The 45,689-nt window shown below is 44.1% G+C and carries 30 protein-coding genes, 1 pseudogene and 1 riboswitch; of the genes and pseudogenes, 18 read left to right on the forward strand and 13 right to left on the reverse strand.

Features of this window, described 5'->3' with window-relative positions; genetic code table 11:
- Positions 1-53 precede the first annotated feature (53 nt).
- The gene (locus PN499_RS18820; RefSeq protein ID WP_272033631.1) at positions 54-389 is read left to right on the forward strand and encodes a DUF4351 domain-containing protein; all 336 of its coding nucleotides are present in this window, start codon (positions 54-56) and stop codon (positions 387-389) included.
- A gap of 56 nt (positions 390-445) precedes the next feature.
- On the opposite strand, the gene PN499_RS18825 is transcribed toward PN499_RS18820, so the two are convergent.
- The 7 genes and pseudogenes from PN499_RS18825 to PN499_RS18855 form a co-directional block, all read right to left on the reverse strand.
- Entirely contained in the window at positions 446-1,114 is a 669-nt protein-coding gene (locus PN499_RS18825) for a Uma2 family endonuclease (RefSeq protein ID WP_272033632.1), read from the reverse strand.
- A 133-nt stretch (positions 1,115-1,247) separates the two neighbouring features.
- A complete protein-coding gene (locus tag PN499_RS18830; RefSeq protein ID WP_272033633.1) occupies positions 1,248-3,437 on the reverse strand; it encodes a molybdopterin oxidoreductase family protein in 2,190 nt (729 codons plus the stop codon).
- Positions 3,438-4,733: 1,296 nt separating this feature from the next.
- Positions 4,734-5,564, reverse strand: a pseudogene (locus tag PN499_RS29685) (nitrate ABC transporter ATP-binding protein); the annotation flags it as partial.
- Between the two features lie 143 nt (positions 5,565-5,707).
- Positions 5,708-7,729 carry an ABC transporter ATP-binding/substrate-binding protein gene (locus PN499_RS18840; protein WP_272033635.1) on the reverse strand — a complete coding sequence of 674 codons (2,022 nt, stop codon included), beginning with the start codon at positions 7,727-7,729 and terminating at the stop codon, positions 5,708-5,710.
- Between the two features lie 227 nt (positions 7,730-7,956).
- Positions 7,957-8,829 carry a nitrate ABC transporter permease gene (ntrB, locus tag PN499_RS18845; protein ID WP_272033636.1) on the reverse strand — a complete coding sequence of 291 codons (873 nt, stop codon included), beginning with the start codon at positions 8,827-8,829 and terminating at the stop codon, positions 7,957-7,959.
- 79 nt (positions 8,830-8,908) lie between these two features.
- The gene (locus PN499_RS18850; RefSeq protein WP_272033637.1) at positions 8,909-10,237 is read right to left on the reverse strand and encodes a CmpA/NrtA family ABC transporter substrate-binding protein; all 1,329 of its coding nucleotides are present in this window, start codon (positions 10,235-10,237) and stop codon (positions 8,909-8,911) included.
- A 64-nt stretch (positions 10,238-10,301) separates the two neighbouring features.
- Complete coding sequence (locus tag PN499_RS18855) at positions 10,302-11,855, reverse strand: ferredoxin--nitrite reductase (protein ID WP_272033638.1); 1,554 nt, start codon at positions 11,853-11,855, stop codon at positions 10,302-10,304.
- Between the two features lie 732 nt (positions 11,856-12,587).
- On the opposite strand from PN499_RS18855, the gene PN499_RS18860 reads away from it, so the two are divergent.
- Entirely contained in the window at positions 12,588-13,511 is a 924-nt protein-coding gene (locus PN499_RS18860; protein ID WP_272033639.1) for a glycine betaine ABC transporter substrate-binding protein, read from the forward strand.
- A 106-nt stretch (positions 13,512-13,617) separates the two neighbouring features.
- Here the strand turns inward: PN499_RS18860 and PN499_RS18865 are convergent, their stop codons facing one another.
- Both PN499_RS18865 and PN499_RS18870 read right to left on the reverse strand, forming a co-directional pair.
- Positions 13,618-14,400 (reverse strand): Rpn family recombination-promoting nuclease/putative transposase, encoded by a 783-nt coding sequence (locus PN499_RS18865; protein WP_272033640.1) that lies wholly within the window; start codon positions 14,398-14,400, stop codon positions 13,618-13,620.
- 148 nt (positions 14,401-14,548) lie between these two features.
- Positions 14,549-16,804, reverse strand: a complete 2,256-nt coding sequence (locus PN499_RS18870) for a RelA/SpoT family protein (protein ID WP_272033641.1) — start codon at positions 16,802-16,804, stop codon at positions 14,549-14,551.
- A gap of 468 nt (positions 16,805-17,272) precedes the next feature.
- On the opposite strand from PN499_RS18870, the gene patD reads away from it, so the two are divergent.
- The 3 genes from patD (at position 17,273) to PN499_RS18885 (ending at position 21,182) form a co-directional block, all read left to right on the forward strand.
- The gene (gene patD / locus PN499_RS18875; protein WP_272033642.1) at positions 17,273-17,641 is read left to right on the forward strand and encodes a heterocyst frequency control protein PatD; all 369 of its coding nucleotides are present in this window, start codon (positions 17,273-17,275) and stop codon (positions 17,639-17,641) included.
- A 69-nt stretch (positions 17,642-17,710) separates the two neighbouring features.
- Complete coding sequence (locus PN499_RS18880; protein ID WP_272033643.1) at positions 17,711-18,295, forward strand: TFIIB-type zinc ribbon-containing protein; 585 nt, start codon at positions 17,711-17,713, stop codon at positions 18,293-18,295.
- Between the two features lie 511 nt (positions 18,296-18,806).
- Entirely contained in the window at positions 18,807-21,182 is a 2,376-nt protein-coding gene (locus PN499_RS18885) for a two-partner secretion domain-containing protein (protein WP_272033644.1), read from the forward strand.
- 308 nt (positions 21,183-21,490) lie between these two features.
- Here PN499_RS18885 and PN499_RS18890 read toward each other — a convergent pair whose 3' ends face one another.
- The gene (locus PN499_RS18890; RefSeq protein WP_272033645.1) at positions 21,491-21,643 is read right to left on the reverse strand and encodes a hypothetical protein; all 153 of its coding nucleotides are present in this window, start codon (positions 21,641-21,643) and stop codon (positions 21,491-21,493) included.
- A gap of 3 nt (positions 21,644-21,646) precedes the next feature.
- On the opposite strand from PN499_RS18890, the gene PN499_RS18895 reads away from it, so the two are divergent.
- The gene (locus tag PN499_RS18895) at positions 21,647-29,323 is read left to right on the forward strand and encodes a CHAT domain-containing protein (protein WP_272033646.1); all 7,677 of its coding nucleotides are present in this window, start codon (positions 21,647-21,649) and stop codon (positions 29,321-29,323) included.
- A gap of 198 nt (positions 29,324-29,521) precedes the next feature.
- Positions 29,522-31,276, forward strand: coding sequence for a dipeptide ABC transporter ATP-binding protein (locus PN499_RS18900; protein ID WP_272033647.1), 1,755 nt, complete (start codon positions 29,522-29,524; stop codon positions 31,274-31,276).
- 70 nt (positions 31,277-31,346) lie between these two features.
- Here PN499_RS18900 and PN499_RS18905 read toward each other — a convergent pair whose 3' ends face one another.
- Positions 31,347-32,201, reverse strand: coding sequence for a Uma2 family endonuclease (locus tag PN499_RS18905; protein ID WP_272033648.1), 855 nt, complete (start codon positions 32,199-32,201; stop codon positions 31,347-31,349).
- 164 nt (positions 32,202-32,365) lie between these two features.
- Here PN499_RS18905 and PN499_RS18910 point away from each other — a divergent pair, with 164 nt between their 5' ends.
- The 8 genes from PN499_RS18910 to PN499_RS18945 all read left to right on the forward strand — a co-directional run bounded on the left by PN499_RS18910 (position 32,366) and on the right by PN499_RS18945 (position 40,604).
- Positions 32,366-33,310, forward strand: a complete 945-nt coding sequence (locus PN499_RS18910) for a fused MFS/spermidine synthase (RefSeq protein WP_272033649.1) — start codon at positions 32,366-32,368, stop codon at positions 33,308-33,310.
- A 324-nt stretch (positions 33,311-33,634) separates the two neighbouring features.
- On the forward strand, positions 33,635-34,531 hold the full coding sequence (locus PN499_RS18915; RefSeq protein ID WP_272033650.1) for an EI24 domain-containing protein: 897 nt from the start codon (positions 33,635-33,637) through the stop codon (positions 34,529-34,531).
- Positions 34,532-34,607: 76 nt separating this feature from the next.
- Positions 34,608-35,384 (forward strand): class I SAM-dependent methyltransferase, encoded by a 777-nt coding sequence (locus PN499_RS18920; RefSeq protein ID WP_272033651.1) that lies wholly within the window; start codon positions 34,608-34,610, stop codon positions 35,382-35,384.
- A gap of 58 nt (positions 35,385-35,442) precedes the next feature.
- A riboswitch (cobalamin riboswitch) is annotated at positions 35,443-35,588 on the forward strand.
- A 402-nt stretch (positions 35,589-35,990) separates the two neighbouring features.
- A complete protein-coding gene (locus PN499_RS18925) occupies positions 35,991-37,100 on the forward strand; it encodes a fatty acid desaturase (RefSeq protein WP_272033652.1) in 1,110 nt (369 codons plus the stop codon).
- Between the two features lie 59 nt (positions 37,101-37,159).
- A complete protein-coding gene (locus PN499_RS18930; protein ID WP_272033653.1) occupies positions 37,160-38,170 on the forward strand; it encodes a methyltransferase domain-containing protein in 1,011 nt (336 codons plus the stop codon).
- Positions 38,160-38,603, forward strand: a complete 444-nt coding sequence (locus PN499_RS18935; RefSeq protein ID WP_272033654.1) for a hypothetical protein — start codon at positions 38,160-38,162, stop codon at positions 38,601-38,603. The genes PN499_RS18930 and PN499_RS18935 overlap by 11 nt, the downstream gene beginning before the upstream one ends.
- Before the next feature lie 30 nt (positions 38,604-38,633).
- Complete coding sequence (locus PN499_RS18940) at positions 38,634-39,650, forward strand: leucine-rich repeat domain-containing protein (protein WP_272033655.1); 1,017 nt, start codon at positions 38,634-38,636, stop codon at positions 39,648-39,650.
- Between the two features lie 57 nt (positions 39,651-39,707).
- On the forward strand, positions 39,708-40,604 hold the full coding sequence (locus tag PN499_RS18945; protein WP_272033656.1) for a serine/threonine protein kinase: 897 nt from the start codon (positions 39,708-39,710) through the stop codon (positions 40,602-40,604).
- 93 nt (positions 40,605-40,697) lie between these two features.
- Here the strand turns inward: PN499_RS18945 and PN499_RS18950 are convergent, their stop codons facing one another.
- Together PN499_RS18950 and PN499_RS18955 are read right to left on the reverse strand one after the other, a co-directional pair.
- Positions 40,698-41,750, reverse strand: a complete 1,053-nt coding sequence (locus PN499_RS18950) for a glycosyltransferase family 4 protein (protein WP_272033657.1) — start codon at positions 41,748-41,750, stop codon at positions 40,698-40,700.
- 116 nt (positions 41,751-41,866) lie between these two features.
- Positions 41,867-42,355 (reverse strand): methyltransferase domain-containing protein, encoded by a 489-nt coding sequence (locus PN499_RS18955; protein ID WP_272033658.1) that lies wholly within the window; start codon positions 42,353-42,355, stop codon positions 41,867-41,869.
- A gap of 53 nt (positions 42,356-42,408) precedes the next feature.
- Here PN499_RS18955 and PN499_RS18960 point away from each other — a divergent pair, with 53 nt between their 5' ends.
- The 3 genes from PN499_RS18960 to PN499_RS18970 all read left to right on the forward strand — a co-directional run.
- On the forward strand, positions 42,409-43,275 hold the full coding sequence (locus PN499_RS18960; protein WP_334311701.1) for a 3'(2'),5'-bisphosphate nucleotidase CysQ family protein: 867 nt from the start codon (positions 42,409-42,411) through the stop codon (positions 43,273-43,275).
- 192 nt (positions 43,276-43,467) lie between these two features.
- Positions 43,468-44,148, forward strand: a complete 681-nt coding sequence (locus PN499_RS18965; RefSeq protein WP_007356136.1) for a Crp/Fnr family transcriptional regulator — start codon at positions 43,468-43,470, stop codon at positions 44,146-44,148.
- The coding region (locus PN499_RS18970; RefSeq protein WP_272033659.1) for a M61 family metallopeptidase at positions 44,145-45,689 on the forward strand (1,545 nt) is incomplete at its 3' end. The genes PN499_RS18965 and PN499_RS18970, both read left to right, overlap by 4 nt.

Raw genomic sequence — 45,689 nt, forward strand, 5'->3', positions numbered from 1 at the left:
GCGATCGCGATTTTTTCTAACTTATTCAGCAAGCCCTATTTAGGAACGATCTTATGCGGGAATCTGTAACTTATCAAGCAATCCTTGAAGAAGGATTGGAACGAGGAGTTCAACAAGGACTTCAACGAGGAGTTCAACAAGGACTCCAACAAGGAGTTCAACAAGGACTCCAACAAGGACTCCAACAAGGAATTCCACAAGGAAAGCAAGAGGAGGCCTTATCACTGATTATGCGCTTACTTACTAGACGCTTAGGCGCGATCGCACCTGACCTCCAAACTCAAATTCAATCATTATCCCTGACTGAATTGGAAGAACTAGCTGAGGCACTTTTAGACTTCTCTCAACTCACAGATTTAACTACTTGGTTAGAGCGACAAAACCAATAGACACAGACCAGTATAATTTGTAAGGTGGGAATCCCCACCTTACTTTTAGAGAAATTTTACAAACTCCCAATCTGTTGACTAAACCACATCGCCGCCACCCCATTTCCCCGATCCAAAAGTTTCAAAGTCTCGGAAAGTAAAGCAATTGGCAACCCCTCAAGCGCAACGGAAACTGCACATTCCTGATATATTTCATTCTCCTGCAATCTAAATGCTAAAACTCTCTCACCATTAATATCTACTACCCAATACTCAGGAATTTGTAAAGCAGCATACAATCGCTTTTTTTGATCTAAATCGCTTGCCAAAGTTGTATCAGCAGTTTCTACTACTAAATCGGGAACTCGCGATTTATTCAGATTAATTCTGCGGGGTTCCCCTTTTTGCCATTGCAGGAAATCTCCACCGATGTACAAAACTCGATCTGGCGCACCTCCTCCTACATTTGGCTTTTCTATTACACACCCCCCCAAATCATCGAAAGGTTGTCCTCCTTTGTGAGTAAACCAGACTAAAAATATTAGCGTTAATAGGTTGTTAAATCTGGCGTGCTGAGGCCCTTCATTACCCATATCTATCCAAAGATAACCTTCATAAAAAAATATTCTGGCTTCCTCCAAAGATGGATCTTCGTAAGCCGATATATAATCTTCCCACTTCGCCGCTTGCCATTGGGAAATTTCACCCTCTTGAGGCAAGATGAATTTTGCAGTTGTAATAGTCATAATGCAAAAGCAAATTAAAGCTAACTTTATATTAGCTTATAAAATTTCACAATTAGTCCGCGTAGGCGGACTTTGTTTGTATAGGCGCGATTTCAATCGCCAGAATATTTTTGCTGAATATTTTTACAAAAGTCTAATCACTAACCATTAACAACGATTTCTCCGCCACAACTTCAACCGGAATTGGCACTAAATTCACCGCACAAGCTTTTAATTCAGGCTGTCGAGAATCGGGACAACTCTCATGATGAGTTAATATATTGGCCTCCGCACCATCGGCCCACAAACTACCCCAGTGCATCGGTACAAACACCGTTCCAGGCGCGATCGCTTTCGTAATCTTAGCAGGAAACCGACAAACTCCTCGGCGCGATCGCACTTCCACCATCACCCCATTCTCAATCCCCAATTCCTCCGCATCCCTGGGATGAATCTCAATAAACGGATCGGGGTGCATTTGATTAATCTTCTCAGTTCTACCCGTCCGCGTCAATGTGTGCCAATGTCCGTAAAGCCGGCCAGTAGTCAACACCAAAGGATAATTCGGATCGGGTGGTTCCGCCAACCCCCGCGAATGACAAGCCGCAAATCTCGCCTTCCCATCAGGCGTATGAAAACGCCAATCTGTATAAAGTCTCTCCGACTCTCGATTTGAAACTTCCTCTCCGGCAATTTTTAATTTTTCATTTTTAATTTTTAATTCTTCAGAATGCGGCCACTGCATTGGCCCTTCCGCACGTAGGCGATCGTGACTCATGCCACTCATATCGCAAGGCTGCCCCCGCGTCAACTGCACGAACTCACTATGTACCTCAGCGGAAGTCTGGAAAGTAAACTTATCCCCAAAACCCAAGCGACGGCCCACCTCTGCAAAAATCTGCCAATCCTGCAAAGCTTCCCCCTGCGGCTGCTGGAAAGCAGGACACAAAGTTACTCGGCGTTCGGAATTAGTCATTACTCCCGTCTTCTCACTCCACTGCGTCGCCGGTAACAGTATGTGAGCATAAGCCGAGGTTTCTGTCGGATAATAAGCTTCTTGGTATACCGTAAAAGGCGATCGCTTCAAAGCCGCCTTAGTCCGCTCCAAATCTGGCATACTCACCGCCGGATTAGTGGCTGCAATCCATAGAAACTCAACTTCCCCCGTTTCCAAACCCGTCATCATATCCCAAGCCGTGCGGCCCGGAATCGGCGAAATACTCCCCGCCGGCAATCCCCAAAACTCCTCAACTTCGGCTCGATGTTGCTCACTTCTCACAAACCTATATCCGGGTAATATGTGAGAAAGTCCTCCGGCTTCCCGTCCCCCCATAGCGTTTGGTTGACCAGTAAGAGAAAAAGGGCCGCATCCAGGTTTACCAATTTGACCAGTCATCAAGTGCAAATTAATTAGCGATCGCACCTTCGCCGTCCCCTCAGAAGACTGATTCATCCCCATCGACCACAGCGATAAAATTCTCTTGGATTCTTGCCAATAGCGGGCCGCCGTCTTCAATTCATCCACAGAAATGCCGCATCTATCAGCTACAAATTGCGGTGGATAATATTTAATTACCTCCGTAAAAGCCGCAAAGTTAGTCGTACATTCATCAATAAAGGGAGCGTGAACATCACCCCATTGTAGTAATATATAAGCAATACCATTCAGTAAATCAATATCCGTTCCGGGTTTAATTGCTAAGTGCAGATCGGCCGCTTCAGCGGTAGGAGTCCGCCTCGGATCGACTACAATCATTTTAACATCGGCATTTTTCTTATGGTATTTTGCCAGTCTGTTAAAAATAATTGGGTGACATTCTGCGGTATTGCTACCAATAATAAAAGCACAGTCAGTTAACTCTAAATCATCATAGGAACAAGGGGGGCCATCAGCACCCAAACTCTGCACATAACCAGCAACCGCTGAAGACATACAGAGGCGAGAATTGGCATCAAAATTATTAGTTCCCAGACAACCTTTTATTAGTTTCTGAGCAACATAATAGTCCTCAGTTACAAATTGACCGGAACCGTACATACACAGAGCATCTGGGCCGCTAGTAGCGCGTACAGTTTGAATGCGGTTAACAATTGCATTTAAAGCCTCATCCCAGCTAGCGCGGCGGAAAGGTTCATCTAGGGAGTCGCGCATCATCGGGTAAAGGAGGCGATCGCGCTGAATCGATTCTGTGACTGTTGCTCCCTTGACGCAAACCATACCCATACTAGAGGGATGTTCGCGATCGCCTTTCACCTTCCAACTCTGACCTGGTTTTGTCGGCGACGACACCTCTAAACCACAGCCTACACCACAATAGGGACATAGAGTTTTAATACTTTCCATATTCTAATTTGGTAATTGGTAATTGGTAATTGGTAATTGGTAATTGGTAATTGGTAATTGGTAATCCGGTTAATCTCACATCTTGCACCATTATGAATAAAGGACTTAATCGCGGGGTGGGGGCGGGTTTTTTAGCCTTTGCAGTACCGTTAAAGCTGTTGGCGAACCCGCCCCTACAGCTATATTTATAAAAGTGGAACGCTCCCGGAGTTTCAACACCTGGCGGTTATTGCAATTGGTGCAAGATGTCAAGTTAATTAGACATAATTTTTGTAGGGGCGGGTTCGCCAATATCTGTAATATCAAGCGAGAAATCCCAAAAACCCGCCCCGGCTTTTAGCTCGTAATGACACAAACGAACAACTAACTACTAACACAACTAACCACTAACTATTCCCAAGGCTTAACATCTAGAGCGCCGCCATTGGCAGTGCTAAAAGTTACCCGAAATTCTGCTGTTTTTTCAGCAGTAGCCGATGCAGAACTGGCAGAATTTTGTATGGAGGCTAGAGGAGTTTCTTGTACGAAATTTTTAGCTGCTTGATTAGTAGCTTCATATCCCAAAATCGTGCCGTCTTGCTTGACTTTAACCTTGTAAACTAAATCTTCGGTAAAAGTCGGGGTTGTTTTCCAAGTCGAGTCAATTTGGGTGTAAAGCTTTTGCTTGAGAGCGTCTATCTCAGCCTTGTCTGTAATTCCCGCCGCAGAAGTAGCATCAGCAGTTGCGGGTGCAGAATTGGCGCTAGCAGTTGCACTTGCGGGTGCTGCATCGATCGCACTCACAGAACTAGGAGCGCTCGCGGGTGCTGTACTCGCAGGACTAGGAGCGCTCATAGATGCTGCACTCATCGCACTCGCCGGGCTCGAAGGAGCGCTCATAGGTGCTGCACTCATCGCACTCGGAGGGGGAGGACTAGCGATCGGGGCTGGACTTGCCGAGACAGCAGTTGTTTCCGTTTTCGCCGTCTCTTTTTGCAGATTAGCAACTGAACCGACACTCACCATAGTCAGTCCGATCGTTGTCGCCAACCATATAGCTCCAAAAGCCATAATTTTTCCAGATGATGATTCTGGAGATTTTGAGGAATGAGAGTTTAGTTCCGATGACATATTTGCCTCCTTTGTATCTTTGGAGGCATTAAATGGCATTGTGGCAAAGGGTTTTGTAGCAGATGCAGCAGATTTAACCTCAGCTTTTGTCGCAGGTGCGTTTTCGGGTTTTTCCTGGGTTGCCGAAGTTTCCACCTGCGGTACACTGCTTATGCTGCTTGGCGCTGTACTCGCCTCCTCTTCCCCCTCCGAATGAGCGAAACGACGAAACAGGAAATCTAGAGCGAAATTACGCAATTCATAGTAATGGGGATCTTCCATAATTCTCGCCCGATTGCGAGGACGAGAAAAAGGAATTTTCAAGTCTTCACCAATGTGAGCAGAGGGGCCATTGGTCATCATCACGACGCGATCGGCTAAGAATAAAGCCTCATCAATATCGTGAGTAATCATAATCACCGTTACCTTATGTTCGCGCCAAATTTTGAGCAATTCCTCCTGCAATTCTTCGCGGGTAATCGGGTCTAGTGCTCCAAAAGGTTCATCTAAAATCAACACTTGAGGGCTAGTAGCCAGAGCTCGCGCGATCGCCACTCTTTGTTTCATCCCGCCTGATAGTTGGCCTGGTCTTTTGTGGGCGGCTTCAGTCAGTCCAACTAACTCCAAATGTTCATTGACAATCTGCATCTGATCGGAATGAGATTTGTCCGCAAAAACCGTTCCTACTCCCAGATGGATATTTTCTGTAGCACTCAGCCAAGGTAACAAAGAATAGTTTTGAAACACCACCATTCTGTCTGGCCCCGGCTCCTCAATCCACTTACCTTTAAGCTTCAACTTCCCAGCCGTAGGTTGGTTGAATCCTGCCACCATATTCAGCAAAGTAGATTTGCCGCAGCCGGAGTGACCAATCAGACAAATAAATTCCCCTTCATTAATAGTGAGGTTAACACCATCAAGAACCGTATAGGGCCCTTTGGGAGTTTCATAAACTTTCGATACGTCTTCAATCGTCAGAAAAGGTTCTGACTTTAAAGATTCGACTTGGGTTTTCTTTGTGCTGTCTAGAGTTCGCATAGCGGAGGAATTAGGAATTAATAATTCGGAATTGACTGTGGATAATTGGGAAGGGAAAAGTTTTCCCTCTTCCTCATTTTTACTCATCTTTCTTTCCTCTGGAATCTCTCACCATGCCTGTACTTAGGTCGGTGATGGGGAGTTTATACTGGCAACCTAATAGAACACTGAGAACCGACAGGCTCGATTAAGATTTCTTCAATGCGAAGAGCGCGTTTGATTTTGACATTTTGCAAATACTCGATCGGGTCATCGGCATTAAATACAGTTCCGTCAAATAGTTCAATGTTGCGGCGATCGCGCCCCACGTCTGGCATCCCTAATTGTCGAACTGCTTCTCCAAACACATCGGGTAACAAAACTCGCTCTAGAATTTCTACCCAATTTTTAGGGAAAGGTACAATTCCCCAACGGGCCATCTGAGCCATTACCCACAGCATCTCAGTACGGTCGGGGAAATTAGTTTTATCAACGTAGAACTGGTTAAAATTCAACAGCATTTCTGGTTCATCTTCGGTGCCAGAATCATAGGCATCAATAAAGCCAGGGCGAATATGTTCTGCTGCCGAACCAACGTATTGCTCTTGGGAAAGTAATTCTACAATTTCCTCGCGGTTGCGTTTATCATCGCAATATTCGCAGGCTTCTAAAAGTGCTTTAACTAGAGCAATATGAGTTTGGGGATATTTATTTGCCCACTCTTCTGTTACTCCCAAAACTTTCTCAATATGTCCCGGCAAAATATCTAGAGAACGGGCCATGACAAAGCCGATATCTTCATTAACGGCGTGGGAGTTCCATGGTTCTCCAACGCAATAGCCATCAATATTTCCTGCTTTTAAATTGGCTAACATTTGCGGTGGTGGAATCACTGTCAAACCCACATCAAGATCCGGGTCGATACCACTAGAAGCCAGCCAGTAACGCAGTAGCAGGTTGTGCATGGAACTGGAATGCACAGTAGCGAAGGTGTGAACTTTGTCGGGAGTTTGTGCGATCGCTTCCTTGAAATCGGCTAGAGTTCTGATTCCTTGAGTATAGAAATGCTTACCGAAGGTAATCGCATCGCCGTTGCGAGATAGAGTTAAGGCCGTGCTTACGGGGATTGGTGGGTTATCGTCTAAACCCAGAGTCATCGCGATCGGCATTCCCGCAACCATTTGAGCCGCATCTAAACGACCTGCGGTGACTCCTTTGGCGATCGCTTTCCAGCTAGGTTCCCGCGAAAGAGTGACTTCTTCTAAACCGTGCGCTGCGAAGAAACCTTTCTCTTTTGCTACTACTAAAGGCGCGCAATCTGTGAGAGGAATGAACCCGATTTCCAGGTTGACTTTTTCTAAGCCATTCTTAGCAATAACTGCCGACTTGCTAACCTTACGCTGCTTCACTCGTTTCTGCTGGTTTAAGAAATAAACCATTTCATTTCGCAAAGCGTAGTAACTGGGATGATTTACTACTTCCATCCGGTGACGGGGACGGGGAATTGGTACTTCTAAAATCTGCCCGATTTGTGCTTCAGGGCCAGTAGTAAGCATAACGATCCGATCTGATAGCAATAACGCCTCGTCAACGTCATGCGTCACCATGATAGCAGTAACGCTGCTTTCTTCGCAAATTTTCATTAATTGTTCTTGCAAACCACCGCGAGTTAAGGCATCCAAAGCGCCGAAGGGCTCGTCTAGCAGTAGCAATTTAGGACGGATAGCGAGAGCTCGCGCGATCGCAACTCTCTGTTTCATCCCCCCGGAAATTTCCGCAGGTCGTTTATCAGCAGCGTGTCGCAATCCTACTAAATTAATATGGTGTTCGATGATGCTTTTACGTTCACCTTTAGGCTGATTTTTGTAAACTTCATCGACAGCCAAAGCAATATTTTCTCGCACTGTCAGCCAAGGTAGCAGAGAGTAATTTTGAAAGACTACCATTCTATCTGGCCCCGGTTCTCGAACTTCGCGGCCTTCTAAAATTACGCCTCCCTGACTCGGTTTATCTAAACCAGCGATGATATTCAGCAAGGTAGATTTGCCGCAGCCAGAGTGTCCGATTAAGGAGACAAATTCTCCTTGTTTAATCTTGATATCAATGTTTTTAAGTGCAATGTATTTTCCCCCGTTCGGCAGGTCAAATACGCGGTCAACGTGATCTACTTCAACGAATACTGACATAATTGGTAATTGGTAATTGGTAATTGGTAATTGGTAATTGGTAATTGGTAATTGGTAATTGGTAATGGCTAATTGGTAATGGCTAATTGGTGATTGGTAATTGCTGATTTGGTACTTAGGGGTTGTGAAATGAAATCTTTTTTAACTCAAAAAACTCACAACCCTTTCTTGTTCATTAGCCATTAGCCATTAGCTATTAGCAATTAGCTATTAGCCATTAGCCCGTCTTACTTCTGTTCTTCAGGTACAACTTTGGAAGCAATGAAACCAACCAATCTATCTAGCAATAAACCGACAATACCCACATAAATCACTGCTAGGATAACGTGGCTGAGACGCGAACTATTGTAAGAGTCCCAGATGAAGAAGCCGATACCCACGCCCCCGACTAGCATTTCAGCAGCAACAATTGCCAACCAAGATAGACCAATTCCAATCCTCAAGCCAGTGAAAATATAGGGCACCGCAGAGGGTAATAGAATTTTCCAGAAATACTTTTGGCGAGGTAAGCGCAACACTCTAGCAACGTTTCTGTAATCTTGAGGTATCTGCTGGACACCCACAGTTGTATTGATAATAATTGGCCAAATTGCAGTAACTAAAATCACAAACAATGCCGAAACTTCACTGGTTGTAATCCCCATGCCTTCAAAGGGATTAAATTGTTGAAATGCTCCCAAAGAAATAGGCAACCAAGCTAAAGGAGGAATCGTTCTCAACACCTGAAAAATCGGGTCTAAAGCGTCAAACATCAAAGAATTAGTGCCGATTAATATTCCCAGTGATATACCGAGAATTGCTGCTAAAGTAAAGCCGATTGCTACCCGCTGCAAGCTGGCTAAAAGTTGCCAGAATAAACCTTTGTCAGTACCGCCGTTATCAAAGAAAGGGTTAACGATGAGATTCCCACTTTCTGAGATCATTTTAAGTGGCCCTGGCAAAGTGGAATTGGGGTCATGGCAAAGGATTTGCCAAATTAGCAGAATAACTGCAAGGGCCACCAGCGGTCTAATTATTTTTCTGCGGTTATTCTGAACAAAAGAAATAATCGCATTTACTGGGTTATTGCCTTTTGAAATTCGCTCAATGTTTGTTGCCATACTTGGTTAGTTGTTAGTTGTTAGTTGTTGCTGATAGTTAACGGTTAACTGTTAACCGTTAACTGTTAACCGTTAACAATTATGCTTTCTTAATTGCCAGACCTTTCAAATATTCTTCAGGCTTTTCAGGGTCAAACTTAACACCATCGAAGAAGGTTTCTACACCGCGAGAAGTAGTAGAAGGAATCTCCGCTGCGGGAACTCCCAAGGCTTTCGCTGCTTCTTTCCAAATATCTTCGCGATTCACTTTATCAACTATCGCCTTGAGGTCTGTGCTAGCAGGAATATTACCCCAGCGAATGTTCTCAGTTAAGAACCAAGTATCGTGACTTTTGTAGGGATAGGAAGCATTATCCGCCCAGAATTTCATTAATAATGGACTGTTTGCTTCTACTCGCCCAGTACCATAGTCAATCTGGCCTTTAATGCGACCTACAATATCTTGATTAGCAACTTTTAACCATTTATCTTCGGAGATAATTTTGCTCATCTCTTCTTTATTTTCTGGCTTGTCGCACCACTGCTGAGCCTCTAAAACTGCCATTGTAATTGCCTTAGCAGCTTTCGGATTTTTGTCTACCCAATCAGCTCTTAAAGTCAGCGCTTTTTCGGGATGATCTTTCCACATTTCACCTGTTGTTAAAGCAGTGTAACCTACCTTCTGATTGACTAATTGTGCGTTCCAAGGTTCGCCTACACAAAATGCTTCCATGCTGCCGACTTTCATGTTAGCAACCATTTGCGGCGGCGGTACAGGAATTACTGAAACATCGGTATCTGGATTGATGCCACCAGCGGCTAGCCAGTAGCGCATCCAGAGGTCGTGAGTACCACCGGGAAAGGTAATTGCAAACTTGGATTCTTTAGTTACAGCAGATTTCAGCGCTTTGCTATCTATTCCTACTTTTAAATCGAGGTATTTTTTGGAAAGAGAAATTGCCTGACCATTAGTATTTAACCGCGCCATAATATACATCGGTACTGGCTGATTGCCTTTGGTGATTGTCCCTAAAGACATCATGTAAGGCATGGGCGATAAAATGTGTGCTCCATCAATACCACCGCCGCTAGAACCTAGTTCTAATTTATCGCGAGTTACGGGCCAAGATGCTTGTTTATCAATTTTCACATCTTTCATGCCGTACTTTTCAAACAGACCTTTTTCTTTAGCAATAATTAGCGGTGCAGAGTCAGTTAAGGCAATGAATCCTAATATAGCTGTTGTAACTTCGGGAGCATCTGCGGGGTTGATGTTAGCTGCCGGTATTGCTGAAGGAGAGGTACTTGCAGCGGGGCTAGATGCACTTGTAGAACTATTAGAACCAGAGGTACAGCCGTGAACGAGTAGAGTAGCTGCGGCAGTTGTTCCAGCGGTGACGATGAATTTGCGGCGGGAAAGTTTGCTCATTATTTTTGTTAGTTGTTGGTTGTTAGTTGGTGGTTGTTAGTTGTTAATGGTTAACTGTTAACTGTTAACTGTTAACTGTTAGCACGGCATTGGGCTGGGCGTTAAAATGCTCGATTAATAGTTGGCGCAAAACTGGTTTTAGGTCTTCGCAAGGAATCCCTTTTTGCACGCAACTACCCAGATGGGCATCTTTGCCAACTGTGCCTCCCATATAAAGGTCAACACCTTCTAATGTTTTGCCGTTTTTGCGGACTTTTGTACCGAGTAAACCAATGTCTGCTACTTGCGGTTGACCACAGGAATTAGGGCAACCTGTCCAGTGAATTCTCACTGGTTTGGGGAATGATAATTCCGCTTCTAATTCTTTAATCATTGCTAAGGCGCGATTTTTGGTTTCAATTAATGCAAAGTTGCAAAATTGTGAGCCGGTGCAAGAAACTAATGCTCTAGTTAAAGGGTCAGGATTAACCGAGAAACGTTGGAGTAATGGTTCTTGAAGGAATGTTTCTAATCGGGAGTCGGGTACGTTGGGAACGATCGCATTTTGCTCAACGGTAAGTCTGATTTCGCCGCTACCGTAAACATCGGCCATCCTGGCTAAGTCAAACATATCTGCGGCGTACAGTCGCCCGACGGGGATGTGAAGGCCGACGTAATTTAATCCGGCCTGTTTTTGTGCGTACACGCCGATGTGATCGCGCTTATCCCAGAGGATTTCATCTTTGGCTGCGGCTGTTTGCAGGGTGCGACCTAGTTGTTTTTCGACTTCGGCGCGGAATCCATCGACTCCTAATTCGTCGATTAGCCACATCAGGCGGGACTTTTGGCGGTTGGCTCTCAGTCCGCGATCGCGATATACAATTAATATGGCTGTGCAAAGATCGACGACATCGCTGGGTTCAACCCAAGCATTGAGGGGAATGGCCGCGTCGCAGCGTTTGGCGGAGAAAAAGCCGCCGACTAAGACGTTGAAGCCGAAAGTACCATCTTTAAAAGCGGGGATGAAAGCGATATCGTTGATTTCCGCGTGTACGGAGTTGTCGCGACAACCTGCGATCGCAATGTTAAACTTTCTCGGCAAGTTAGTAAAAGCTGGATTACCTTCGCCGCCGTTGGTGATCGTGTCTTGAACTTGGCGGCACAACTCCCGCGTATCATAGAGTTCGTCGCTGTCTAATCCCGCTACTGGGGAACCGGTGATGTTGCGAACGTTATCCATCCCTGACTGGATGCTAGTCATGCCAGCTTCTTTGAGGCGGCGGAAGATGTCAGGTACATCTTCGATGCGAATCCCTCGCAGTTGGATGTTTTGCCGGGTGGTGATGTCTGCGTTGCCATCATCGCCGTACCGCTGCACGATTTCACCTAAAACTCGCATTTGATTGCTAGTGATGATGCCGTTTGGCAACCGCAATCGCATCATAAATTTGCCAGGAGTTACTGGCCGAAAGAATATGCCTAACCATTTGAGGCGGTGTTCGCGATCGGTTTCATTCATTGCTTCCCAGCCGATCTCAGCGAAGTGAGCGAGTTCGGCTTTGAGCGCTAGACCATCTTTCTCAGCTTTTAATTTTTCAAATTTGTTAACACCTGCTTGCGGTTCTGCTATCTGTGTCACTGGTGTACCCTCGTTGGTTACTTGGTGGAGGAGCTATGGGTTTCGGGGATTAAAGGCTGGTTTTTGTGCTAACCTTAGTGGTTATACTTAACTAAAACCGTATATTTAATTACTCAATTCCAATTTCTTTGAAGTTGGCAAATCCTTAGTGTGCATGGGCTTGGTAAAGATTACAGAGAAATATTTAGTCAGTAAAGAGTATTAATTACTACCTTTGTCTCTCCGTGTTAACTCTTGTTAAGGAACACTGTAGGGCGTGGATCGAGAGTTGTTCGTAGCTAATGTTACAGAATATGGAGTTTTATGAAGTTTTCGGATAAGCACGATGCAGTTTCTACATCGCGGGGCAAAGTAGAAGCAGCCGGGGCGCGATCGCAGCCTGAACCCACAATTACAGGGGTAATTGGTAATTGGTAATTGGTAATTGGTAATTGGTAATTGGTAATTGGTAATTGGTAATTGGTAATGGCTAATTGCTATTACCCATCCTCCCCATCTCCCCCTCTCTTCCTCTTTCCCTAGTCCCTAGTCCTGAGCATCGTAGTCCCTTCTTTGGTAATTGGTAATTGGAAAGATCGGTTGTTAAGTCCCCAAATTTATTAACAATAAGCTAGACTCAAAGTAGTGTTATAATAAAATCAACTATATAAACTCTAATTTAGAATGGCAAATGTTGACTGTTGAACAGATTGAGAATGCTATCCCTACAATTTTAGATTTTACAGGAGTACAATGACCACAAAATCCAAAACCTATTTTTTATCCTCTATCTTCTCGCTGTTTTTATTATTCAGCACCACAGCCTGCACATCTATTTCCCAAAAACAAATTGTCATTTGCTCAAAAGATTTTACAGAACAAGTCATCCTCGTAGAAATTTTAGCCCGCCACATCGAAGCCAAGACAGATATACAAGTAAAACGCGAACTGAATTTAGGTGGCACTCTTTGCCATCAATCCTTAATAGCTGGTAAAGTTGACTTATATGTAGAATATACTGGCACTGCTTTTGCCAACATTCTCAAACAAAAACCGATTTCCGATCCTAAAAAAGTTTACACTTATATCAAGCAAGAATATGCAAAACAGTATCAGTTAGAATGGACAGAACCTCTAGGATTTAATAATAGTTTCGCAATTATTGTCCGGGGCGATGATGCCAAAAAACTTAATCTGCAAACCCTTTCTCAACTTAGCAAAGCTGCACCCAAATTGCGAGCAGGTTTCGGCCCGGAGTTTAAAGAAAGAGAAGATGGCTTTCCCGGATTAGCTAAAACTTACGGGATAAAGTTTGCAGAAGAGCCGAAAGAAATGCTATTAGGATTACTGTACCAAGCACTTAAAGAAAAACAAGTAGATGTTATTGCTGGCAACTCGACTGACGGTTTAATAGAAAGTCTAGGTTTAGTTGTTCTTAAAGATGATAAGCAATATTTCCCCCCTTATGAAGCCGCCCCAGTTGTGCGTTCTGCAATTTTTGAAAAATACCCGGAGTTGCGTCAAGTTCTGAATGAATTAGCAGGGAAAATCTCGGAGGAAGATATGCGAAAACTCAACTATCAAGTTGACGGGAAGCAACTTGATGCTGGACAAGTTGCACAGGAGTTTTTGCAGCAGAAGTTAGGGAGTTTAAATCCTGAATCTAGCCAGAAATAAGGCGCTCAGCTAATATCTAAAAGGCAGTTAGGACATTTTAATTTTCTCAAACCTTTGATTATATTTCCTTCTTTCCCTAACCCCTAACTATACGCTAACTTTCCGCCTAAGTTTGCAAGCTTTGCACTATCTCCAACGACAAACCTGTAAGCCGAACAACTTGTTCAATTGATATATTTTCCCGCAACAAATTCCGAGCCAACTCTTCCTTCGCTAATTGCATTCCTTCTTGTCTACCTTCTTGTCTACCTTCTTGTCTACCTTCCTGCAAAATATCCTGATAAATCACTGACTCACGCATAATATCCCCTCGCAAAAGTCTTGTAATTACATCTTTCTCCAATACTAACCCAGCCAAAATCCCTGCCGATGCCATTAAATTACTCTGAATCCGCCTGTCTGGAATCTCTGCGATGGCCGATGCCACTTGAGTTAAAACGCCTACAGGGTTTTCTGTCCGACTCAAAACCGCAAAAGGCAACAGTCCGAGGGAACTCAAAAATATTTCAGACGGCTGTTCCCAGAGGCGAATCACATCAAATTCATGGCGAGTTCTGGTCAAAATAAAAGCATTTTGCCGAACTAAATCCGAACCAGTCTCCCTTAAATATATCACGACTTGGCGCATTTCCTTAGCAGGAAAGCGGCGGTAAACTCGCAAGCGATAATCCGCCATCCGAAATGGAATTCCTGCATCCGCTTCTGTCTGAAATTCGGCGTGGAGTACCAAATCTTCAGCTTGCCGCAAAATCAAAGCATCAGCCCGAATTGGTTCCAAAGAAAGTTCAGTCGGACTCAGTTCCGTTAGCCTTACCGGAGCACCTAGCAGCCAACTTGCAAAATCATCCGCAAAGTTTTCGGCGATAAACTTGCAAATATTATCGTACATCGCAATAATTTAGTACCTCTGTAGAGCTTACTCAACTTAATTTTAACCCAAAAGTTGCTCCGAGTAATCTCCACGATCGCCTTAGCCGCAGAAACAACGAATCAGGAAAATGTAATTCCCTACAATAGTTTTAGCAATTAAGAACGTCCTAATTTCCCTCACTAACTCGCCGTAAATTCAACACATCACTCATTTTTTTGATTTGCATAGAAGTCCGTTCAAGCTGTTCTTTATCTTGGATATCAACACACAAATCAATCAAAGCAGGCAACCCCGGATAAGTCTTCACACTCGCACTGCGAACGTTTACATGATTGTCCTTTAAATGAGATAAAACATCATTAAGAACGCCCACGCGATCCAGCACTTCAATTTGAATATTCACGGGGTAAGTATTCGGACGACCACCGTTCGGATTTGTCGGATTCCAACTCACAGGTACTAACCGATCCCCAGGAACATTTTCGGTATTAGAACAGCCTTGGCGATGAATTGAAATTCCGCGATTTTTAGTTACAATTCCAATAATTACCTCCCCTGGTATGGGAGTGCAACAACCTGCCAAATGATACAATAACCCCTCAACTCCTGCAATTGGTGACTTGCTCGGAGATGAACTCGGCATCGACCGTGCAGGCGCTACTATTGGCACAGTTAAAATCTCAGGAACTACCTCAACTTTTTGCTGTACTAAATCTCGCAGCCGATTTACGATGAGATTTAGCGTCACCTCGCCGTAGCCCAAACCTGCTAACAAATCTTCGACGCTGTGGTAATTGAAGCGTAGCGCTACAGAGTGCATTGGCTCAGATTTTAATAAGGATTCAAAGCCATTTTTGCCCAGTTCTTTTTCTAATAATTCTCGGCCGCGAGCTACATTTTCATCGCGGTGCGATCGCTTATACCACTGACGAATCCGGTTTTTTGCGCCGCTGGTCTTGACAAAATTTAGCCAGTCTAAACTGGGATGGCCATTTTTCTGAGTCAAGATTTCGACAATATCGCCATTCTTTAAAAGCGAGTCCAGCGTCACCATCCGCCCATTCACCCGCGCACCCGTGCAGTGATTCCCAACTTCCGTATGAATGCGGTAAGCAAAATCCACAGGCGTTGCATCTTTTGTCAGCGCTACTACATCGCCTTGGGGCGTAAATACGTAGATGTCTTCATCAAATAAATTATCTTTAACGCTCTCTAAATATTCCTCAGCATCCTTAAGGTCGCTTTGCCATTCCAGCAGTTGCCGCAACCAGGTAAACTTTTCGTCATCTCCTGTTACTTTGAGATTGCTAGAACCGCCACTTTCTTTATATTTCCAGTGGGCGGCGATCCCGTAATCTGCAATGTGGTGCATTTCCACTGTACGGATTTGGACTTCAATGGGGCGGCCGCTATTACCAATCACGCCCGTGTGCAAAGATTGGTAGCGGTTCGGCTTCGGCAAGCCGATATAATCCTTGAAGCGACCGGGAATTGGACAGAAAGCATCGTGTGCGATCGCCAAAGCCCGATAACACTCATCCTTACTTTCCACAATAATCCGCACCGCCGCAATATCATAAACCTGGTTAAAACCCTTTTGTCGGCGCTGCATCTTCTGGTAAATCCCATACAGGTGTTTCGGGCGGCCGCTGACTTCATAGCACTTAATCCCCACACTATCCAGCCGATCCCGCAGAATGTCCGTCACCTCGGCCAGTTGCGCCTCCCGGTCAGTCCGCTTCTGATCCACCAAATCCTTAATTTCGCAATAAGCTTCCGGTTCCAGGTATTTAAAGGACAAATCCTCCAATTCCCACTTAAAGCGACCAATACCCAACCGATTCGCCAAAGGCGCAAAGATTTCCCGCGTTTCCAAAGCGATACTACGGCGTTTCTCGTCTGAGAGATGTTCTAGCGTCCGCATATTATGCAGCCTGTCCGCCAACTTCACCACGATCACCCGGATATCCTTAGCCATTGCCAGAAACATCCGCCGGAAATTCTCAGCTTGGCGTTCCGTCTTACTGGAAAAATTAAACTTAGAAAGCTTCGTTACCCCCTCCACCAACTGCCGCACTTCCGCGCCGAACCGCAGTTCTAGATCCTCAAGGGTGACATCAGTATCCTCAACGATATCATGGAGGAAGCCTGCCGCAACCATGGCGCTATTGCCGCCCAAATACCGCAGCATTCCGGCTACGGCCACAGGATGGCAGATGTAGGGCTCACCAGATTTGCGATACTGACCCTCGTGGAGCTCGTTGGCAAATTTAAAAGCCCGACAAATTAAAGCATTGTCAGTCGAGCAGCTCGCAATCGCTCCCGACGACTGACCATTGGCATCCCCATTGAGACATTCTTGTAACCAATCAGGAATGTTACAGTCATTTGAGATTGATGGAATCAGAGTGTTGGCATTCATAGGAGTCAGGATTTAAAAGTTACAAATAGATAGTGCAACAGAAGTTGCTTTCCGGTTGAACAGCAGACTTTCTGTATCTAGGTATACTAAGCTAAAATTGACACCTACAGTCAATCTGAAAAAGATCCGGTATTTTCTGTCAACTATAGCTATCTAAATTGAGAAGAACCACCCTCGCAGGGAGGAAAAAATCAGATTTTAGGCAAATGCTCTAGTCAGTTGCCCTTGCCTTGTAAAATTAAGAACGTTTTGGGAGTACAAGTACAGCGATCGCTACTTAGCCTTAAAGCAAGCCAAGCTTAGCTACAAGCCCAGACAGACCATCAACCCTAAATCAGCGTTAAACTCGCCTTGAAAAATATTCTCTAAGATTTAGGCTGCTGCGACTACAATGTACAACTTGCCTTAATCTTTGGAATCTTTAAAACATCTATCTTAATTATAGATATAAATTTCTTTACATTTGTTATGCTGTCCAAAAATATCTACCAGCACTACCAGCAATTCAAGCAACTTCTCCAAGAGCTCCAAACCGTTGCCACACAGGGTAATCTAGATCGGACAGCACTCTTGGCAACTTTTGGGGAAGCGCAGCAATTTTTCGCAGGGCAAATCATGGGTTCAGACAGTGACGGGCTAGATCCGCCAGAAACACCGTTAGAGCAATCATACCTGACAGAAATACACAAGCAATTGCGTCTGTTGGGAATGGATATAAAATTTTTGCAAGCGTCGCGGGTTCTAGCCACAGCCCAAGCAAGGCAAACAGCAGCAAGCGATCGAATTAACACCCTGATCCGCTACTGCGATGCCTTGTTACAAAAAGGCACAGAATAAATAGGCTGTCTTAATTACAGCCCAAGCATAAACCAGTCATAGGAATATCGAGCCAAGGAGAAAAAAGCCGTGCAATGTCCCAAATGTAAGCATCCGCAGTTAGAAGAAGGAATGTTAAACAACCACCTAGCCGTGAAGTGGTGCCCTAACTGCTACGGCATCTGGATACCGACTAAAGAATATCAAGCTTGGCAAGAATATCAGCGTCAATGGCCGAGCAAATCCCAGCCAAAAGGGAATGTCAGCCCCGATTTTGCCCCCTCACCCTATGATTCTAAAGCTGCAATGTGTCCAGACGATGGTCAATATCTCTCACGAGCCCGAATTCCCTTCACAAAAACCCCCGTCTATGTAGAGCGTTGTAGCGTTTGCGGCGGCATTTGGTGCGACAGCGGTGAATGGGAAACCCTCGAAAGTATGGGACTCCACGCCCAAATTGAGCAGATGTTTTCTAGCACCTGGCAAGCCAAGGCCCGCCAGCAAGAGCTTGCCGAAAGAGAACGCCAAGGTATAGTTGATAAACTAGGGGAAGAATTATCTCAGTATGTCTTTGCACTAGCAGAAGTTTTAGAAGATCATCCGAATGGAGATTTTGCCGCTTCTTACATTTTGCGAAGATTTGAAAGTAAGCGCAAAGGTCTGCCAGCTAAATAGCTAATGGCTAATTGCTACAGAGGTGCCCACTGTAAGGTAGTACATTTTAATTAGGGACGAAGCATTCCGCTAATTAATCTGTACTTATAATCAATAAATCATCTGCCGGAATTCCTAACTCTTATCCTTCGCGATCGCATCGAATTCTACTCTACCTCTTAACAGCGGTTCCCGCTTTATCGGCTGTCTAATTTAGCGGGTTCCAATGCTGAGAGTGCTAACAAATTCCTCCGGCTGTGCCGACCATAAGCGATCGCGCTTTTGTTTTATTTGGTAACAGATTATACCAAACTTAAATATAAAATTTAACAGCCACAAGTGAGAATTAATGTTAAGTATAGGGTGATTTTACAAAAATAGCATTATAATTGTCGTTAGCTTTTGTGAGGCGCGATGCTACACAAACCTTCTGAATTGGGTGCTTCTACTGCTGAGACTGTAAACCCTGTGCTTGGACTCTACCAGCCGCAGGCATCGCACAATCAGAACAGTATTAGAATCTGGGTATGCTATGAAAACACATCGAATTACTAGGGTACAATGGTTAATTGCCATTGGTTTTTTATCGTTATTTACCACACCTACTACAGCCCAAAATTTACCGATCGCGCCAGCAAATGATGGTACAAATACCCAAATTAATCAAGAGGGAAATCGCCTAGATATTTCCGGGGGAAGTCTCAGCGGCGACAAGGCAAATTTATTCCATAGTTTTCAAAGATTTGGTTTAACTGAAGGGCAAATCGCCAACTTTCTGACTAACCCCAATATCCGCAACATTTTGGGCAGAGTGACTGGCGGCGACGCTTCAATTATTAACGGGTTAATTCAAGTAACTGGCGGCAATTCTAACCTTTATTTGATGAATCCGGCGGGCATTATTTTCGGGCCGAATGCGAGTTTAAACGTACCTGGCTCCTTTACTGCTACAACTGCTACAGGAATTGGCTTTGACAATAATAATTGGTTTAATGCGGCGGGTAATAATAATTGGGCAACTTTAGTCGGAACGCCTAGTATTTTTGCCTTTACAAATCCACAACCAGGCAGTATTGTCAATGCCGGAAACTTAGCAATTTCTCCAGGGCAAAGTTTAACCTTAATAGGTGGGACGGTTGTTAATACAGGCCAACTTTCTGCACCAAATGGCAGTATCACAATGGTGGCTGTTCCGGGTGAGAATTTAGTCAGAATTAGTCAGGCTGGAAACTTACTGAGTTTAGATATTCAGCCAACGGCAACCGCTGCATCGCTTCCGCAAAATTGGACAGTTCCGGTTTTATCTTTACCGCAATTATTGACTGGAAATCAACTCAGTAATGCCACAGGTTTAACTGTGAATCAATTGGGGCAAGTGGTACTGACTGGGGGCGAAGTTATTCCTACAGATGCGGGTACGGCTATTGCTTCGGGTAGTCTGGATGTCTCATCTATTCTGGGATGGGGGACAACTGGTGTCGGTGGCAATGTCAATATTTTTGGTAGTAAAGTTGGTGTAATTAGTGGCAATATTAATGCTTCGGGAAGTAATGGTGGCGGACAAGTTTTAATTGGTGGAGACTATCGCGGGTTGGGAGTTGTGCCGAATGCTGAACGGACTTTTGTTAGTAGCAATTCTGCGATTAATGCAGATGCGGTGACGAGTGGGGATGGTGGGAGAGTGATTGTTTGGGCGGATGATATCACCCGATTTTATGGGAATATTACGACCAGAGGAGGGAGCATTTTTGGTAATGGTGGGTTTGTGGAGGTTTCGGGGAAACAATATTTAGATTTTCAGGGAAATGTTAATACTTTAGCGCCGAATGGTACGACAGGGTTATTATTGCTTGACCCTACTAATATCACGATTCAGAGTGGGGCGGGTTCGTTTACATCACTGGCTCAAGTCGATCAATTTGGCGACGCTAACATAGGGGCAAATACGATTGCTGCTGGTGTAATTAATGCTGCGACAACGAATGTAACTTTGCAAGCAACGGGGAATATTACTTTTAATGCTCCGGTGTCGATCGCGAATTCAGGTGTGGGTCTGACAGCGCAAGCAAATAATAATATTAATGTATTTGCCAATATTACAACTAATGGAGGCGATGTTACACTCAGAGGTAATAATGACAATACAAATGGTGGTTGGGTCTGGATCAATAATGCCACCATTAATGCTGCTGGGGGAAATATTAGCCTAAATGGTACGGGAGGAACAGCAGCGGGTGGCAATAATTACGGTATTGTTAGTGTTACAGGCATCTTGCAAACAACAGGGACAGGGACTATTACTCTCAGCGGCAATGGAGGGAATGGCGGGGGTTCTAACTACGGGATAGTTCTTGCGAGTAACTCCCAAATCAGAACAGCACAAGGAAATATCACCCTGACTGGAAATGGCGGAAATGGAACTAATAATCTTTTCGGCCTTTACCTAGACAGCACCACAATACAATCAACAGGAACAGGTGCGATCGCCCTTACTGGCACTGGTGGCAATGGTACTGGGAATTCAAATCGGGGGATATATACTCAAAACAACACCCAAATCAGTACACAGGGAAATATCACCCTGACTGGAAATGGCGGAAGTGGAATTAATAATCTCAGCGGCATTTACTTAGACAACACCAGATTACAACCAACAGGAACAGGTACGATCGCCCTTAATGGTAATGGTGGTAATGGTACTGGAAGTGACAGTTACGGGATATTTCTTAGGAATAACTCCCAAATCACAACAGCACAAGGAAATATTACCCTGACTGGAAACGGCGGAAATGGAACTAATAATCTTTTAGGCATTTTCCTAGACAACACCAGATTACAATCAACAGGAACAGGTGCGATCGCGCTTAATGGTACAGGTGGCAATGGTACTGGGGTACTGGGAATATAAATAGCGGGATATATACTCAAAATAACACCCAAATCAGCACACAGGGAAATATTACCCTAACTGGGAACGGTGGAAATGGAATTAATAATACCGAAGGCATTTACCTAAGCAACAGCACAGTACAATCAACAGCAGGAGGTGCGATTGTTCTCAATGGTACAAGTGGTAATGGCACTGGTATTAACAACGGGATAAGTCTTGAAAATAATACTCAAATTACCACACTGGGAAATATCACCCTGACTGGAAACGGTGGAAATGGAATTAATAGTATCGTAGGCATTTACCTAGACAACAGCAGATTACAATCAACAGGAACAGGCGAGATCGCCCTTAATGGTAATGGTGGTAATGGCACCGGGATTGACAGTTATGGGATATTTCTTAGGAATAACGCGCAAATCACAACAGCACAAGGAAATATCACCCTGACTGGAAACGGCGGAAATGGAACTAATCAACTCATGGGCATTTTCCTGACCAACAGCAGCACAATACAATCAACAGGAACAGGTGCGATCGCGCTTAATGGTACAGGTGGTAATGGTACTGGGAGTGCCAATTACGGGATAAGTCTTCAAGGCAACAGCCAGATCGCCACCCAGGGAAATATTACTGTTACTGGAAATGGCGGAAATGGAATTGATCAACCCGTTGGCATTTTCCTGACCAACAGCACATTACAATCGACAGGAACAGGTGCGATCGCGCTTAATGGTACTGGTGGCAATGGTACTGGGAATATAAATAGCGGGATATATGCTCAAAATAACACTCAAATCACCACACTGGGAAATATCACCCTGACTGGAAATGGTGGAAAAGGAACTAATCAACTCTATGGCATTTACCTAGACAACAGCAGATTAGAATCAACAGGAACAGGTGCGATCGCCCTTACTGGTAATGGTGGCAATGGTACTGGGAATTTTAATTACGGGATAAGTCTTCAAAACAATTCCCAAATCACCACACAGGGAGATATCACTCTGAGTGGAAACGGCGGAAGTGGCAATGGGAATCTCAGAGGTATTCGCTTAGATAATAGCATAGTAGAGTCCACAGGGCTTGGCGCGATCGCTCTTAATGGTACTGGTAGTAATGGAACTGGAAATAACAATTATGGTATAAATCTTCAAAACAACACCCAAATTACCACACAGGGAAATATCACCCTGAGTGGAAATGGCGGAAATGGAACTAATCAACTCTATGGTATTAGCCTAGACAGCAGCACAGTACAATCGACAACAGGCGCGATCGCCCTTTCTGGTACGGGTGGTAATGGCAGTGGTAATCTCAATTATGGGATAAATCTTCAAAACAATTCCCAAATCGCAACACAGGGAAATATCACCTTGACGGGTACGAGTGCCAGCAGTATAGCAGGAATTTATGCAGATTCTACTGCGATTAACTCAACTCCTGGCACAGGCAACATCACCCTAGAAGCTGAACAAATCGACATCTCCGGCACCACCACCATCAGCGGTACAAACACCCTCCAATTCCAACCGCTAACTCCCACAGGCAACCTCACAATTAACTTTAATACCCCCACCGCCATCCAACCAGGATTTTCACAAATTAACATCGGCAAAACTGATACCAGCGGCGCAATTTCCCTCAACGGCAACATCACCTTCAACAACCCCGTAACCTTACAATCTCCGCAAGGAAACGGCAACATCAACACCACGCAAACTAATCTTACTGGTGTCGGTAACGCCACAATTACCCTCAATGCCAGTCAAGCTATTACTACAGGCAACATCACCAATTCTGGACGAGCAATTACCCTAAATGGTAATACAATTGACACCACTGCTGGCACTCTCAACACAAATTCCAGTACAGGCAATGGCGGCGCGATCGCCCTCTCAGCTTCTAACGGAATTAATGTAGCAGCAATTGATTCCAGCACCACCTCTACCGCCAACAATTCCACCGCCGGAAACATCACATTTAATTCAGGTAATAGCACCATCACCCTCACCGGAAACATCAACGCATCTGCCACCGCCGGAAGTGGTAGCAATCTCACCTTTCTTAGTCCCGTCATCCTCACACAAACCCTCACCACTTTAAACACATCAGGAAGTGCAGGCGGCGGTAATATCACCTTTAATAACACATTAGATGGCATCAGCAGTAACAACCCAGATTTAACCTTAAATACTGGCACTGCTGACATCATGTTTTTCGAGGCAATTGGTAGCACAAATCTATTAGGAAATCTCACCCTAAATACCACAGGCAACGCCATTTTCAGCAATTCCGGTAGCTTTATTAGCTTAACAGCCAACGCCAATAATACCCAACTCGCCGCCAACATGACAACAAGCGGCAGCAATGGCATGAGTTTCGGCAACCGTGTCACCCTCACAGGCGATACTACCTTAACAGGCGATAAAATTAGTTGGGCTGGCGCAGTTTCAGGAACCGGAAACTTAACACTACAACCTTATACTGCGGGTTCAGAAATTACCATTGGTAATAGCATCGGCAGTGGTTTAAACTTACCTAGCACTCAAATCGATTTAATTCAAACTGGATTAACTTCTCTCACAATTCAAAATAATAATAATGGCAATATTACCGTTAACAATCCTACCAACTTTAACACTCCCGTTACCCTAGAAGCTAACGGCGACTCGATTACAGTTGGTAGCGCGATTACCGGGACTTATAATAGTTCAATTACCCTCAACGCCAACACCACTAACCTCAACTCAAATATCACCACCAATGGTAACTCAATTACCTTTAATAGTAACGTCCTTCTGGGCAATGTTTCCGCCCTTAGCAGCGGTGGCGGCAATATTACTTTTAACGGCAACGTTGACGGCGCAAATAATTTAACAATCAATGCCGCAAATGGCATAACAGCCTTTAACTTCCCCGTAGGTAATTCTACACCAATTGGCAACGGTACGGGAGCAGCACTTACGCTGACTTCAACGGGAACAACCACATTTCAAGGTATCCTGAATACCAATTCCGGCATCACAGCAACCGGCCCAGTTATTTTCACAAATAATGTGACATTAGGCTTGGGTGATACTGCGACCAATCTCGCGGCTGATTTGCAATTACCAGGAATCACTTTCAGCGCTGCAAATGGCGCAACTTTTGGTAATATTACCCTGACTGGTTCACCTATAATTACATCACAAAATAATCCGTTGACATTCAACGGTACTATCAATGGAAATCAGCAATTCACTGTTAACGCAGCAGCGGGTGATATCACCTTTAATGGTGCTGTTGGTAATTCCAATCCTTTAACTGGTTTACAAGTAAGCGGACAAAATATTACGGCTAATTCTACTATTGATAGTACGGGAGATATTAACCTGATCGGTACTGGAAATGTCAGCTTAAACGGTGCTGTAGGTAATTCTCAACCTTCCAGCGGTTTACAAGTAAGCGGACAAAATATTACAGCTAATTCTACTATTGATAGTACAGGAAATATTAACCTGATCGGCAGTGGAAATGTCCGCTTAAACGGCGCTATCGGTAATTCTCAACCTTCTAGTAGCTTACAAGTAAGCGGACAGAATATTACAGCTAATTCTACTATTGATAGTACGGGAAATATTAACATAACTGGCACAGGAGATATCAGCTTAAATGGTGCTATCGGTAATTCTCAACCTTCTAGCGGTTTACAAGTAAGCGGACAGAATATTACGGCTAATTCTACTATTGATAGTGCGGGAAATATTAACATAACTGGCACAGGAGATATCAGCTTAAATGGTGCTATCGGTAATTCTCAACCTTCCAGTAGCTTACAAATAAGTGGACAAAATATTACGGCTAATTCTACTATTGATAGTACAGGAAATATTAACCTGATCGGCAGTGGAAATGTCAGTTTAAATGGTGCTATTGGTAATTCTCAACCTTCCAGTAGCTTACAAATAAGTGGACAAAATATTACAGCTAATTCTACCATTAACACTACGGGAGATATTAACCTTACTGCCCCAGAAAATGTCACTCTCCAAGGAAATGTCACCACTACCAATATAGGCAACTTAACTATTGCCAATGCCACAAATTTAACTATAGCTGGCAACATTAACAGCGCCGGGAGTATTAATTTTACTCCCGTAGGAAATGTCAACCTCCAAGGAACTGTCACCACAACCAATAGCGGCAATTTAACTATTGCTAACTCTGGTAACTTAACTATAGCCAGAAATATAAATTTAGATGGCGCATTTCAGCAAACAGGTATAGGTGCTGTCTCACTAAGCGGCAATATTTATACTAACAATCAAAATATCACATTTAGCGCCCCCGTCACCTTAAATGCACCCGTCACTTTCTCCCTCGGAAATGCGACAATTGCTTTTAATTCTAGCTTAGCCGCAGGCAATAATCCCCTCACTTTAACAGCAGGAGAGATTAATTTTGGCGGGCAAGTTTCGGGAACTAATACTATCCTTTTGCAACCAAATTCACCAGACCAAAATATTGTCATCGGTGGCACGGATAACAATACTAGCGCTTTAGACTTGACGCAATCTGAAGTTAATGCTTTACAAAATGGCTTTACCTCGATTACCATAGGACGCGCTTTAGGCAGTGGTAATATTACCATTCCGAATAGTATTAGTTTCTCAGATCCCGTTAATATTCAAACCGGAACAGGTACAATTTTTCTCAGTAATACTCTGACTGGAGTTGATAACGCTTCAGTTAATCTCAAGGCTTCAGCGATTAACTTGAATGCAGGTGTTACTACTGCTAATAGTAATATTGCTTTGACGGGAAATGTGAATTTAGATAATGATGTTGCTCTAAGTAGTACTGGTGGAGATATTAGTGTAACAGGTGCGATCGCAGGTACTCAATCCTTGAATGTAGATGCAGGTCAAGGTAATGTGCAATTACAAGGAGATATCGGTCAAACTTCGCCATTGTCGCGCTTGAATGTCACCGCTACAACGGCGAATTTAGGCGGAAATGTGACAACCACAAATGGTGATATTGCCTTTAACGGTGCTGTGGTATTAACCCGCAATGTCAGCTTAAGTACAGGTGGGGGAAATATTGCATTTAGCAGTACCCTTGACAGTGCAAGCAATAATAGTTTTAATTTAGCTACCAGTAGCAATAATATTACTTTTACTGGGGCAGTTGGCGCAACTACACCACTGGGAAATCTGGTGATTAATAGTGCTGGCAATATTACAGCAGCATCCACAATTAATGCTCTTGGCTTACAAGCAACTAGCGCCAATACTGTTAATTTAATTGGGAATGTCATTGCTGGGAATGTGAATGTTAGCGCCGCTAATAACTTGACTGTTGGAAACATCACTGCCAAGGGTGGAGAAATTAGCCTGAATAGTAACAGTGGTGACATAACGGCAGGTAATTTAGATGCGTCGTTAAGTTCAGGAAATGGTGGGGTGATTTCTCTTACTATTCCAGCGGGTGCAGTTAGTACAGGGAATTTGAATACTTCGGGGCAAAGCGGCGGTAATATAACTGTTAAAGCTCAAGTTTCTATTACTACGGCACAAATTAATTCTAGTGGTAGTGTGGGAAATGGTGGTAATGTTTTCCTCGATCCTATTGGGGATGTGCAAGTAGAATTTATCAACGCGCAAGGTGGTACGAGCGGTAGCGGTGGTAATGTATTTATTGAATCAACGGGGGGATTTTTTAGGGCGACGAATTTATTTACAACGCCGCTTTCGCCAACGGGAAGCGCTAGTATTTCTACTGCTGGCGGTGTTGGAGGTGGTAGTATTACTATTCGCCATGCTGGGGGAGATGGTGGGCCACCTATTGTGTTATTTACGATTGGAACTGCTACACAAAATGGTACTGTTGGTGCTATTACTTCGGGACAATTTACGATGAACTCGGAGTCGTTTCCTGGTTCTTTTACTCGGGGGAATATTGCTTTAGAAACTGATGATGCGGTGCCGCCTGTGCCTTTAGCTATACCTTCACCTGCACCCTCACCTATAACTGCACCTATACCTGCACCTATACCTGCACCTGCGCCTTCACCTGCACCTTCCCCTGTATCCGCATCCAGACCTTTACTTGCACCGCTATCTGAACCCTTACCTGTACCCGCACCCGCGCCTACGCCTGAGCCAATACAATCGTTATCGGTACCCGTGCCTGCACCCGCGCCTGTAGCGCTACCTGAGCCAGAACCGGAAGCTGAGTTAGTACCATTGCTATCAGTAGCAGTGCCAACACTTGCACGTGCGATCGCACCAGAATTGCTCCCGCCTATTGTTGGGCGGATACCAACACCTGCACCAGAATCGTTACCGCCTATTGTTGGGCGGATACCAACACCTGCACCAGAATCGCTGCCGTCTATTGTTGGGCGGATACCAACACCTGCAACTACACCTGCGATCGCGTTTCCACCCCCGCTAGAAATTTCACCCACAAATACAGGAGCACTGAAACCAGCATCGGTAACAGCGACATCCTTTACAGAGGCGACGGAAGTTTCGATTCCGCCTTCAAATCCAGACTCTCCCTTGATTTTAAATGATTTTCAACTAGGAATAACTTCGCCGCCGCTAGAAACTCCCGGTTTTACCTCAGATCCCATTTTAAAGATTGACGAAAGCATTACTCGCTACTGGCCAAGCAGTTATTCCTTATCAGCAAACAATGGCAGAGCCAGCGGAATTAATAGTAATTCTACCAATGATAGTAGTAATCAACAATTAAATTCTCAGCTAGAACTAGCATCAGATAATTCAAAAATATCTAGTCGCACTAACAGTCTCGCTGATGGTATTACGAGCAATCAAAAGTTAAACTCCCATTTAGAAAAATCCTCTACTAATTTAGCAGCTACTAACGGCAGCCAATACAATTTGGTTTTAGGCTATGAGAGCTTAAGTGATGAATTGTTTGCGAGCAGCGATATCGCCGAGACAGTATGGCGAATTGAACAAGCAAGAAATCAAGAATTTGAGAATCATTTAGGAGTTAAGGAAAATTACCCCAACTTGAATACAATGCACGTAGAGGGTATCCAAGAGAGATTGAAATCTGCTGAGAAGGAAACGAAAAAACGCTCTGTAGTCATCTACATTTTAGCTAGGATAAATCAACTAGAGTTAATTTTAGTGCCTGCTTTAGGGAAACCGATTCGCTATAGCATTCCTGAAGCTAATAAGGAAGCGATTATCCCGAGGGTTAATGAGTTTCGCAGGGAAATTACGAGTTCGATAAAACGCAACACTACCAGTTACAAAGCTTCGGCTAATAAACTTTATCAGTGGATGATTAAACCTTTAGAAAAAGATTTGAAGGAGTTAGGAGTTGAGACGCTGTTGCTATCAGTTGACCCTGGCTTAAGGAGTATGCCATTTGCGGCTCTTTTCGACGGCAAGCAGTTTCTAATTGAGAAATATAGCTTGAGTTTAATTCCCAGTTTCAGTTTAATGGATACTCGCTATGGTTCTCTGAAAGATGCTTCTGTGTTGGCGATGGGGGCTTCGGAATTTGCTGATAAAGCTGCGTTGCCGGCGGTGCCGGTGGAGTTGCAAACGATTGTTTCTGAATGGCAAGGTCAATCCTTTTTAAATGCAGATTTTACGCTGGATAATTTGCGATCGCAGCGGTTAGCCCATCCATTTCGCGTAATTCACTTAGCAACTCACTCGGAGTTTATGCCGGGCCTTGTCAGTAATTCTTACATTCAGTTTTGGAATGAAAAAGTGAGTTTAAATCGTATGGAAACTTTGGGATGGGATAATCCGGCGGTAGATTTATTGGTGTTGAGTTCTTGTCGCACGGCTTTGGGCGATCGCGAAGCAGAATTAGGCTTTGCTGGATTAACTGTACAGTCGGGGGCGCGATCGGCTTTAGCGAGTTTGTGGAATGTAGACGATCGAGGAACTTTAGGGTTAATGACACAGTTTTACAAACACTTGCGGAGTGCAAGTATTAAGGCAGAAGCATTGCGTGAGGCTCAGATGGCAATGCTTTCTGGTGCCGTGCGAATTCAGAATGGAAAGTTGCTAGCAGGTGGTGGCGAGTTCACTTTGCCTGCTAGTTTAAATCAAGGTGGAAATAATATTTTTTCTCATCCTTATTATTGGAGTGGTTTTACATTGGTGGGTAATCCTTGGTAAGGTTAGAGCATAATTTTATCATGACTTACGCAAAGCCTATGTGTCATCGTAAGTGAAGTGAAGCATCAGGCGAGATCGTAAGCTACACTCAGGATGACAGAATTACGTTGAAAGGCGTAAGTCCTATATATTGCTAAGTGGGAAAAATTTCTCCCAGTTTCCCCGTCTCCTGCTCCCCTTCTCCCCCTCTTCTCTCCTATGACTAATTCCCTGTTTTGTGTCGAAAATCTGCGGGTAGCTTACCCAGAAAGAAATCAACAATCTAGCTGGGCAATTAATGACGTATCTATTACCTTAGAACCTGGGGAAAAATTGGGATTAGTTGGGGAGTCCGGGTGCGGTAAATCAACTTTAGGACGTGCGACAATGCGGCTTTTGCCCAAGTCTACGCAAATTCAGGGTCGAGTTACCTTTTCTGGGGAATCTGTGTTTGAAATGAACCCGGAACAGCTTAGACGGTTTCGTGGAGAAGCAGTGGCGTTAGTGTTTCAAGATCCGATGACTCGCCTCGATCCTTTAATGACAATTGGGGAACATTGTATTGAAACTCTCAAAGCTCACGAACCGAAATTATCGCGATCGCAAGCCAAAGATCGAGCTATAGAAACTCTGGATGCTGTTAAAATTCCAGCTTCTCGCTGGTCGCAATATCCCCATGAATTTAGCGGCGGAATGCGACAACGGGTAGCGATCGCTTTAGCTGTGCTCCTCAATCCTAAACTAATAGTAGCGGATGAACCGACTACCAGTTTGGACGTAACAGTAGCCGCTCAAATTTTAAAAGAATTAACGCGGCTTTGCGAAGAGCGGGGGACATCGATCTTGTTAATTTCCCACGATTTAGCGATGGTTGGGGAGTATTGCGATCGCATTGCTGTGATGTACAACGGCAAAATAGTAGAAACTGGCCCCGTTGAGTCTGTGTTCCAAAATCCACAACACGAATATACGCGATCGCTCCTGAAAGCAGCTTTGCACATTCAAAAGGATCGAGAGAGCGAGGGAGATGGGGAGCAAGGGAGCAGGGGAGCGGGGGAGCCGGGGAGCCGGGGAGATGGGGAGATGGGGAGTAATTTATCTTCTTCCTTGACTGCTAGCCAATTACCAATTACCAATTACCAATTACCAATTCCCAATTCCCAATTCCCAATTTTGCGGGTACAAGATTTGCAGCAACATTATACTTTAGAACGCAATTTTTTAGACCAGATATTTTCTCGAACAGGACAGGTAATTAAAGCAGTAGATGGGATTAATTTAGAACTATATCCAGGGGAAATTTTAGGATTGGTTGGAGAATCTGGTTGCGGCAAAAGTACCCTTTCTCGCACAATTTTACAGCTAATTCGCCCCACCGGAGGCAAAGTTGAATTTCTAGGAACAGATTTAACTGCTCTCTCTCGCGATGCTGTGCGATCGCACCGCCGCGATATTCAAATGGTATTCCAAGATCCCCATGCTTGCCTTAACCCGATGATGACTGTGGGACAAAGTATTGCCGATCCTTTGTTCATCCACAAATTAGCGACTCCAGACGCAGCTAAAAAACAAGTATTGGCTATGCTAGAACGGGTGGGTTTGACACCTTCAGAAGAGTATTATCAACGCTATGCAGGCGAGTTATCGGGGGGACAACAGCAGCGAGTGGCGATCGCACGCGCTCTTATTACCCGCCCTAAATTGTTAATTTGCGACGAACCGGTGAGTATGTTGGATGCTAGCGTGCAGACGCAGGTATTAGAGCTGATGTTGGAGTTAAAAGCAGAATTTAACCTTACTTATTTGTTTATTACCCATGACCTTTGGGTGGCAAGATTTTTTTGCGATCGCATTGCCGTAATGAACTCTGGTAAAATTGTGGAAATCGGCGCGACAAAAGAGATTTTTACCAATCCTCAACACCCTTATACTCAACAACTTTTACAAGCTGCGCCTTTACTTGCTCGCACATAATACAACGAGTTGATGTCATAATTGGTAGGAACTCAGCAATGCTTTACCCCTACCAATACTGCATTCATTATTAACTCTTCAAAAACGTATCAGGATCGATCCCAGATTCTCGAAGTTTCTGAATCAAAGATTCTAATTGAGCTTCTGCTTGTTCGGCGCGTTGCCGCTCAAATTCAGCGCGCTCGTGCTCAAATTCAGCTTCAGTCAAAACCCAATTTCCTTCAGCATCATACCAGCGCAACCACAATCGCTCAACTCCCTGATACTCTCCTTGCCACAAACCCAAACCTAAATCAAGATCGGAAATCCATACCCGCGAATCTTGCAACTGTAGTTCTTGATAATGCGATCCTTCCAGCTTAAAGACTCGTACCTGATTGGTATAACGGCTAAAAACCACATAGTAAGGAATGCGTAAAATCCGCTCGTAAACCTCCCATTTTCCTGGCTTTCTCTGCTCATTTTGAACTCCCCTTGATTGCCCATTTCCTGGTACTTGAAGAGCATCTGGCGGCGTTTCGCTCTCGATTTGTCCTAAATCTTCCTTCTCTGTACCGGGGGAAAGCAGCTCAACAACAACAAAGGGATTAACGGCCTCTTGCCAGACAACGTAACTTAGGCGCATCTCCACTTCAGCGTAAAGTCTGGACACGCCGACAACACCAAACCAATCCGGCCGCTTGTACCAATTAGGATGGCGCGAGTCGTAGTAAAGGTTGATGTCGCTGCCACAAAATATCTGAGAAGGTTGATACTGAGAAGGCTGAAATGTCTGGGTCAGCAATTGAGGTTGCAAGTCATGAAATTCGTCAGGCAAACCAGGTTCCTCCGGGTCTTCACTCGGTAGATCGTACATCGTGGGTAGAGTTTCTCTGGGCGATCGCGGCGGATCTGTTTGAGGAACAGGATATTTAAAGGGAAACATAAAATTTAGGCAGAATCACTGGCTTTATGTTAACATCGGCCTCAATCTAACTACTTGCCAAATTTTTTTAGTGTCGAGCGTACTTTTAAATTAGTGCCGTTTTGTGCTAATAACTACTATCTGTCCCAACATCGGGATAGCAGTGTCACCCTGGAGGGTATTTCATGTCAGGTAGCGAATTAAAAGCAGATTTCTGGATGAGCGAGTACATCACGCCTTGGGATATTTACGTTCACGGCGTTACTAGCGTCCTTGCTTACAAAAAAACTGCTTTTCAGGAGATGTACGTCGTTGAAACCGGCACTTATGGTAAAGGGTTGGTTTTAGATGGTAAATGGCAGTCCTGTACTGGCGACGAGTTCCTGTACCACGAACCGCTAGTTCACCCGGCAATGATTTTTCACGGTTCGCCGCGCAAAGTGCTCGTGCTCGGAGGCGGGGAAGGCGCTACAATTAGGGAAGTGTTGCGCTGGAAAACTGTTGAAAAAGTTGTGATGATCGACATTGACGGCGAAGTCGTTGAAGCTTGCAAAGAATACTTGCCAGAAATGCACCAAAATGCTTTTGATGACCCTCGCTGTGAGGTAGTAATTGGTGATGCTTTAGAATTCTTAGATACGACTGGTAATGATTGGGATGTAGTGATTTCTGACTTGTCAGATCCGATTGAAGAAGGGCCTTCTTTCCAGTTGTTTACTAAGGACTATTTTGAGAAAGTCCGCCGCGTGATGTCACCATCTGGCTATTTTGTTGTGCAAGCGGGGCCTGTTTCTCCGGCAGAGTTGAAAATGCACGCTCGGATTGTCAATACGCTCAAGTCCGTTTTTCCGAATGTTCAGTCTTTGACAAGCTATATTTCTACTTACGGTGCGCCTTGGGGTTTTGCGATCGCTTCGACACAGGCGATTGATACCAGGCCAGAACCCGCAAACACTGATGAAGTGTTAGCCGCAAAAACGATTGGTGGGTTCCGTATGTTGGACGGGATTACTCTGTTAGGATTGATGCAATTGCCTGGTCATGTACGTAAGGCGATCGCATCTGAAACCGAAGTTTACACTATGGCAGAACCACCGAAGTTTTTTGGTAAGGGATCTGTCGGACAATAAAGTTGCTCGGATTTACATAGCTTAAACTTCCCTTAAAAGGCTACCGCGTACACATCTCTCTGGAGCGACCAAAATCATCACATCTCCCTCTAAACCCTCTTAAAAACGCCAATTATAATAGTTTATTGTCCCCGTTTTTTAGGGGGTTGGGAGTATCTAAAGTTTGGGAAACAACTCTACTAATGATGGCTTACAGAATAAGATCGTTATCTCTATCTGTAATCTAGGAATTTTTAATAATTTATGTACTGTTTTTAATTAGCGAGCGCCAATTACCAATTAACTTTTTCACTACTACATAAATCAATATAATCTGAGACAAAAATGGCACACCAGCAAGATTCAAATTCTACTAACGCACGGATTCGGAGACCTATCGGCATCCTAGCGGGTGCATCTTATCCTTTTCGAGCATTTGGATTCCTTTTACAGACTCCTAAACTTTGGGGTTACGTTCTAGTTCCCGTATTGGTAAATTTAATAATTGGCACTGCTCTTTATGTCGGTTTGCTGTTTCCTAGTTTGCAAGGAATAGATGCTCTGGTTGCCGATTTATCAGTCAAATTTAATGCTATGATTACGGGTCTACCTGCTTGGTTGAGCTATTTAAGCGTTTTGACTTCTGTATTAGGTTGGCTATTACGAGTCCTCCTTGTCGCGGGATTATTGCTAGTAATTGGCTTTATATTAGTGCAATTTGGGGTAATTTTAGGTGCGCCTTGGTACGGCCAATTGTCGGAGCAGTTAGAACTTTTGAGAATTGGTAATTTACCTCCCGCAGATACAAGTTTGCTCGGTATTTTTGGCGAAATCAAAAGAGCAGTCGGGTTTGAATTAAGAAAATTGCAACTTCTGATTAGCGTGGCGTTACCATTATTACTATTAAATTTTGTGCCAGGAATAGGATCTATTGCTGCAACTATCGGAGGTATTGCCTTGGGAGCAACCCTAGTTTGTTTGGATTTCCTGAGCGCACCTTTAGACAGGCGACGGCTTAATTTTCAAGATAAGTTAGCAGTAGTTCGCGCTAGTTTGCCGGGAAGTGCAACTTTTGGTTTAGTTTGCTTTGGTTTGGTAAGCATTCCGCTGTTGAATTTGCTGGCAATTCCATTATGCTTAGTAGCAGGAACGCTATTTTTCTGCGATCGCATTTGGCCGGTTCGCTTTGCTGATGCAGAGACAAGCAGCGAGTCAAAATCACCCAATTCTTTAATAGAATAGAGCGGTTGTGGGGACAGATTTCATATATTTACAGGTAAACTGAAGTAGATTATTGGGAAGGTGAGGATTAATTTTTATGGAACTAGAAGGCAATGTGAAACAGCAATTTGACCGCGCCGCTGCTGCTTATGGCACGTCGCCAATCTTTGCTAAAGGACACGATTTGGCGCTGATGGTGGAAACGGCATCGCCAACAGCAGAGATGACTTTATTAGATGTCGCTTGTGCAGCGGGTCACACAGCTTTTGCCTTTGCGCCAAAGGTTCGGGAGGCGATCGCGATCGACTTAAGTCCGGGAATGTTGGCAGAGGCGAAACAACAAGCAGCGGCGCGAAAGATTACAAATATTCAGTTTCAAGAAGCTAGCGCGGCCGAATTGCCTTTTAGCGATCGCCACTTCGATCTCGTCACCTGTCGCTACGCAGCTCATCACTTCCCCAGTTTACCACCAATTTTAGCTGAAATCATCCGCGTTCTCAAACCCGGAGGTCAATTGCTAGTAGTAGATGCGATTTCTCCCGAAGAAAAACCGCTAGCCGAGTTCATCAACCAAGTGGAATTGCTACGAGATCCTTCTCACAATCGCTATTGGATGCTGTCTGAATGGCAAGCGGCGGGAGAAAGTATTGGCATTCCTTTCACAATAATTTCTCAGTGGAATTTGCTAATTGATTTTGCCGACTGGACAGCGCGACAACAAACACCAATGGCAGCGGTTTCTGAACTAGAAACCCTTTTTGATAATGCTTCCACCGCCGCGCAATCGGCTTTTTCAATTGTTGGGCCGCCTGCGCGATCGTTTCATTTACCTTCAGTTTTATTGCAAGCAACGAAATCAATTTCTTCTCTCTGAAAGTCGATGATTATTGATGATTTTGACAATAACCTTGACTCTCAATAAAAGTTATGCTACTATTTAATATAATGTCGGTTCTGATGGGGAGCAGCCATCAGACGTAAGGGGGAAAGTCCAGTGTAAATCTGGCGCTGTCCCGCAACTGTAATGAGAGTTTCTTATTCTCGGAGTCAGGATGCCCGCCGATAGTTTTTGATGTTGCCCAAATATCTGCGAGGTACAGATTATGTCTAAAAGCTTTTTGCGATTCCAAGTCGAGAATATCGTCTCAAGTCACAATAGCAAGCAGGTTGTGGCGGTATTACCTAGTTGCTGTTAGTAGCCTCATCTATCCCCATGTGCCCCTAGTTAGCTTTGCAATGCTAGCAGGTGTGAAACTGAGCCGCAGCCAAGCGGTTATTTCAGTCCTGTCGATATAGTTGGTTAACCAATTTTTACGATTCACAATTCAGTAGTATTTTCTGAGCCTAATTGCCGTGATGTGGGGGTGATCGATGACGATTGCTCTATTTAATCTGCACGCCATCTTATTTAATCAGCTAACTGTTAACAGTTAACAGTTAACAGATGGCCTCAAAGTTGTTCACAAAAGAGCTTTATTGAATGGAAACCACAATTAAAAAATCTGACTTTGTTCTGACTCCCTATATGAGGAGTAACGACTTATGGGCAACTTATCAAATCCTCAACACACTTGTGCCTTATCTTCTTTTATGGTTTTTAGCAGTCAAAGCAGCTTCTATTTCCTTTTGGCTACTACCGCCGATAGTGCTTCTAATTGTACTTTTCTCCGTGCGTTGTTTTTCTTTAATGCACGATTGCGGACACTATTCACTTTTTAGTTCAAAAAGAGTTAATCGAGTTATCGGTTTTATCCTGGGTGTCATCAATGCCATCCCTCAATACCCCTGGTCAAGAGATCATGCCTACCATCACAAAACCAATGGTGATTGGGAGCGATATCGCGGTATTGCCGACTTTCTCTCTACCGAGGAATTCTCTCAGCTCAATTCATTTGACCAAAGGCTTTATGAATTACTACGACATCCATTAATGGCTTTTCCCGGAGGTTTTTTCTATCTCGCGATCAAGCCAAGAATTGCCCTAATCGCAGGAACTTATGATTTTATTCGCGATCTATTTACTAGATTGAAAACATCTCCCGGCATGAGTTTATCAGAAATTATCTCTGCTCATAAGTCCAAACATTGGTACACGGTGGCAGAATTTTGGGATCTGCTGTTTAACAACATTTGCGTTATTGGCGGCTTAATTATCTTTAGCTATCTCTTGGGGCCGGGATTCTTCTTAACCATGTACTCAATTATCTTAACTTTTTCTGCTGCAATCTTCATCTGGGTCTTTTTTGTACAGCACAACTTTGATGGCTGCTACGCCCACAAAACAGCAGACTGGAGCTACATTCGGGGAGCAATCGAGGGCAGCACTTACCTAGAGTTACCGACAATTCTCAAGTGGTTTACCGCAGATATTGGCTACCACAACATTCATCATCTTTCTGAAAGAATCCCTAATTATAATCTCGAAGCTTGTCATAATGAAAATATTCACTTGCTATCGAAAGTAAAAAAGCTGCGGATCGGCGATATGCTGGAATGTTCCAAGTTTATCCTCTGGGATGCTGACTCTAATCGCCTGGTATCGATCGCATCATTTCGTCAAGCGGCCCAATCAATGGCTCTAGGTACATAACCAAGTTTCCTAGACAAAATGGAAAAAGTTATTGTCAAAAATGTTGAGGTTAAATCGGGATGTATTTATTGTTTGCTACACTGGGAATTCTGCTGACACTCCTAATAGTAGGAATTGCACTCTATCTACTCACCGCCCGTCGCTATCAATCGTCTGATTCTGTTGCCAATTCTTATGACGAGTGGACAGAAGACGGCATTTTAGAGTTTTATTGGGGCGAACATATTCACTTAGGTTATTATGGTTCGCCACCACAACAAAAGGATTTTTTAGCGGCTAAATCTGACTTCATCCATGAAATGGTGCGTTGGGGCGGTTTAGATCGATTATCTCCTGGCACTACCGTTTTAGATGTAGGTTGCGGAATTGGCGGTAGCAGCCGCATTCTGGCCCAGGATTACGGCTTTGCTGTCACCGGGATTACCATCAGCCCTCAACAAGTCAAACGTGCTCAGGAACTCACGCCAGCAGGTCTGAATGTCCAGTTTCAGGTAGATGATGCGATGGGATTGTCATTCCCAGATGGGAGTTTTGATGTAGTTTGGTCGATCGAAGCAGGCCCGCATATGCCCGATAAAGCTATTTTCGCCAGAGAGTTGATGCGCGTACTCAAGCCCGGTGGGATAATGGTTCTGGCTGATTGGAATCAGCGGGACGATCGCCAGCAACCGCTGAATTTTTGGGAGAAACCCGTGATGCAGCAGTTACTCGATCAATGGTCGCATCCTGCTTTTTCCAGTATTGAAGGCTTTTCTGAACTTTTAGAGGCGACGGGATTCGTTGAGGGAGAGGTGAAAACCGCAGATTGGACGGAACAAACTCTACCTTCTTGGCTAGATACGATTTGGCAGGGAATTATTCGTCCGCAAGGGTGGATGAAATATGGAGTTTCTGGCTTTATTAAGTCTGTGCGAGAAGTACCAACGATTCTGTTGATGCGGTTGTCATTTGGTGCGGGTCTTTGTCGCTTTGGGATGTTTCGCGCGATCCGGGCTAATGTAGTAACGCCATCTATAGAGGTGGAAGCAACAAAAATTCTGCGGGAGGAAGCCAATGCGAATGCAAAATGACCTTTGGCAAGGATACTTTGGCTATTGGCAGAACCGATTCATTCACCATAATATTTTGATTCTTGGATACACGGCCTGGATTGGTTATGTCAATGAAGGACGAGGGCTGGTAGTTTGCGATGTTGTCGATGTAGTTCCTCCGTTCATTGATTGGAGTATTGATATTGTTAACTTCAATCGGACATTTATTCCTCAAGGGCAGGTAGGGCGGTATCTGCAAGGTCTGGAACTGGAAGAAGAGGCTGTTAGTGGATTACTAGGGGCGATCGCGACCTATGACCCCACTCAGGCGATGGTACTTCTAGTCATTGGTAACGATGCAGTAGATATCAACCTGCTGCAAAACTTGGCAATTTCCCCTGCTGAATGTTATAAACAAGTGCAGCAACGTTGGGGGGAATTTCAGTCTGATTTAACCACCCACAGGAGATGACGATGAATAAAGCTTCTAGGGACAAGATTTATGAGACTGAGAGTTGCAGATAAATCTATAAATTCACCAAAGTTGATAGTAGTTAGTTGTAGTGCGATCGCCCTAGCATTATGTGCAAATGGACTTGGAGTATTAGCAGCAGAGATGCAATCTGGAAACAGAACATTTGCTGATTGGTGTCGCGATCGGGCTTCTTTAATTCCTGAAACTAAACATACTGTTGAAGTGCTGTTGGAGAAAGCTGAGACTACTGAGTGTGATGCGGCTAATCAGACACTTTCTAGTCTCACGGCACTATACCTCTACAACAATCAAATCAGCGATATCAAACCCTTGCAATCTTTGACTAACCTAACTTGGCTCGACCTCAACGATAATCAAATCAGCGACATTAAACCCTTACAATCTTTGACTAAACTGAATGTACTCATCCTCCATAACAATAAAATCAGCGACATCAAACCGCTAGAATCTTTAACTAACTTGACATCTCTCTCCCTCTATAGCAATCAAATCAGCGACATTAAACCGCTAGAATCTTTGACTAACCTGAATTCACTCGAACTCAATAACAATAAAATCAGCGACATTAAACCATTACAATCTTTGACTAAACTGAATGCGATCGTCCTCCATAACAATAAAATCAGCGACATCACACCGCTAGAATCTTTAACTAACTTGACATCTCTCTCCCTCTCCAGCAATAAAATCAGCGACATCACACTCTTACAATCCTTGACTAACCTGACTTTTCTCGATCTCAGCAACAATCAAATTAGCAACATTAAACCCTTAGAATTTTTGACTAAACTGAATCTACTCGACCTTAGCAACAATAAAATCAGTGAGATCGAACCATTGCAATCTTTGACTAAACTAACTGTACTTTACCTTTACAACAATCAAATCAGCGATATCAAAACATTGCAATCTTTGACTAAACTGATTATACTCTACCTCGGCGGAAATTCGATCGATCCCAAAACTTGCCCTCTTTCGCCAGAGTCTATCTGTAAGTGGGAACCACAATTAAACATAAAATGATGTTTCTTAAAGCCGATTAATATCAAATCTCGCCGATCGCAAATAGGACTTTTTTTGGTGAACTACTGTATTAACCCTAAGTGTCAAAATCGCCAAAACTCCGATGCAGTTAAATACTGCCCAGCTTGCGGTACAGCTTTGCTAATTAACGATCGCTACCGCATTCTTAAACCATTGCGATCGCTACACTTAGGACATCCTACAGAAATATTTGAGGTAGAAGATTGGGGAACTGGCGAACAAGAATGGGGAACTCACAAAGTCCTAAAAGTCCTAAAATATACAAATAATTCGGATTTAGTTCGGTTATTTAAACAAGAAGCACGGGTTTTAATCTGGCTGAGGCATACAGGAATTCCTAAAGTAGAGCCTGACGGCTATTTTAGGATTTCACTTAATAGTTACTCTCAGTATTTGCAGTGTTTAGTAATGGAAAAAATTCCTGGTGAAAACTTAGATAAATATTTAGAGGAACAACATAAAATCTCTCAATTAATAGCTATTGATTGGCTAAAACAACTAATAAATATATTAGGCTTAATTCACAGCCAAAATATTATCCATTGCGACATCAAGCCATCTAATATTATACTTAAACCTAATGGAGAATTGGCATTAGTTGACTTTGGGAGCGTCAAAACAGAAGCAGGTGAGAGTTTACCAATTGGTTCCTTGGGATATGCCCCACCCGAACAACTTGCAGGCAAAGCTATACAACAATCTGATTTTTTTGCTTTAGGGCGTACCTTTGTTTATTTACTAACAGGTAAAGCGCCTATAAATTTGATGTCAGATAACGACCTAGAGCAAATTATTTGGAGGAATAGCACTGTTAAAATTGAAAATTCCTTAGCAGACTTTATAGATGAAATGATGAATATTAAACCTGAAAAGCGACCTAAAAGTACGGGATTACTACTTAAAAAATTAAAGGTATTCGTAACGCCACCCTAAGAAACCGGGTTTTTTGACGAAAATACTTCGTTATTACCCACAGATTCTCTTAAAAACCCGGTTTCTGCCACAACCTGCGTAAGTCCTAAAGTATTAGAGTGTAGCTAGCCGCGCCGCTAGCGCCTCAATATACTGCTCGCTATTATGCTCTTTTAATACCAATTCATAACCGCATTTGGCTTGTGCCTCCGCTTCCAGGGGATTGTTTAATAGCTTGATAATTGCATTCCGCAAACCTTCAACATCCCCTGGATTAACCACTGTAGCGATACCAGGAGGTGCAAGGTAATCAGCCAAACCTTGAGTTTTCGTCACTACCACCGGTCGCTGAGTTGCCATCGCTTCTAGAAAAACTTGGATACCCGCAGCATACTTATTATCTGTCAGAGTAACTGCAACTATATCCGCATCGCGGTAGAGTTGCACCAACTCAGGCCAAGGGTAGAATTTGCGCGACATATTCTCCGGCATAATTTCAGGAAAAGCCTGCTTTAATGCGATCGCATCCTTAGAGAAACCGCTGATTTTCACATCCACATCTAAATCAGCAGTAGCTTCAGCAAGCAGCCTGTAATCCCGCTTTTCTAACCCGACGCTGGCGATCGTTCTACGCCCCTTCTCAGACCTTGGGGGGCCCGGCGTGAAAAAGTTTGTATCTGTCTGATCTAGAAGCAGCCAGTACCGGGATTGAGGCAAATTCAAGTAGCTACGAAGGAAATCAGCTTGAGGACTAGCACAAGCGATAAACAGGTCAATCCGGTTTGCCAAGCCGAACAATTTCAGAGCCAAGCGGCCGCGCGGCCGATCTATATTGTGAAAAAATACAGCTATTTTGGGTCGGTTACGCTTAGCCCCGCAGAGTGTTGCAATAGGGATACCCACATCCTCACCCGTACACAAAATCGTATCATTGCGATCGAGTTCCTCAGAGAGCTTGCGAGCTAAGGCCCAATGTTCCGGCCGACTAGAAACTTTAGAGCGTATCTGGTCAAGAAATAATTGGGAATAACCTTCTGGTTGATGGATAGTTGCCCCTAACCGCTGGCTGAGTCCCCACATCACATGACGCGGACAAATGCCAACTTCAGCATCTTTAGCGATACTCTCAAGGTCAATCGGGCGACTTAATGCTAAGTGATACTTCAAAGCGTCCTCCTTTTGATTTATGTGTAATAAAATCCTATATGTAACCCCTTTTATACTCTTCCTCTTCTCTCTGCGCTCTCTGTGCCTGTGCTAATTTTAGATAAATTAGGTAATTCTTAAATCTCCTCGGTCGATTCAACAGGCGGCTTTCGCAGGACGACAGTAGCACCATCAATAATAGCAAAATTGTATGCCAAAAACCGCAACACCCGGTCAGGTATAACAGACAAGAAAATGTTAATTTCAGGTATAACTATTTGAGCAAGCTTAAAACCACATTTTCTATAATAATTGAAGGAGCTGTGGCGATAAATGATGTCGTTCAGGTCTTGAGAAACGCAAGACCAATTATTATTGTAGTAAGGTTGGCAGATTTCAAGTGTCCCGCCAGGTTTGAGAATCCGCCAAATTTCTTCGATCGCCTGTATACTATTACTCAGGTCTTCTAAAATATTATAGGCTCTGATGTGTTCTACTGACTCGTCAGCAAAAGGCCAAGGGCTGGTATTCAAATCATGGACGAAATCAAGATTAGGTAGGGCTCGATGGTCAACCTTAATGAATCCATCCTGTTTCAAGACTCGTGAATCGACATTAATTTTCATAAGTTTTTCCCTCTAACTGCTAGATTCTAAACTGTAGTCTTCAGAGCGAACCTGTGAGTTTATACGTAGATCCAAATCAAGACAAAAAAATTCGTGTTCTCATGCGCGACTGCGGTCAACAGGCTCAAAAATTGGCACGCTTGCCGTTTGAGGTTTCCCAAAAAGGGCCAAACGACTATGTAACAAATATAGACCAGTTCTTAGATCGACAACTCTCCGCCGAATTTCACCAGCTTTTTCCTGAAGATGGCACGATCACCGAGGAAAATCCTCTTTCCAGAGCAGCTTTTCACGCCAATTACCGCCGGATCTGGTGTATAGATCCTCTGGATGGCACAGAGGAGTTTATTCACAAAAAACTTTATTACTCAGTAATGATCGGTTTACTATCAGATAACGAACCAGTGGCCGGCTGGATTTACGCCCCCACTTTTGACTTGATGTATTGGGGTGGCAAAGATTGGGGACTGTTTCAAACAGAGGGAGAAAACAACCCGCAGCCCTTGGTAGTTGCCAAACCTCCCGCGCCTACCCGCGAGAATTGTAAAATTATTTTGGGGGACAGAGACCAAAAAAATTTTGGTAGTGCGATCGCCCAACTCATTCCCGGAGTTCAATTCTACTCCCTCGGTAGCTTCGGTCTCAAAGTGATGGAAGTCATACAAGGTAGAGCGGGTTTATATCTCTACTTCAACGGTAGAGTCAAACTCTGGGATACCGTCGGCCCCTTAGCCTTAGCAAAAGCCGCAGGATTAGTCTGTTGCGACTTAGATGGGGAACCCCTTTCATGGACAGCCGACGCTGTAGACCCCTTAACACTGGCTCACAAACAAGCGATCGCCGTTGGTTGGCCAGACTACATAGAAACTCTGGGCGATCGCATTCGCCAAGCAGTGCGGACAAAATCGCGATCGTCGTAAAGCCCTCCTCTGGGCGGTAAATTACCTCCCAGAGGGCGGCTTTACAAAGAATCTTAAGATTTTCATACGATCCAAGCCCCACCGCCCTTATCATCAATAATTAAGGAGCAAAAAGTTCTTTTTGCCGAGCAACCTTAGTTCCCCAACTGCCGGCTGTGGCATATTAAAATTTCCCCATTACCGCGAGTTTTCATGGAGACAGAAGCTTTTAGTGAGCTTTTCCCCCTCTTAAAGGGAGCCAACCCACAGACATTGGAAAGTCTGCTGTCCGTTGCCGTTAAGCACGAATATCCACCAGGCAGAGCTGTCTTGATGGAAGACGCTTGGGGCAACGCCATCTATTTTGTGGTGTCAGGCTGGGTCAAAGTCCGCCGTCTCTCTGGAGATAATGTCGTGACTTTGGCGATTTTGGGGCGCGGCAACTTCTTTGGCGAAATGGCCATTTTGGACGAGTCCCCCCGCTCCAATGACGTGATTGCCCTTTCAGCAGTGCGGTTGATTAGCGTTACTGCTCAGCGATTTATTCAAATCCTATTTAAAGACCAGCAGTTGCACCACCGAATGTTGCAATTGATGGTAAGACGGCTGCGCCAAACCAACCTGCGCTATCAAATCCGTAACCGACCTCCAGCCGTTAAACTAGCCAATACTTTAGTCGAACTAGCAGAAAACTATGGTCAAAAAACCGAATATGGTACTGACATCTTTAACATCCCTTACAAAGACTTAGCGGACGTGACAGATATCGGTCTAGAGGAAACTAGCAAAATTATGGAAAAACTGGATAGCAAAGGTTGGATCAAAATCGATCCTGACCGTCAAGCCATCCATTTGACCAACCTCAAGCACTTGAAGAATTTAGCAAATCAATGACTGATGCCACCATCTCTCGCCCGTTACCAGCCAGCGGAACTGCTAACTCAGAGCAGATAGCGCCGGGGATTCAATACTGGGTAGCCATGCCCCAGCCAGAAAATCACCTGTTTGAAGTGACTTTGCGCGTGCAAGCTTGGCACGAATCTGTTCTGGATTTAAAAATCCCGGTTTGGACTCCGGGATCTTACTTAGTTCGAGAGTACGCTAGGCACCTCCAGAACTTCCGCGCCTACGCTGGAGAAAATCGGTCTTTGCCTTGGCACAAAATTAGCAAAAATCACTGGCAAATTGAGACGGAAAATATCTCCGAAGTAACGGTGCAGTATTGCATTTTTGCTAATGAATTGACAGTGCGGACTAATCATTTAGACTCCTCTCATGGCTATTTCAATGGGGCGGCCCTCTTTTTTTATCTCCCTGGATTTGAGCGTAATTCTTACACGGTGACAATTGTCCCACCGAAACCTTCTTGGCAAGTGACTACTACTTTGCCTGCTATCTCACAGGAATCTCATACTTTCCTGGCTGTGGATTTTGACACTTTGGTAGATAGCCCCTTTGAGATTGGCTCTCACCAACTTTATGATTTTGAAGTCAGAGGAAAATCTCATTCCTTGGCGATTTGGGGCAAAGGCAATCCCGAACCAAAACGCATGATTCGGGATATGCAGAAAATTATTGAGGTCGAAGCTGAATTATTCGGAGATTTGCCTTACGATCGCTATTTATTTCTGCTGCATTTATCAGGTTCAGGTTTTGGCGGTTTAGAACACAAGTTTAGCTGTTCGCTGAACTATCCTCGCTTTGGTTTTCGCCGTCAGGAAAAGTACGATCGCTTCATGCAGCTAGTCGCCCATGAATTTTTCCACCTGTGGAATGTTAAGCGTATCCGCCCTAAAGCTTTAGAAGTTTTTGACTATGATGGAGAGAATTATACTCCTTCTCTCTGGTTTTCGGAAGGCACGACGAGCTATTACGATCTAGTGATTCCGTTCCGAGCCGGAATTTATGATATTAAGGGGTTTTTCCAAAGTTTGGGTAAGGAAATTACTCGCTTTCAAACAACTCCTGGCCGTCAGGTACAACCTCTAAACGAGTCGAGTTGGGATGCTTGGATTAAGCTTTACAGGCGAGATGCTAATAGTGATAATAGCCAGATTTCTTATTATTTGAAAGGGGAAATGGTGTCATTGCTGTTAGATTTGCTGATTCGGGCGCGTCACGGAAATACGCGATCGCTCGATGATGTAATGCGAATTATGTGGGAAAATTTTGGCAAAGGGACTGCTAATTCCCCAAATCAGCAACAGCCACTTTTTAACGAGATCCGAACAGAAGTTGGCTTTACCCCCGAACAGTTACAAAGTGTAATTGACTCAGTAGCCGGGATAGATTTAAGCGACTTTTTTCAGCGGTATCTAGACAGCACCGAAGAGTTGCCATTTAACGAATACCTAGAACCCTTTGGACTTCAGTTAGTCGGCGACGATTCTGCTGGTTCCCCCCATATCGGTTTGACCGCAGGGATAGAGAATGGA

It is taken from the genome of Kamptonema animale CS-326, assembly GCF_028330895.1.
GTDB classification, from domain to species: domain Bacteria; phylum Cyanobacteriota; class Cyanobacteriia; order Cyanobacteriales; family Microcoleaceae; genus Kamptonema; species Kamptonema formosum.

Bases quoted from the DNA above. Each gene is read 5' to 3' on its own strand.
- PN499_RS18870 (WP_272033641.1), bottom strand. From the start codon at position 16,804: ATGAATGCCAACACTCTGATTCCATCAATCTCAAATGACTGTAACATT.
- PN499_RS18895 (WP_272033646.1), top strand. From the start codon at position 21,647: ATGGGCATTTTCCTGACCAACAGCAGCACAATACAATCAACAGGAACA.
- PN499_RS18900 (WP_272033647.1), top strand. From the start codon at position 29,522: ATGACTAATTCCCTGTTTTGTGTCGAAAATCTGCGGGTAGCTTACCCA.
- PN499_RS18820 (WP_272033631.1), top strand. From the start codon at position 54: ATGCGGGAATCTGTAACTTATCAAGCAATCCTTGAAGAAGGATTGGAA.
- PN499_RS18840 (WP_272033635.1), bottom strand. From the start codon at position 7,729: ATGTCAGTATTCGTTGAAGTAGATCACGTTGACCGCGTATTTGACCTG.
- PN499_RS18905 (WP_272033648.1), bottom strand. From the start codon at position 32,201: ATGTTTCCCTTTAAATATCCTGTTCCTCAAACAGATCCGCCGCGATCG.
- PN499_RS18830 (WP_272033633.1), bottom strand. From the start codon at position 3,437: ATGGAAAGTATTAAAACTCTATGTCCCTATTGTGGTGTAGGCTGTGGT.
- PN499_RS18915 (WP_272033650.1), top strand. From the start codon at position 33,635: ATGGCACACCAGCAAGATTCAAATTCTACTAACGCACGGATTCGGAGA.
- PN499_RS18940 (WP_272033655.1), top strand. From the start codon at position 38,634: ATGAGACTGAGAGTTGCAGATAAATCTATAAATTCACCAAAGTTGATA.
- PN499_RS18885 (WP_272033644.1), top strand. From the start codon at position 18,807: ATGAAAACACATCGAATTACTAGGGTACAATGGTTAATTGCCATTGGT.
- PN499_RS18860 (WP_272033639.1), top strand. From the start codon at position 12,588: ATGACCACAAAATCCAAAACCTATTTTTTATCCTCTATCTTCTCGCTG.
- patD (WP_272033642.1), top strand. From the start codon at position 17,273: ATGCTGTCCAAAAATATCTACCAGCACTACCAGCAATTCAAGCAACTT.
- PN499_RS18825 (WP_272033632.1), bottom strand. From the start codon at position 1,114: ATGACTATTACAACTGCAAAATTCATCTTGCCTCAAGAGGGTGAAATT.
- PN499_RS18850 (WP_272033637.1), bottom strand. From the start codon at position 10,237: ATGAGCAAACTTTCCCGCCGCAAATTCATCGTCACCGCTGGAACAACT.
- PN499_RS18965 (WP_007356136.1), top strand. From the start codon at position 43,468: ATGGAGACAGAAGCTTTTAGTGAGCTTTTCCCCCTCTTAAAGGGAGCC.
- PN499_RS18955 (WP_272033658.1), bottom strand. From the start codon at position 42,355: ATGAAAATTAATGTCGATTCACGAGTCTTGAAACAGGATGGATTCATT.
- ntrB (WP_272033636.1), bottom strand. From the start codon at position 8,829: ATGGCAACAAACATTGAGCGAATTTCAAAAGGCAATAACCCAGTAAAT.
- PN499_RS18865 (WP_272033640.1), bottom strand. From the start codon at position 14,400: ATGTACGATAATATTTGCAAGTTTATCGCCGAAAACTTTGCGGATGAT.
- PN499_RS18930 (WP_272033653.1), top strand. From the start codon at position 37,160: ATGTATTTATTGTTTGCTACACTGGGAATTCTGCTGACACTCCTAATA.
- PN499_RS18935 (WP_272033654.1), top strand. From the start codon at position 38,160: ATGCAAAATGACCTTTGGCAAGGATACTTTGGCTATTGGCAGAACCGA.
- PN499_RS18910 (WP_272033649.1), top strand. From the start codon at position 32,366: ATGTCAGGTAGCGAATTAAAAGCAGATTTCTGGATGAGCGAGTACATC.
- PN499_RS18920 (WP_272033651.1), top strand. From the start codon at position 34,608: ATGGAACTAGAAGGCAATGTGAAACAGCAATTTGACCGCGCCGCTGCT.
- PN499_RS18925 (WP_272033652.1), top strand. From the start codon at position 35,991: ATGGAAACCACAATTAAAAAATCTGACTTTGTTCTGACTCCCTATATG.